The organism is Pseudundibacterium arcticum (assembly GCF_042646465.1).
GTDB lineage: Bacteria > Pseudomonadota > Gammaproteobacteria > Burkholderiales > Burkholderiaceae_D > Undibacterium_A > Undibacterium_A arcticum.
Genome location: NZ_JBHRTP010000003.1, coordinates 114,537 through 162,210, shown reverse-complemented (window position 1 = coordinate 162,210; position 47,674 = coordinate 114,537). Strand labels below are relative to the sequence as shown.

Annotated in this window: 33 protein-coding genes and 2 pseudogenes (1 of these 35 running past the window's edge); 9 read left to right on the top strand and 26 right to left on the bottom strand. The window is 57.9% G+C overall.

Annotated features, from left to right (window positions below):
* The 11 genes and pseudogenes from ACFOFO_RS01565 to ACFOFO_RS01515 form a co-directional block, all read right to left on the bottom strand.
* Nucleotides 1-812: pseudogene (locus tag ACFOFO_RS01565) on the bottom strand (hypothetical protein); the annotation flags it as partial.
* Nucleotides 813-1,016: 204 nt separating this feature from the next.
* Nucleotides 1,017-2,000: an ATP-binding protein gene (locus ACFOFO_RS01560; protein WP_390330639.1), complete on the bottom strand. Its 984-nt coding sequence runs from the start codon at nucleotides 1,998-2,000 to the stop codon at nucleotides 1,017-1,019.
* Nucleotides 1,997-4,054 carry a hypothetical protein gene (locus ACFOFO_RS01555; protein ID WP_390330637.1) on the bottom strand — a complete coding sequence of 686 codons (2,058 nt, stop codon included), beginning with the start codon at nucleotides 4,052-4,054 and terminating at the stop codon, nucleotides 1,997-1,999. The genes ACFOFO_RS01560 and ACFOFO_RS01555 overlap by 4 nt, the downstream gene beginning before the upstream one ends.
* Entirely contained in the window at nucleotides 3,996-4,700 is a 705-nt protein-coding gene (locus ACFOFO_RS01550) for a hypothetical protein (protein WP_390330635.1), read from the bottom strand. The genes ACFOFO_RS01555 and ACFOFO_RS01550 overlap by 59 nt, the downstream gene beginning before the upstream one ends.
* A gap of 703 nt (nucleotides 4,701-5,403) precedes the next feature.
* Nucleotides 5,404-6,744, bottom strand: a pseudogene (gene hmgA / locus ACFOFO_RS01545) (homogentisate 1,2-dioxygenase); the annotation flags it as partial.
* Between the two features lie 66 nt (nucleotides 6,745-6,810).
* Entirely contained in the window at nucleotides 6,811-7,008 is a 198-nt protein-coding gene (locus ACFOFO_RS01540) for a DUF2783 domain-containing protein (protein WP_390324997.1), read from the bottom strand.
* Between the two features lie 10 nt (nucleotides 7,009-7,018).
* Nucleotides 7,019-8,689 carry an FAD-dependent oxidoreductase gene (locus tag ACFOFO_RS01535; protein WP_390324999.1) on the bottom strand — a complete coding sequence of 557 codons (1,671 nt, stop codon included), beginning with the start codon at nucleotides 8,687-8,689 and terminating at the stop codon, nucleotides 7,019-7,021.
* A gap of 167 nt (nucleotides 8,690-8,856) precedes the next feature.
* A complete protein-coding gene (locus tag ACFOFO_RS01530; protein ID WP_390330634.1) occupies nucleotides 8,857-9,816 on the bottom strand; it encodes an MBL fold metallo-hydrolase in 960 nt (319 codons plus the stop codon).
* Between the two features lie 2 nt (nucleotides 9,817-9,818).
* Nucleotides 9,819-10,097 carry a hypothetical protein gene (locus ACFOFO_RS01525; RefSeq protein WP_390325000.1) on the bottom strand — a complete coding sequence of 93 codons (279 nt, stop codon included), beginning with the start codon at nucleotides 10,095-10,097 and terminating at the stop codon, nucleotides 9,819-9,821.
* Between the two features lie 736 nt (nucleotides 10,098-10,833).
* Nucleotides 10,834-13,404, bottom strand: coding sequence for a cyanophycin synthetase (gene cphA, locus ACFOFO_RS01520; protein WP_390325002.1), 2,571 nt, complete (start codon nucleotides 13,402-13,404; stop codon nucleotides 10,834-10,836).
* Nucleotides 13,405-13,524: 120 nt separating this feature from the next.
* Complete coding sequence (locus ACFOFO_RS01515) at nucleotides 13,525-15,705, bottom strand: cyanophycin synthetase (RefSeq protein WP_390325004.1); 2,181 nt, start codon at nucleotides 15,703-15,705, stop codon at nucleotides 13,525-13,527.
* A gap of 420 nt (nucleotides 15,706-16,125) precedes the next feature.
* Here ACFOFO_RS01515 and ACFOFO_RS01510 point away from each other — a divergent pair, with 420 nt between their 5' ends.
* Both ACFOFO_RS01510 and ACFOFO_RS01505 read left to right on the top strand, forming a co-directional pair.
* Nucleotides 16,126-18,432: a cyanophycin metabolism-associated ABC transporter gene (locus ACFOFO_RS01510; protein ID WP_390325006.1), complete on the top strand. Its 2,307-nt coding sequence runs from the start codon at nucleotides 16,126-16,128 to the stop codon at nucleotides 18,430-18,432.
* A gap of 13 nt (nucleotides 18,433-18,445) precedes the next feature.
* Nucleotides 18,446-18,916: a cyanophycin metabolism-associated DUF1854 family protein gene (locus ACFOFO_RS01505; protein WP_390325007.1), complete on the top strand. Its 471-nt coding sequence runs from the start codon at nucleotides 18,446-18,448 to the stop codon at nucleotides 18,914-18,916.
* 348 nt (nucleotides 18,917-19,264) lie between these two features.
* Here ACFOFO_RS01505 and ACFOFO_RS01500 read toward each other — a convergent pair whose 3' ends face one another.
* The 6 genes from ACFOFO_RS01500 to ACFOFO_RS01475 all read right to left on the bottom strand — a co-directional run bounded on the left by ACFOFO_RS01500 (nucleotide 19,265) and on the right by ACFOFO_RS01475 (nucleotide 25,390).
* The gene (locus tag ACFOFO_RS01500; RefSeq protein ID WP_390325009.1) at nucleotides 19,265-20,170 is read right to left on the bottom strand and encodes an SDR family oxidoreductase; all 906 of its coding nucleotides are present in this window, start codon (nucleotides 20,168-20,170) and stop codon (nucleotides 19,265-19,267) included.
* A 118-nt stretch (nucleotides 20,171-20,288) separates the two neighbouring features.
* Nucleotides 20,289-20,759: a PaaI family thioesterase gene (locus ACFOFO_RS01495; RefSeq protein ID WP_390325011.1), complete on the bottom strand. Its 471-nt coding sequence runs from the start codon at nucleotides 20,757-20,759 to the stop codon at nucleotides 20,289-20,291.
* On the bottom strand, nucleotides 20,756-21,538 hold the full coding sequence (locus ACFOFO_RS01490) for an SDR family oxidoreductase (protein ID WP_390325013.1): 783 nt from the start codon (nucleotides 21,536-21,538) through the stop codon (nucleotides 20,756-20,758). The genes ACFOFO_RS01495 and ACFOFO_RS01490 overlap by 4 nt, the downstream gene beginning before the upstream one ends.
* Before the next feature lie 195 nt (nucleotides 21,539-21,733).
* Nucleotides 21,734-22,036 (bottom strand): Dabb family protein, encoded by a 303-nt coding sequence (locus ACFOFO_RS01485; protein WP_390325015.1) that lies wholly within the window; start codon nucleotides 22,034-22,036, stop codon nucleotides 21,734-21,736.
* 22 nt (nucleotides 22,037-22,058) lie between these two features.
* Nucleotides 22,059-23,933 (bottom strand): acyl-CoA dehydrogenase, encoded by a 1,875-nt coding sequence (locus tag ACFOFO_RS01480; RefSeq protein ID WP_390325016.1) that lies wholly within the window; start codon nucleotides 23,931-23,933, stop codon nucleotides 22,059-22,061.
* Nucleotides 23,934-24,211: 278 nt separating this feature from the next.
* Nucleotides 24,212-25,390, bottom strand: a complete 1,179-nt coding sequence (locus ACFOFO_RS01475) for an acetyl-CoA C-acyltransferase (protein ID WP_390325018.1) — start codon at nucleotides 25,388-25,390, stop codon at nucleotides 24,212-24,214.
* Between the two features lie 378 nt (nucleotides 25,391-25,768).
* Between ACFOFO_RS01475 and ACFOFO_RS01470 the strand changes: the two genes are divergently transcribed.
* Nucleotides 25,769-27,472, top strand: coding sequence for an MFS transporter (locus tag ACFOFO_RS01470; protein ID WP_390325020.1), 1,704 nt, complete (start codon nucleotides 25,769-25,771; stop codon nucleotides 27,470-27,472).
* 171 nt (nucleotides 27,473-27,643) lie between these two features.
* Here the strand turns inward: ACFOFO_RS01470 and ACFOFO_RS01465 are convergent, their stop codons facing one another.
* From ACFOFO_RS01465 to ACFOFO_RS01435, 7 genes are all read right to left on the bottom strand, one after another.
* Nucleotides 27,644-29,725 carry a 3-hydroxyacyl-CoA dehydrogenase NAD-binding domain-containing protein gene (locus ACFOFO_RS01465; protein ID WP_390330632.1) on the bottom strand — a complete coding sequence of 694 codons (2,082 nt, stop codon included), beginning with the start codon at nucleotides 29,723-29,725 and terminating at the stop codon, nucleotides 27,644-27,646.
* Nucleotides 29,726-29,937: 212 nt separating this feature from the next.
* Nucleotides 29,938-30,651 (bottom strand): ABC transporter ATP-binding protein, encoded by a 714-nt coding sequence (locus ACFOFO_RS01460; protein ID WP_390325021.1) that lies wholly within the window; start codon nucleotides 30,649-30,651, stop codon nucleotides 29,938-29,940.
* The gene (locus ACFOFO_RS01455; protein WP_390330643.1) at nucleotides 30,651-31,442 is read right to left on the bottom strand and encodes an ABC transporter ATP-binding protein; all 792 of its coding nucleotides are present in this window, start codon (nucleotides 31,440-31,442) and stop codon (nucleotides 30,651-30,653) included. The genes ACFOFO_RS01460 and ACFOFO_RS01455 overlap by 1 nt, the downstream gene beginning before the upstream one ends.
* Complete coding sequence (locus ACFOFO_RS01450) at nucleotides 31,442-32,728, bottom strand: branched-chain amino acid ABC transporter permease (protein ID WP_390330630.1); 1,287 nt, start codon at nucleotides 32,726-32,728, stop codon at nucleotides 31,442-31,444. Before ACFOFO_RS01450 ends, ACFOFO_RS01455 begins: the two co-directional genes overlap by 1 nt.
* Nucleotides 32,729-32,732: 4 nt before the next feature.
* On the bottom strand, nucleotides 32,733-33,680 hold the full coding sequence (locus ACFOFO_RS01445) for a branched-chain amino acid ABC transporter permease (protein ID WP_390325023.1): 948 nt from the start codon (nucleotides 33,678-33,680) through the stop codon (nucleotides 32,733-32,735).
* A gap of 137 nt (nucleotides 33,681-33,817) precedes the next feature.
* Entirely contained in the window at nucleotides 33,818-35,056 is a 1,239-nt protein-coding gene (locus ACFOFO_RS01440; RefSeq protein WP_390328111.1) for a branched-chain amino acid ABC transporter substrate-binding protein, read from the bottom strand.
* A gap of 86 nt (nucleotides 35,057-35,142) precedes the next feature.
* Nucleotides 35,143-36,792 (bottom strand): 3-(methylthio)propionyl-CoA ligase, encoded by a 1,650-nt coding sequence (locus ACFOFO_RS01435; protein WP_390325025.1) that lies wholly within the window; start codon nucleotides 36,790-36,792, stop codon nucleotides 35,143-35,145.
* 361 nt (nucleotides 36,793-37,153) lie between these two features.
* Here ACFOFO_RS01435 and ACFOFO_RS01430 point away from each other — a divergent pair, with 361 nt between their 5' ends.
* From ACFOFO_RS01430 to ACFOFO_RS01410, 5 genes are all read left to right on the top strand, one after another.
* Nucleotides 37,154-38,647: a protein adenylyltransferase SelO gene (locus ACFOFO_RS01430; RefSeq protein WP_390330642.1), complete on the top strand. Its 1,494-nt coding sequence runs from the start codon at nucleotides 37,154-37,156 to the stop codon at nucleotides 38,645-38,647.
* Nucleotides 38,648-38,675: 28 nt separating this feature from the next.
* Nucleotides 38,676-39,074, top strand: a complete 399-nt coding sequence (gene msrB, locus ACFOFO_RS01425; protein WP_390325027.1) for a peptide-methionine (R)-S-oxide reductase MsrB — start codon at nucleotides 38,676-38,678, stop codon at nucleotides 39,072-39,074.
* A 37-nt stretch (nucleotides 39,075-39,111) separates the two neighbouring features.
* Nucleotides 39,112-39,741, top strand: a complete 630-nt coding sequence (locus tag ACFOFO_RS01420; protein ID WP_390330628.1) for a septation protein A — start codon at nucleotides 39,112-39,114, stop codon at nucleotides 39,739-39,741.
* On the top strand, nucleotides 39,738-40,007 hold the full coding sequence (locus ACFOFO_RS01415) for a BolA family protein (RefSeq protein ID WP_390325029.1): 270 nt from the start codon (nucleotides 39,738-39,740) through the stop codon (nucleotides 40,005-40,007). The genes ACFOFO_RS01420 and ACFOFO_RS01415 overlap by 4 nt, the downstream gene beginning before the upstream one ends.
* 64 nt (nucleotides 40,008-40,071) lie before the next feature.
* Nucleotides 40,072-40,848, top strand: a complete 777-nt coding sequence (locus ACFOFO_RS01410; RefSeq protein ID WP_390330626.1) for a peptidylprolyl isomerase — start codon at nucleotides 40,072-40,074, stop codon at nucleotides 40,846-40,848.
* 179 nt (nucleotides 40,849-41,027) lie between these two features.
* On the opposite strand, the gene purL is transcribed toward ACFOFO_RS01410, so the two are convergent.
* Complete coding sequence (gene purL, locus ACFOFO_RS01405; protein ID WP_390330624.1) at nucleotides 41,028-45,047, bottom strand: phosphoribosylformylglycinamidine synthase; 4,020 nt, start codon at nucleotides 45,045-45,047, stop codon at nucleotides 41,028-41,030.
* A 254-nt stretch (nucleotides 45,048-45,301) separates the two neighbouring features.
* Complete coding sequence (locus ACFOFO_RS01400) at nucleotides 45,302-46,924, bottom strand: glycosyltransferase family 39 protein (protein WP_390325030.1); 1,623 nt, start codon at nucleotides 46,922-46,924, stop codon at nucleotides 45,302-45,304.
* A gap of 176 nt (nucleotides 46,925-47,100) precedes the next feature.
* Here ACFOFO_RS01400 and ACFOFO_RS01395 point away from each other — a divergent pair, with 176 nt between their 5' ends.
* Nucleotides 47,101-47,674: the 5' portion of a glycosyltransferase family 2 protein gene (locus ACFOFO_RS01395; RefSeq protein ID WP_390325032.1), read on the top strand. Its footprint extends 437 nt past the window's final position; the window shows 574 of its 1,011 coding nt (coding positions 1-574); its start codon is at nucleotides 47,101-47,103; its stop codon lies off the right edge, out of view.

Sequence of the window (47,674 nt, the reverse complement as noted above, 5' to 3'; positions counted from 1 at the left end):
GAATGGGTGTCCAGTTTGCCGTGAAATCGGTGTCCAGTTTGGTGTGGAATACGCAGGTATCTCCACTGATAGAGTGCGACACCAGCCGAGTATGCGATGCCGGGAACGGATATCTCCATTGCCCCGAAGCCGAGTAGCTCATGTATATCCTCATAATCTCTATTCGCGCATCCGATTCTTTGCTCAATGTGCCTTTTGACCTCCAAGTAAATGGCTAGCGCATCAATCCAAATACCGGAATAGTCACCCCCCTCCTCGTCTAAGTCGTCGAGAAGCAATTTTTGATGAATCACATTGCGTGTTGGTCTCTGGTAATGCAGGTCTGGATATGCAGTTCTCAATAGCTTTGCAAGTCTGCGATCCGACAGACATTCAAGGTCTGATCGATGGAAAATGGTGGACAAATGAGAATGGCGGCCATGCCCGCGCCCCTCCCGCTCAAGAGAGATGCGAACTGTTGTGATTTGTTGAACTTTCGAGGCAAATGACACGACCTGCTTTGCGGTCGGAGTGGCGCCGAAAATATCGCCGCATTGCCGGCACTCGAAGGGATTGGCCGCTATGGAGGAAAAGGTGGCTGCGATATCTCCTTTGCAGCGCAGACAGCACTTTACAAGCAGGTCTCCATGTATCGGGCAATGCATGATCGCCCGGTGTTGGAACACCATTGAATGGTAACCATGTTGCAGGCATGTTGGACAGTATCGCAGTTTGGCAGAAATGAGATACTGACGATCTTTATAGCTCGACAGATCAAACGGAACCATTTCCTCCAATCTGTGTTGGCCGACCTGCACTGTCCGTTCGATCATCTGGATAATCGGCCATTTAGTCGCGGACCAGACTGAGTCGCTTGGCGGCCAGAGGCAACTACAGTGACCGCCTCTTTCGTCGCCCAATAGCACCGCCACCTCGCTTCCATCCGGCCGATTGGCCGCACAGATGAGACTCCATACGCACCAAAGAGATATTTCGGATTGGACCCACTCAGGCGCCCAGATGATAGAAAACATAGGTCATCGTCGTTGGTAACGAGCATAAGACAACAATGTTCGAGTGAGCCCTCCGTCTTTGAACGCCTCGACCGCGTTGGCGGTCAAGCCGCTGTCGAACAGCGATGGCTGCTGGTGAAGTCTGCATACGAGAGCGCGCGTTGCCGACACCAGATCCTGCATCGGAATGCGAAAGGCTGAAACCTTGTGTTCCGACAGGATTCGTTCCAGCGCCTCAGCCATTGGTTCGGCCATTTTCGATAATCTCCAGCCTTGTTCGTAACGTTCGGGAAACAGCGCTTTTGACATGGGAGGGAGAACGGTTCCATCAGATCGAGGTGATTCCTCATCGAACCCTTCCAGAATTGTGGCGAAGTCCTTTGGATCAACACCATTGAACTGCATTGTTTTCTTGAAGAATCGGCCATAGACATGCAATTTATTTTCGTCCAGTATCGTCTCTGGAACAAGCGCTAGCTCCGGCTGGCCGACAAGCATGATAAAAGGCCTGCAGTTTTCTCGTTCTAGTAAATTAAACAGCTCAATAAGCACGCCATAATTCGAAAAATGGATGTTCTGAGCTTCATCAACAAGAATGAGTGCACGCCTCGCCGCTTCAGCCTCACAGTTCTGGACGATGAAATGCACCAGCCGTGTCATGAGAACGGATCGATCTTTGTGGGACGTAAGCATATACCCCGTTTCGCTCAGGAATCCACGCAACAAAGTCGGTTCCGGCACCGGCCGTAATGACTCGCCAATGTTCCACAAAAAGACCGTTGTCGGAACATTCACATACTCGCTCATTGTTCGCTTCAGAAAAGTCAAAGCCATCGATTTTCCGCAACGCTGTTGACCATATGCCGCGCCGCCGGGCAAACCGAGCATCATCCATTCCGCTATGGCCAGCCCTAACTGCTCGACTTGCGGTGTCCACACCACGCGTCCTCCCGCGTGAGAATCAAGTAGTTCAAGAAGGCCGATATCCCGTATTACGAGAGTATTCATATGGCGATACTCCGCCGCGGTTTGGGTTTCGATTGAACGAATCCCCGAGGTTCATCCGACTTCAATTTTCGTGTCGTCGTGAATTGAGCGGCTGGCGTTCTATCGGCCAAGATTAACGGCACGCTGACTGCCTGTCCACTTGCTGCAAAATCGTCCAACGAGGATTGAAGAATTGTTCCAAGGTCACCCGGGAATCCCCGCAGGTAGTCATAGATGTAGGCAAGACTGCGTGCGGATCTTTTGTCACCGTGGCCAGCCTTGATGCGAAGGTATTGAAACAAGGCCTCTAGTGGACCATCCTGTGGCATGTCTCCCAGTTCCCCCTGACGCTTCAATTTCTGGTACATCTGTCTAATTCGCGCGTCGTGCGGAATAACACCCCAGCGCCCTTGTGCACGCACAACGTCAAATTCTTCACCGGTATCCTTGAACAGAAGCAGCGTCCGAAGGTCGTTATGATCCGGCCGTACCCACATGGATTTTCCTTTCCATGACACGCGTTTTTGAAGCTCGGTGCTGCTATAACGGACGCCTTTGAAAATGAAAAAAGGTCGTCTCCCCCTCGTTAATTCGACTCTGATTTTCACCTGAACCGGTTGGGAAAAAAAATGCGCCTTGCGCTTGGATTCGGGCAGGTATGCGATGTGCACGGCACCGCTTTGGACCAATCGGCGCAGACGCGTTAGGGGAGGAATGTGCCCAGCGCCAGCCATGGGACTGGCATTTTCGTTGGCGCAGTACACGTGTATGGCTTCAGCCAGCAGCGGCGCCTCGATATAGGGGGCATCAGCATCTGTCGCCTTTTTCCGTGCGCGAGCTTCAGTTGGACCGGTATAGGTCGTATGTGGTAGTTGATGAAGAAGTCGACGTGCGATCACCGAAATGCGCGATTCAACCGAAGCACGCTCGGTAGGGTCACGTGGCCTGCCAAACTTAACTTCTCCGCCCCAGCATTCCTTGATCCAAACTTGTAGGCTGTTAGCTAAATGAATCAGCGCCCGGTCCAGTTTAATGGTGCTGGGGACCACCCATTGAAGTTCCGGAATTTCAGAAGCGGGAAAGCCGCCTCCCTCATCGTATTTTAGGTCCGGGTTGAGCAATCGCTCCCGCTTATGCTGGCCGGCGATAGCTAGCCAGAGAACCTGCAAAGCGTCATGCACTTGCGGTTTAGCCGCAAAAACCGTCATCTCTGACAGGTTAACACCCGTGCTTGTATCAACCACTCGTAGCCCGCTAAATCGGCTTAGTTCCAGTTCATCCCAGTCGCCATAGAGTGCGGGGAAGCGAAAGGAAGTGGCGAGATCCACGTCATATTCGTCAAGTTGCCATTCCGAATACGGCAGGATGGGTACGTCCGGTAGAACTCCCGCTTCGTAAGTGCCGTGAGCCATCACATTTGCCACGGAATCGCCTCGGCTCACCCTCGTGTAATCGATCGCGTACTTCTCCATAAACGAGGTCTTGATCCAGTTCCTAAGCGCACGCTGGCCTTTCTCGACGGTATTGAACGGATAGTCCGTCACACTAACGCCCGCGGTACGACAGGCTTCCAGGAAAACCTTGTGTGCTTGGCGCATCATCATGTTGTTCGGCTGAAGCGCCTTTTTACCCTTCCGCAGCAGTGCATTGGTAAGCTCGGTCACAATTGACGGATGTTTCCGTAATAATTGTGAAAACATGCCGCTATAACCCGCGCTTGCCTTGCATGGCGTTTTCGGTCCAAATTCTTTCCGGCGCTGGAGAGCAGTGACGCGCGCACTCTTGATTAGTCCGCGCAGTCCCCAAATGCGTCCGTCCGGATGTAGCTTCAAACACCTTGCCACCACTCGATGAAAATTCTGCTTCGATGTGTTTATTCTTTGGATGCAATCGCTTATCGGACTGCCATTGATCCATAGTTCAATGGCGTCACGATACAAATTGAATCGTGTTCTGGTCTTCGAGTCGCTAATCAAACTGGTGTCAACCGTCGGCCAAGATTGAATATCTCGCAGTTCAGGAGGAAGATCCGCTCGTGCCATCGACGGTCGACGCATAACTGGTGATTGCTCCATAGCGGGCCTCCTTTAAATTGAGATGAATGCGTCCTGCGGCATAGAGTTGGTACAGGGCGGCTTCCATACGCTGTTTTCCTATGGCGCCTGGCATGTCGGGGACCGAGAAGCTCTCCGTGCAGATTTGATTGCTACTCATGGTTTTGATGTATTCAATTTCTTCGCGAAGATCGTCATGGCGATGCAAAGTCAGTATTTGGCGCATTCGGCGCTTGTTTTCAACGAGAAGGGGAGAGGCATAGACGTCTGCCTCTGTGCGTAACTCGTATTTAACTTGTGCTGCGTGTGCAAAAATTTTTTGGGCGGTCAGTTGTCGCACTAAGCCGTAATAGTTGATCGGTGAATTGAGTACCGCTTTAGGTTTCACCTCTTGGAGAACGTAGATATCGCCGAGATAGCGAATCGTGGCATCGAAGATAACCGTTTTGGTTTGACCGGCCACCAATACGGTGACAGTGGGATACTCAGTGAGGATCTCCACGATGTCTGGTTCACCGAATTGAACAAGAAAATTATCGCGATGGAGTTTGTTTGGAAAACGAACCTCACGCCCGGACAGTGGATCAAGAAACTGGTATTCCCGGCCACCAGAAAGACGCATCTTGGTCCACAGAATGCGCTGCTCTGAAAACGAATTCTTCTTCATTTTCTTTTATCTAATCCGGCTCAAAATTGCGGCCACAATCCATTAGAGGTAATCCGCTGAACGAAGAAAAGGCATATGTAAAAGACGATTGACCTGCGTCATATTTCATATTGCACAAATGATGTAAATGTTGTGATTTTTACTGATATTTCCAGCGTTACGTATTCGATCTACGAACGTGATCGGACAGATTTAAAATAGCCAATCGCCACACACAGTCAGGTGCATGACATGGAAAAATCTTTCAAGTTTTGGATAGTCGAATCTGTGAAAAGAGAGGCGATCGTATTCCGGACGACATTCAAAAAATTCGAAGGAATCTTGTTTCGTTCTCTGACAAGGAATTTGCCGCACTGGATGATAAGAACCTTACCAGCAAGCCAAAGAAGAAACAAGCGTGCTTCGAGCCTGACTGAACCCGTGGAGCTCAATCACCACAAGAACGCCCGTTCAACCCTCACCGGCGCCGGCAGATGCCTGGTCCCATGGCAATCAGGTTTCCGTCGTCTGGACGGGAAGGAAACGAGATTCCTTCCGCTGGTTTCCAGGACAAGAAGATTCCTTCGACTGGATTCGCAATAAAGAGAATTACCCCTAGTTATCCGGACGTAATTCTCTTTTCTACAGAGTAGCTTTTGCTCGTAAAAACAAGGACTTGATGCGCAGAGCTAGGCAATGAATTTACTAGCGGCGACCACTTGCCGTTGAAATTCCGTTTCAATCCATGCCAGCAGGCCAAATACTGTTGCTGCCGGTGCGGCGATTCGAGCGCGTGACGCGTTAGATGAATCAGGTATCTGCTTTCGAACATGAAAGCCAGTGTGTTGTCGATCCGGTGCGGCGTCAGGCTGGCTTGGGTGGCCTTCTCGAAGGTATCGGCGTCCGGACCGTGGCCACTCATGCAGTTATGCAGGCTGGCGCCGCCGGGTGCGAAACCTTCTGCCTTGGCGTCGTAGGTGCCATACACCAGGCCCATGAATTCGCTCATGATATTGCGATGAAACCACGGCGGGCGGAAGGTGTTTTCGGCGACCATCCAGCGTGGCGGGAAGATGACGAAATCCACGTTGGCGGTACCCGGTGTGTCTGACGGCGCCGTCAGGACAGTGAAGATCGACGGGTCGGGATGATCGTAGCTCACCGTGTTGATGGTATTGAACAGGGTCAGATCGTATTTGTACGGCGTGTAATTGCCGTGCCAGGCGACGACATCGAGCGGCGAATGGTCGATCTTCGCGCTCCATAGACGACCGCCGAATTTCGCCAGCAGTTCGAATGCACCTTCGCGATTCTCGAAAGCCGCCACCGGCGCCAGGAAATCGCGCGCGTTGGCCAGGCCGTTGGAGCCGATCGGCCCGAGTTCGGGCAGACGAAACACGGCGCCGTAATTCTCACAGATATAGCCGCGTGCCTGGCCATCGGGCAGCTCCACGCGGAACCGCACGCCGCGCGGCAGCACTACAATTTCGCCGGGCGCCGCATCAAGTACCCCAAGTTCGGTCATTAGGCGCAGCCGTCCTAGTTCCGGCACGACCAGCATTTCGCCGTCGGCGTTGTAAAAAAAACGCTCATGCATCGACCGGTTGGCCGCGTAGATGTGGATGCCAATGCCGACCTGCATCGCGGCGTCGCCGTTGCCGGCAACGGTGGTCAAGCCATCGATGAAATCGGTCGGCACCGTCGGCATCGGAAACGGATCCCAGCGCAGCTGGTTTGGCGGTGTGGCAATCTCGTTAAACGGTCCACTTTTCAAGGTACCCGTTGCGCCGCCAGCGGCCGGCTCAAACGCTTCGTGCATCGCGGCCGGACGGATCCGGTACAGCCAGGAACGTCGGTTGCTGTGACGCGGCGCGGTAAATGCGGTGCCCGACAACTGCTCCGCGTACAGGCCGTACGGCGCCTTCTGCGGGGAATTCTGCCCCTGCGGCAGGGCGCCCGACAAGGCTTCGGTAGCAAATTCGCTGCCGAAACCGGATTGATATCGCAACGTCGACGCCGCATCGGCTCCAGCGCCTTGTTGCTTGATCGCGTCGCGCGTTCGCATGTTCGGTCCTCAATGAAGAAATGTTGCTGCGCTGCTTTGCCTGCTGCATGCGTAAGCCTGAATCGCTCAGACGTCCGAACGCGCGATCCGCAGTGCCTCCTGCAGTACGCCGAGGTCGCCAATATGATTGGACAACAACAAGATCAGCTTGGTATTGAGCATCTGACTCTGTGGCTCGCTCAAATCGCGATGCGCATCGATCAGCGCTTCATAGAAATCGTCTGCCTGCGCGATGTTCGGTCCCGTATTCAGTGTCGGATTCATCGTGTCCTCGTCAGTTGTTTGCACTGGCGCGCAGCACAGCGGATTGCACTGCGTCGACGTCGAATTGCCGCCAGCGGGCGCAGACGTGCTGGTCCGGCCGCAACAAATAATAGGTGCCCGGCGTGGCGTCAAAGCGCTGCGCCAGTAAACCTTGGCTATCTTCGGCCACCGACATGCCGGACAACGCCTCCGCGTACGTACCGCCCGGCAGGACTACCACGGTGCGCACCGGGATCGACGCGTCGGAGAGCGTATCGAATGCATCGCGGTATCTACCGACATCCGCCAGCTCCCCGGCGAAGAAGATACCGGTAAAGTCATTGCCAGTCAGGCCCAGAAACCACTGCGGTTGGCCATCGATCAACACCGGCGCGTCGGTGCTGGGCGCCCCCGGCACCATGGCACCGGCAAACAGATCGCGATCCGGCGTGTTGAGCAGCGAATCGGCATAGGTTGCGGGAACGGAAAGCCGCCCGCTATTGACCAGCTTGCGGGCGAATGGGTAATCCTTCGACAGGCTGAGCACGGCGTCGCGGAATAGCCTGCTGACCGCACTTTTCGGCGTGATGAAATCGGTGGAACGGGTGGAGTTCAGGATATTTTCGTCGGCCGCATGTTCGCGCTCGCTGGCATAGGAGTCGAGCAAAGTGTGCGGTGCCTGGCCGTTCAATACCAGTCTCAGTTTCCAGACCAGGTTGTCGGCGTCCTGCACGCCGCTGTTGGCGCCGCGCGCGCCGAACGGCGATACGCCATGCGCTGCGTCGCCGGCAAATAACACGCGGCCATGCCGGAAATGATCCATCCGCATGCAGCGGAAGGTGTAGACGCTGACCCATTCCAGTTCGAATTTGGCATCGTTTCCGAGCAAGGCCTGGACGCGCGGAATGACGCGTTCCGGTAGTTTCTCCGCTTCCGGGTCGGCATCCCAGCCGAGCTGAAAATCAATACGCCATACATTGTCCGGCTGCCGGTGCAACAGCACCGACTGGTGTGGATGAAATGGTGGATCGAACCAGAACCAGCGCTCGCTGGGAAACGCTGCAGTCATCTTGACGTCGGCGATCAGGAATCGGTCCTTGAACGTGCGGCCGTGGCTTTCGAGGCCCATCAGACCGCGCACCGCACTGCGGCCGCCATCGGCGGCCACGACGTAATCGGCCTGCAACGCGTATTGCCCGTCGGGCGTGTCGATCACCAGTTCGACCTGGTCGGCAAGCTGTGTCAGGCCAACGACTTTATTTTTCCAGCGAATATCGAGATTGGGACAGGCCCGGGCCTGATCATGCAGATAGCCTTCGACGTAATATTGCTGGAGATTGATGAAGGCGGGCCTGTGATGTCCGGTTTCCGGCAGCAGGTCGAAGCTATACACGGCTTCATCCTTGAAAAAAACGCGACCGACATTCCAGCCGACGCCCTTCTCCACCATGGGGTCCGCACAGTGCAGCCGATCGAAAATTTCCAGTGTGCGTTTGGCGAAGCAAATGGCACGCGATCCGGTTGACAGCGTATTGTCGTCGTCCAGCAATACCGTGCGCACGCCCTGCTGCGCCAGATCGATCGCGGTCGCCAATCCTACCGGACCGGCGCCAATCACGATCACCGGATGGCGGGTTTGGGCCACATTCTGATCGGCCGATTTCTGGTAGTCGAACACGCGGTGTTGATAGTCTTGGTCCATGTTTCCCGCTCAATTTTCGAGGCTCTGAATGGTCAGCTGTGGTTTGAGTGCTGCTAATAGTGCATACGACTTAGTGCAGTCGATTCGCTCAAACTGACATCAACTCCTTTGGCTTGATGTTGCCGCTTCAAGCCATATCGCCTGCGCGTGTCGGAGTCCCGGGCCGATCATTCCTGCAGCGAATGCCACATTTCCTGGTCGCGTTCAGCGGTCCAGATCCGCGGATGCTTGATGCCGCTGGCCTCGTCGAACGCGCGTGTCACGTCGAATGGCAGGCAATGCTCGTAAATGAAAACCTGGCCGAATTTCGGGTCCATCTTGCTGCGGGCGTGCGCCATCGTGTGTTTCAGCGATTTGCCGGCGGCCACTGCTTCTTTCGCACTTTGCAACAAGGTGGTGACGAAGTCCTTGGTGTAATCGATACCAGCGTTGACTTCGGCCGGATTCATCAGCGCCGGTCCGCGCCCTGGCACCAGTTTTTCGGCACCGAGCGCACGCAAGGCCTCCAGCGTGGCAGGCCATTCTTCCAGCTGCGCATCGCCGGTATAGGCGGCGGCATCGTATTCGACCAGATCGCCGGAGAAGCAGATCTTTTGCGACGGGATCCATGCGATCGTGTCGCCCTTGGTGTGCCCCATGCCGATATGCATCAGCCTGACTTCCAGCTTGCCCATGAAAATCGTCATTTCTTTTTCAAATACCATGGTCGGCCAGGTCAGTCCCGGTACCGACTCGACACCCGCAAACAGACGCGGGAAGCGTTCAATCTCTGACTGCATGTCCTGCGCGCCGCGTTCGACGATCATTTCGTAGGTGCCGCGCGAGGCAATGACCTGCTGCGCGCCCTCTTTTGCATAGGCCGACGCACCCAGCACGCGGACCGCGTGGTAATGCGACAGGACAACATATTTGATCGGCAAATCGGTGACCGAACGGATGTGTTCGATCAGTGCTTGCGCCATCACTGGCGTCGCCGTGGTATCGACCACCATCACGCTATCGTCGCCGATGATCACGCCGGAATTCGGATCGCCTTCGGCGGTGTAGGCGTAGGCATTGTCGGACAGCTTGATGAAGCTCGTTTTCTTTTCTTCGAGATCGGCTTGTGAGGCGAATTGCTTGGTCATTTTCAACTCCTGTCTGTGTTCACTATTTCAAAAATTCGTTCAATGTCCATCATGCGGCGCCGTGCATCGGCTGCTTTCGTGTCGCGGCAAGCCGCCTGCTGCCCTGGATTCGATAATTCCTGGCGCGGCGGAGGATCGGCATCCGATGCCGGTTTTACTATTATCAAGAAAAGTTTAATCGCTTCTGTCGTGCCCTGCTCGATCCCATGCCGCGGGCAGTTGTGAACATCAGCACTGAGCACACCAGGCCACCAGGCCTTTATGCCCTGGCGCGCGTCCATCGGTGAAGGGCAGCTGGAAACCGATCCGAGCATAACCGCAATCAGGCGCTTTCTCTATTCTTGATATCACGTAGTGGTAGTGGAATTACATGGAAGCAAGAGCGCGACGTCGGTCGCACCAGGATGCATGACAGCCACATCACCGCCAAATTGCCCGTAGTCGGCCATCCAAATTGCCCGAACTGGAGGAGTTGGCGTTGCGCCTCGCGCCCCAAGCTGGCGTGAACGCATGCCATGTGATCCTGGAACCGTTGGCAAAGCTGGAACGGCCGTATTCACTGTGAGGACTTTGCGCAGATGCCGGGGGAAGAGAAATATATGCGTAGCTATCTCGATAGCGCCGCCATCAGCGTACGATATCATCGGCTACGCGGCCAACAACACGCGTGCCGGCCATGCGCTGCAGATCATTCCGCGCGTGGTCAGGGCTTATTGCAGTGCGTTAGGGATCGTCGAACTGGCGGTACGGGCTTGGAATGAAGCAGGATTCGGCACTGACCGAAAGCAAAAAAGCGACTACTGGCGCATATCGCGTCGCACGGCATGGTGGCCGGTTGGCGCAAACGCCAGTCTGACAGATCAGGCGCGCCGCTGGAAGCGTGCGGCGCGTAACGCTATACTCCCGTCGTCACGCATCTGTTCCGCGCTGATACTATCGCAAATTAAAGCATACTCCTGAAGATTGCGTCACGACGTCGATCTGAATCGGCATCCTGCATGCGCGTACCGTCGATGCTTAGCCTTCGGCGATCCGTTTTCCAATATGCGCCAGCGCTTCTTCGACCTGGTCCACCAGAATCAGGCACAAATCACCGGCATTGAGTCGGGACAACGCGGTATCGATGGCCAGGAATTCGCCGTAGATGTCATCGACACGCGAGGTGCGCGCGGCATTGGCAAGGCCTGCCCGCAACAATGCCAGCACCTCACCATGTTCGCGGCCGCGCTGACATTGATCCTGATACAGCAGGACATCGTCAAAGGTGCCGCCCAGGATTTGCGTCTGCTGGCGAATGTCTTCATCGCGCCGGTCGCCGGCGCCGCTGATAACGACCGAGCGCCGCTTGGCCGGCATGGTGTCGACCGCCTGCACCAGCGCCAGAATCGCATCGGGATTGTGGCCGTAGTCGGCAATCAGCGTCGCACCACGATAATTGAATACATTGAAGCGGCCCGGTGCATTGTCGCTATCGTTGGCAAAGGTCTTGAGACCAACCCGGATCGCATCCCAGTCGATGCCGACACCCCAGGCCGCGGCGACCGCTGCCATCACGTTATCCACCTGAAAGCCGATGCTGCCATGGCGCGTAATCGGCACTTCGGCCAGCGCTATCTTGTGCTGTTCTTTTCCTGCTGCCGCGATCAGGTATCCATCCTCGACATACACAGCGCGGCGTCCCTGCGCCAGATGCGTGGCCATCACCGGGTGCCCGCGATCGCCGGCAAAGAAGGTCACCGCACCGCGGCAGTTGGCCGCCATGCCGGCCACGATCGGGTCCGCTGCGTTCAATACCGCGACTCCACCGTCGGCGACATTTTGCACAATGACGCGCTTTAATACTGCGAGATCCTCAACGGTGGTGATGTAGTTGAGTCCAAGATGGTCGCCGGTACCGATATTGGTGACGACTGCGACCTTGCAGCGATCAAACGCCAGCCCTTCACGCAACACGCCACCGCGCGCAGTTTCAAATACCGCCGCATCGACGTCCGGGTGCAGCAACACATTGCGCGCGCTGCGCGGCCCGCTGCAGTCACCGCTATCGATGCGCCGGCCTTCTATATAAACGCCGTCGGTGTTGGTCATCCCGACCCGCAACCCGCTGGCGGTCAGCAAATGCGCGATCAGGCGTACCGTGGTGGTCTTGCCGTTGGTGCCGGTAACGGCGACCACCGGAATGCGGCCATCGTCGCCATCGGCAAACATGTTCGAGATGATGGCCTCGCCGACCGGGCGCCCTTTGCCAAAGGAAGGCGACAGATGCATGCGCAAGCCGGGCGCGGCATTGACTTCAACCACACCGCCGCGTTGCTCCTCAATCGGTTGTAGAACGCTGTCGCAGACCACGTCGACCCCGCAAATATCGAGGCCGATCATTTGCGCGGCTTCCACGGCGCGTGCCGCCACTTCCGGATGCACGTCATCGGTGACGTCGGTAGCGGTGCCGCCGGTCGACAGATTGGCGTTGTTGCGCAAGATAATGCGTTGCCCGTTGGGCGGAATCGAATCCGCCTCATAGCCTTGCAGCGCCAGCCGGGCCAGCGCGATATCGTCAAATCGGATCTTGGTCAGCGAGGTCGCATGACCGCTACCGCGGCGCGGGTCGCTGTTGACCAGGTCTACCAATTGCCGCACCGAATGAATGCCGTCGCCCACCACCTGCGGCGGGTCACGGCGCGCGGCGGCAATCAGCTTCTTGCCGACCACCAGCAAGCGGAAATCGTTGCCGGGCAAGAAACGCTCGACCATGATGTCATCACGAAATTCGGCCGCGGCGGTATAGGCAATTTTGATATCCTCCTGCGTCATCACGTTGACTGTGACGCCCTTGCCCTGATTGCCGTCCTTTGGCTTGACCACCACCGGCAGGCCGATTTCGCACGCGGCGGCCCAGGCGTCGTCGGCACTATCAACCGCACGCCCGATCGGCACCGGCACACCGGCAGCTTCCAGCAGATTCTTGGTCAGCTGCTTGTCCTGGGCGATCGATTCCGCGATGGCGCTGGTGGTGTCCATTTCAGCGGCCTGGATGCAGCGCTGGCGGCTGCCCCAGCCGAACATGACCAGACTGCCATTGGTCAGCCGGCGGTAAGGAATATTGCGCGCCGTTGCGGCATTGACGATGGCGCCGGTGCTGGGACCGAGGCGCACATCTTCATCCAGATCACGCAACTGGCTCAGCGCACCAGTCAGATCGAAAGGTGTGTCGTCGATGGCGGCGCGGCACAGTTTCTCCGCCAGCTCCAGCGCCAACCGGCCGACCGCCTCTTCGGTGTATTCGACTACCACCTGGAAAATGCCGGGTTCCACCGTCTGCGTAGTGCGGCTGAACGTCACCGGGCAGCCGGCTTGCGCCTGCAGGCCGAGCGCGGTCAATTCCAGCACATGCGCCATCGGGATCGCGTCGGCGTGGCCGGTCGGCTGCAGTGCGCTGATGCCGGGAAAGCGTGCCCGCAGCCGGACTTCAAAGCCGGGCAGCTGGTCGATCGAATGCTCCGCGGGAGTACAGGCAACGATCGCCTCGATGGCCGTGTGATGGCTCCAGAGATTGGGGCCGCGCAGCGCGCGGATGCGTGAAACTTCCATAAACCAGTTGTCCTGTCGTGTTATCTGCCTGGTGTCATGACACCAGGCTCGTGTCGATTTGCGTGGGATCGGAGCAGACGCAGGCCTGACGCCTGCCCCCTCAGTGCTTCGCAAATCCTGTCAGTAATGTGTCTTCTTTGGGTTCGAATCGAAAGTGCGAAGACCCGCGCCGATCAGTTCCGCTGCAAGTCCGAGCGCCCAGCCCGCGGCGACGGCCGCCAGCACCGCTTCCGGCTGGGCCGCCTTGGCCGGCTTGAGGGAAGACAGCGGCAGCAAGGCAGTCTCTTGCTGTCCCGCAGCCAGCACGATGCTGCTGTTGCGCAGGAAAACCACGCGCCCGCCCTGCTCCCGATGCGCGGCAATCGCTTCCAGTTGTGCGTCCAGTCCGTAGAAAATGACCTCGCCATCGCACAGCTGCGCCATCTCCACCACCTGCGGATCGGCCGCGTTCAGCACGGCGACACCGTTGGGCAGGATCACGTCGATCTGCGTGCGCAGCACGTGGTACAACTGATCGGCGGAATGAATGTAGAACTCGCCGAGTTCTTCGTGGCCGCTGACGTCAGTCACCACGCCGACTGCGCATTTATCATAGGCCAGGCCCTCCGACAGGATCATGCGGCTGCTGTTCTCAAACACGGCCGCTTCCACGGTCCGATTGAGCAGCAAACGCTGACCCGCTTCCCAGTGCGAGTAATTGCCCGGGGGGATTTGCCGACTGTTCAGGTATAGCCCATCGTGGCAGGTCAACCCGACTTGCCTGCCGCTGATCTGCAGCATCCAAGCGATCAACCTTGCGATCAGGGTCGTGCCGCGCTTGCCAGCGACACCGACGATGGGCATGCGACCGGTCTCCTCGGATGCAAACAGGTGGTCGACGATGGCCGCGCCAACCGGGCGCGGTTCGCCGCTGGCCGGCTTCAGATGCGCCAGCAATCCGGGACTGGCGTTGACTTCGATGATGGCGCCGCCCTGCTGCTCGAGCGGGCGGGAAATATCCTCAGCCACCAGATCGATGCCGGCGATGTCGAGACCGACCACGCGCGCCGCCAGGGTCGCGGTCGCGACAATGCTCGGATGTACCTGGTCGGTGACGTCAAAAGCGACGTTGCCGTTCGGCTGGATCAACACCTTCTGGCCGTCAGCCGGCACCGAATAAGCGGTAAAGCCCTGACGTTCCAGCTCGAGGATGATTTCGGCGCCATGTTCCGGGGCCAGTGCGTTCAGCGGCGAGTCCTCGCCGGTGCCGCGCCGTGGATCGGTGTTGATCTGGCTGTCGACCAGTTCGATAATGTTCGATGTGCCATCGCCGGTAACCCACAGCGACTCGCCGCGCGCCGCCGCCACCAGGCGTTTGCCGACGACCAGCAGCCGATGTTCATTGCCGACAATGAAACGTTCGACGATGACACTCTTGCTGTCGCCCTTGCGGCTGGCCAGATGGTAGGCCGCCTCGACCTCGGCCTGGGTCACCAGATTGACCGAAACACCCCGCCCGTGGTTGCCGTCATAGGGTTTGACGACCACCGGTGCGCCGATGTCCTGGGCCGCCTCCCATGCTTCGTCCGCGCTGGCAACCAGTTGCCCTTCGGGCACCGGCACGCCACACGCTTCGAGCAAACTCTTGGTCAGGTCCTTGTCGCTGGCGATGCCTTCGGCAATCGCGCTGGTCTGATCGGTTTCCGCGGTCCAGATGCGGCGCTGTCGGGCACCGTGGCCGAGCTGGACCAAATTGCCGTCGGTCAGGCGAATCGATGGAATCCGCCGCGCGGTGGCCGCGTCGACGATATGTGCGGTGCTCGGGCCGAGGCACAGCGAATCGACCATGTCGCTCAAGCTCGCGACGGTCGCCTTGAGATCGTAGGGCCGGTCTTCAATCGCCGCCATTAGCAGATCGCGGCCTGCGGCCAATGCGGCGCGGCCAACCTGTTCCTGGCGGGTGCGAAACGCCATCTTGTAGATGCCGCCTTTTTCCGAGGTCTGGCGCGTCTTGCCGAAACCGGTGCGCATGCCAGCCAGGTTCTGCAGCTCCAGCACGACGTGCTCGAGAATGTGCGCGGCGTAGGTGCCGTCCCGCAGGCGCTCCAGAAAACCGCCGCGTCCGCCGACACCGCAACGGTGTTCGATCAAATTTGGCAACAGGGCCGTCAGTCGCTCGTAAAACCCGGGAATGGTATTGGAGGGAAAATCTTCCAGCGCACCAATGTCCACCCACGCCTCGATCACCGGGCGATAGGTCCAGATATTTGGTCCGCGCAGATGTGTTACACGGAGAAATTCAATGTCTTTCTTCTTCGTCATGTTTCAATTCTTGTAACTTGTTAATTGCCATGGCCGGCCCGCGCCATATTTGGAACTCGTCCTGAATCGGTCTGCAACCAATCGCCTTACGTCCATCTAATATCCCAGCGATCCCAGCTGCGGTCCCTGCCACTGAATTCAAAACGGGGGATGCGTTTGTCGTTACAGCATGGCATTTCCGGATTTCTTGACGCCATCTCTTGCTGTATACTCGCCGCAAAGCATGTCGCGCCCTCCTGCCTTGATTTCCGTCAAATTTTTAACACCTGACAGAATACCGTAAATAACAGCTTCCGTAAGTCGCTACCCGGCGTCGTTTTAGCGTTTATTTTATGGCCGGGATGCTGATCCGATATTTTTCCCCACTGTTTCCGAGCCCTTGCCCTTTCGGCGCAGGCTCGATCCGGAGTACGCTTCACGATGACAACCGAACAACTTTCCGCTGACCTGGACCGCATTGAACTGCCTGGAGTCTGGCGCACCGAGGTACAGCCGCAGCTTGCCACAGGAGAGAACGTTATCAGCGCGCTGGAGGTTGACCTCGATGCGCGACTTCATTTTGTCAAAGGCCTGGTACTGGTTACCGAGCGCCGCATTCTGGCGCGCGCGCCGGGAGAAACCGCGTGGCGCGACTGGCCGTACCGCCAGGGTTTGTCACTTACACATCACGATCACGCCGGCGTCGGCCATCTGGAACTGCAGGACGGCAGCCGTCGGCTCGCGTCATGGCGTTTCACGCTGGGTCAAAATCTGCTGGCAATCCGTTTGGTCGAGCATTTCGGGGCCCAGTTGGAGAGCCATGTCAGCGGCCAACCGATCGTGCGTGATGAACAAAACGTCTGCCCTAGTTGCAAGGCGCCGTTGGCGCCGGATCAGGAAGAGTGCCCGATCTGTACCAAGGTGATCCACACGCCGCCATCGACCTGGACCTTGTTCCGGCTGTGGCGCTTTACCAGGCCGTATCGGAAGGAACTGCTGGCCGGCTTCATCCTGATGTTGCTCGGCACCGCGGCCCACATGATTCCGCCGTATCTGACCATGCCCTTGATGGACAAGGTGCTGATCCCTTATCAGAATGGCCATCCCGTCGATCCGATGCTGGTCATGCTGTATATGTCAGGACTGCTCGGCTCGGCGGTGCTGGCCTGGGTGCTGGGCTGGGGCAAGACCTATGTGCTGGCGCTGGTGTCGGAGCGGATCGGCGCCGACCTGCGCACCGCAACCTATGAACATCTGTTGAAACTGTCGCTGGAATATTTCGGCGGCAAGCGTACCGGCGACCTGATGTCGCGGATCGGCAGCGAGAGCGACCGTATCTGCGTTTTCCTGTCGCTGCACCTGCTCGATTTCGCGTCCGACGTGCTGATGATCATCATGACCGGCGTGATCCTGTGCTCGATCGACCCGTGGCTGGCCGCGGTGACCTTGCTGCCCTTGCCCTTCATCGCCTGGATGATCCACGTGGTGCGCGACCGCCTGCGCACCGGCTTCGAAAAGATCGATCGGGTCTGGGGCGAAGTCACCAACGTGCTGGCCGATACCATCCCTGGCATCCGCGTGGTCAAGGCGTTCGCGCAGGAAGCGCGCGAAGCGGCCCGCTTCCGCACTGCCAACAAGCACAACCTCGCGGTCAACGACAAGCTCAACAAGATCTGGTCGCTGTTCTCGCCCACGGTGTCGTTCCTGACCGAACTGGGCTTGCTGGTGATCTGGGTTTTCGGCATCTGGCAGGTATCGAAAGGGCATATTACGGTCGGTGTGCTGACGGCCTTCATCGCCTATAGCAGCCGCTTCTATGGCCGGCTCGATTCGATGAGCCGGATCGTCTCGGTGACGCAGAAATCGGCATCGGCGGCGAAACGCATTTTCGACATTCTGGACCACGTGTCGAGCGTGCCGGAACCCACGAATCCGGTGCCATTGAAACAGGTCCATGGCAACATCGATCTGCGCGAAGTGGGTTTCCGCTACGGCAACCGCGCCGTCAATCGCGGCATCAACCTGAACATCAAGGCCGGCGAAATGATCGGCCTGGTTGGCCACAGCGGCTCCGGCAAGAGCACGCTGGTCAACTTGATCTGTCGTTTCTATGACGTGTCCGAAGGCGCGATCATGCTCGACGGCGTCGATATCCGCTCGTTCCCGATCGCAGATTATCGGCGCAATATCGGCCTGGTATTACAGGAACCGTTCCTGTTCTTCGGCACCATTGCCGAAAATATCGCGTACGGCAAACCGCATGCCAGTCGCGATGAAATCATCGGCGCCGCGCGCGCCGCGCATGCGCATGAATTCATCCTGCGCCTGGCGCAAGGTTATGACTCGATGGTCGGCGAGCGCGGCCAGGGCCTGTCCGGCGGCGAGCGCCAGCGCATCTCGATCGCGCGTGCGCTGCTGATCGATCCGCGCATCCTGATTCTGGATGAAGCGACCTCGTCGGTCGACTCCGAGACCGAAAAGGAAATCCAGAAAGCGCTGGACAACCTGGTACACGGCCGCACCACCATCGCGATCGCCCACCGCTTGTCGACGCTGCAACGCGCCGACCGACTGGTGGTGCTGGATCGTGGCCAGGTGGTCGAAGTCGGTCCGCATGACGAACTGATGGCGCGCGAAGGCGCGTATTACCGCCTGTATCAGGCGCAGGCGCGCAATGTCGATACCGATCTGGACGATCGCGACGATAACGGCAGCAATGGCAACAATGGCAGCAACGACAGTGAATGACGGGGATATGACGATGACCACAAGCAGTTTTGATTTGATCCGCAACCCGTTCGGCCGCCTGACGCTGACCAGCGCCGACGGTCAGGTCTTTGAGAACGTGTCGCCGGTGCGCGCGTTTCCGATCCAGGCGCCGGATCACGGGATTGCGATGGTCTGCGCCGATGGACAGGAAGTGGCGTGGATCGACGGCTTGCAGGATTTACCCGCGACGGTGCGGGCGCTGGTCGAAGAGGAACTCGGCGGACGCGAGTTCATGCCCGAAATTGCGCGTATCGTCGATGTCACCAGCTACGCCACGCCCTGCACCTGGAGCGTCATCACCGATCGCGGCGAAACGCATTTTGTGCTGCGCGGCGAAGAAGATATCCGCCGCATCGGACCGGACACCTTGCTGGTGTCGGATACCCATGGCATCCATTTCCTGATCCGAAACATGTTCGAGCTGGACAAGCACAGCAAGAAGATCCTGGACCGGTTCCTGTAAGCCTGACGGGGTCTTGGTGGCGACATCAATGGTGTCGCCACCAACCTATACTCCAGTAACAATATGCCGCTGCCGCTTATCAATCAATGACCATTGCGCCATACTCCAACAAAGTGCGGAAAGACGGTAACTATTCAGCCCGCGGCTAGCGATGATTTTAGCAATCCCAGCAAGCCGTTCGTCCTGAGTAGCCCATCGGGCGTATCGAAGGCTACCCAGCCTTCGATACGCTTCGCTACTCAGGGCGAACGGTCTTTTGTGTACTAATCATTCAACCCGTCATAGCGGGCTGAACAGTTACGAAAGGCGACGATCCGGACGACGACCGCCACCGCACCGCGCAGGGCCTCAATCGAGTTTCATCTTTGCCCGCAACATGTCCCGCACCTGCGGCGTTTCTTCGTAGGCATCGGCCGGATTTTGTTGCGCGACTATGTGTTCCATCCGCTTCTGCACATGCGTCAACGCGCCGGGATGCGAATAGATATAAAACTGCGCGTCGCGAATCGCGTCGAAGGTCCACTGCGCGACCTGTTCGGCGCTGACCTTGCCGGAACTGACCGCCTTGTCCGACATGGCCTGTGCCGCCAGCTGGCTGACGGTCGGTGTGGCGGCGCTCGGCACATCGTCCGGGCGGTTGCGGTGCGAGTGCGCGATGCCGGTCGGCACAAAATAAGGGCATAGCACCGACGCGCCGATCGGTGCGTCGACCAGCTTCAGGTCCTGATACAGCGTTTCCGACAACGACACCACCGCATGTTTGGAGACGTTATAGACGCCCATCGTCGGCGCGTTCAACAGCCCTGCCATCGACGCCGTGTTGACAATGTGACCTTGGTAGCCGGGCTCCTGCCTGGCGCACGCCAGCATCAGCGGCGTGAAGATCCGCACGCCGTGGATCACGCCCCATAAATTAACGCCGAGCACCCATTCCCAGTCGGCCTGGGTGTTTTCCCAGATCAGGCCGCCCGAGCCGACGCCGGCGTTGTTGAACAACAGGTGGACCGCACCGAAGCGCGCCATCGTCGCATCGGCCAAGGCCTGTACGGCATCGGCCTTGCGCACGTCGCACACCTGCGCCAGCACTTGCGCGCCTTGCGCTTCCAGTTCGGCCTTGACCCGCTCCAGCGCATCCTGCTGCACGTCGGCCAGCACCAGCCGCATGCCGAGCTTGGCGCCGAGCAGGGCGAATTCACGGCCGAAACCGCTGGCGGCGCCGGTGATGACGGCGACCTTGTTGCTAAAGTTTTTCATGGAATGGTTTTCCTCGGAATTTAAAAATAAAACGGCCTCATGCTGGCACCGCCCCACCGCCGCACCGGCTCGGCACGCAATCTGCGCCATGCAGCAGATCGGCTACCGCAGCATCAGTTCAATCGGCGCCGGGCTGCGGCGATAACTTCTTGTCGACATCCAGGCGCCCCACATATTTGAAGGTGCCCATCGCCCGCGCGACCAGTTGCTCGCCGTTCCAGACCTCACCTTCACAAAAACACAGGGTGGTCGAGCGGTGAAACGCCCGGCCCTTGGCGACAATGCGTGCGCCCGGCCGGCCGCCCGGTTGCAGGAAACTGGTCGTCATGTCGACCGTGACGCCGGCCTTTGCCGCCGGATTCAGCGAGCGCCCGGCCATCGACATCGCCACATCCAGCAGCGTCATGGTGATGCCGCCATGGGTCACGTGCCAGCTATTCATGTGGCGCGGCAGCAGATTCAGCGCGACTTGCGCTTCGCCATTGCCCATGCCGAGAAACTCGACGCCCAGATCGTGCAAGAACGGGATGTCGACCGGAAATGGCTGACTCGTCGATGGCGATGCAGCAGGATCGATCGCGCTGGTCATACCGCAGACACCCCGCCATCGACCGCCAGAATCTGACCGGTAATGTGCTTGCCGGCGTCGGAGGCAAACAGCAGCGCCGCCCCTTTCAAATCCTCGTCGTCACCGATACGCTGCAGCGGCGCGTGGCTGGCCAGCTGATCGGCGCCCAGCTGACTGAGCACGCCTTGCGTCATCTTGGAGGGGAAAAATCCTGGTGCGACCGCATTCACGGTGATGCCGTAGCGCCCCCATTCGGCCGCCAGCGTGCGCGTGAAATTGATGACCGCCCCCTTGGACGTGTTGTAGGCGATCGTGTTCATGCTGCCGGGTGGATTGCCGCCCAGGCCCGCGATCGATGCCACGTTGACGATGCGGCCGTAGTGACGCGGGATCATCGACAGCTTGCCGACTGCCTGCGACACCAGAAAGATGCTGCGGATGTTCAGGTTCATCACCTTGTCCCAGGCCTCGATCGGATGCTCTTCGGCCGGTGCACCCCAGGTTGCGCCGGCGTTATTGACCAGGATGTCGATATGGCCGAGGCGGGTGATCGCCTGCTCCACCAGGGGCAGGATTTGTGCGTCTTGCGACAGGTCGGCAGCGATCGCGGACGCTTCGATGCCGCGCGTCTGCAGATGCGCAATCGCTGCATCCAGATCGCCTTGCTTGCGTGACGACAGCACGATTTGCGCGCCCTGCTCGCCCAGCGCTTCGGCGATTTGCAAACCCAGGCCGCGCGAGCCGCCGGTGATCAGCGCGGTCTTGCCAGTGAGGTCAAATAATTGTTGTGTGGTGCGCATGCGCTCTCCTTTACCCGGATTAACCAATACTGTGTTGGTGGGATTGTTCGCTACAGCGGGACATAGCCGATTGCTTTATTTTCGGCTAAACAAGCGCAGAATTTCAAATAATCAAGGGAGTATCACTTGAAATTGGTCTGTCCCGCCTGAATTCATTGCGGCAATTAAAAATACTGGGCTCAGTATAGTTATTGCTCAAACCTCGTAATCCATGCATTGCCGCGCTTCCCTGACCGCGCCGATGAACGGTTTCACCGCCACATGCTGCGGGTGGTCCTGATACGCATCGAGCGCCGCCTGGTCGGCAAATTCGGAATACAGCACCACGTCGTAAGTCGCTTCCAGTCCCGGCTGCGCGAGCGCGACCTCCAGCTTCAGGATGCCGGGCACGATGCCGGCGCAGGCATCGAGCAGTGATTTCATTTTTTGTGCGTTGCTGGCCTTGTCCGCGCCTTCCGCCTGTTCTTTCAGTTTCCACATGACAATGTGCTTGATCATTTCCCTGTCCTTTAGCGTTGAGTTAAAACCATTCGTCCTGCATGTCCAGCGTGGTGGTATCGATGCTGGCCAGTAAATCGAGCTGCGGCTGTACCTTCGGTAACTCCCATCGAAAGAAATAGCGGCAGGCCTGCAGTTTACCGCGATAGAACTGGCGTTCCTGTTCCACTGGATGATCGAGCCGCGCGACCGCCACCAGCGCCTGTTCGAGCCAGATCCACGCCACCACCGCATGGCCGAACGCCTCCAGATAGACCGACGCATTAGCCAGCGTCTTGTTCAGGTCGCCGACCAGGTACAAGGCCTGCGTCACGTCACCAAGCTGCCGCCAGGTCCGGGCCAGCGCCTGGCCATGCTCGGTCAGCGCCGTCACTTGGTGCGCCCGATCGAGGGTTTTCTGCACTTCGTCGCTGAGCGTGCGGAACAAGGTGCCGTCCTGCAAACGCACCTTGCGCCCCAGCAGGTCGAGCCCGTGGATGCCGTGCGTTCCTTCATGAATCGGATTGAGGCGGTTGTCGCGATAGAACTGTTCGACGTTGTATTCGCGCGTATAGCCGTAGCCGCCATGCACCTGGATCGCGAGATTATTGGCCTCCAGGCACCATTGTGCGGGCCATGATTTCGCGATCGGCGTCAGTATGTCGAGCAGGCGGGTCGCATGATTGCGCAGATCCGGCGATTCGGCGGTGCGCTCCTCGTCGACCAGCCGTGCGCAATACAGCGTCAGTGCCAAGCCGCCTTCGACATAGGATTTTTGCGCCAGCAGCATGCGCTTGACATCGGTGTGCGCGATGATCGGCACTTGCGGCTGGGCCGGGTCTTTGGCCAGAGGATGGCGCCCCTGCGGCCGGTTGCGCGCATAGTCGAGCGCATGCAGGTAACCGGTGTAACCGAGTGCCACCGCACCCAAGCCGACACCGATACGCGCCTCGTTCATCATGTGAAACATATTGGCCAGCCCCTTGTGCGCTTGACCAACCAGATAACCGATGGCGCCAGCCTTGGCCACGCCATCGGCGCCGGTCGGCTTGAATTTTCCTTCGCCGAAATTGAGCAGGCAATTGGTGGTGCCGCGGTAGCCCATCTTGTGGTTCAGGCCGGCCAGCACCACGTCATTGCGCTGGCCGAGGCTGCCATCGGCGTTCAGCAGAATCTTCGGCACGATGAAGAGCGAGATGCCGTTCACGCCAGGGATCAGTTTGCCGTCCGGACCGGGGATTTTGGCCAGTACCAGATGCACGATGTTGTCGGACAGATCGTGCTCGCCGCCGGAAATCCACATCTTGTTGCCGAACAGCCGATAGCTGCCGTCAGTGCTGCCATCGGCGACACCGGTCTCGGGTTCGGCCCGCGTCGTGATGTCCGACAGCGACGAACCGGCCTGCGGCTCCGACAGGCACATGGTGCCGAAAAAGCGGCCCTCCAGCATCGGCCTGACATAGTGCTCGATTTGTTGCCGGGTGCCGCATTTTTGCAACGTATTGGCGTTGCCGATGGTCAGGAACGGATAGGCCGAGGTGCCGACATTGGCAGCCAAAAAATACGCGAAACCCGCCTTTTCGACCACGCACGGCAGTTGCATCCCGCCGAATTCGACATCCTGGCCGGCCGCCACCAATCCGGCATCGCAAAAAGCGGTCAGTGCGGCTTTGACTTCCGGGATGATCGCGACGCTAGCGCCGGCCGGGCCGGACACGACATGCGGCTCGTTCTGGTCGCTCTTCTTGTTATGCGGCGCAAACAGATCGGTGGCGATCCGTTCGCAGGTGTCGATCGCCGCGTCGAAGGTTTCGCGTGAATGATCGACATAACGCTCTCGGCTGGTCAGCGTTTCGGCCTGCAGCCATTCGTACAGCAGAAAATCGAGATCGCGGCGGGATAATATCTTCGATGGCATGGGGGCACCGTTCCTTGATTCGTCCGCAGCATCTCAGGCGGCACCAGGCCGCACAAGATCGGCGCGGATGAATTTGAGTTGAGTTGTCCGGTAACCGGATCCAGGAGTCTGTCGGCCTTACGGAATCGAAGCGAAAAATTAGCTGAGCGAGGACAGATTTTGCCGGATTTGCAGTGTCAATAGCGAGCTATTGACCAAAAAGCCGGTGAAATATGGACCGTTCAGATAATTTTGCAGCCGATTCTCCGGGGGCGCCGAGCCGTACGTCCGACAGACTCCTAACAAACTTCAAACAGGCCGGCCGCGCCCTGGCCACCGCCAATGCACATGGTGACGACGACATATTTGACGCCGCGGCGCTTGCCTTCGATCAATGCATGGCCGGTCAGACGCGCGCCGGATACGCCATAAGGATGGCCGACTGCAATCGCACCGCCGTTGACATTGAGGCGATCCATCGGGATGCCGATCTTGTCGGCGCAGTACAGCACCTGCACCGCGAACGCCTCGTTCAACTCCCACAGGCCGATGTCCTCGACCCTCAGGCCGGCCTTTTTCAGCAGTTTCGGAATCGCAAACACCGGGCCGATGCCCATTTCATCCGGCTCGCAGCCGGCCACCGCGAAGCCGCGGAAGATGCCGAGCGGTTGCAGGCCCTTGGCTGCCGCCACCTTGCTACTCATCAGGATCGACACCGACGCGCCATCCGAGAACTGGCTGGCGTTGCCCGCGGTAATCACGCCACCCGGCAGGGCCGAGCGGATTTTGGACACTGCTTCCAGTGTGGTGTCGGCGCGGATTCCTTCATCGGCGGCAATCGTCACTTCCTTGCTGAGCAACATGCCGGTCGCCTTGTCGGCCACGCCCATGATGGTCGTCATCGGCACGATCTCGGCGTCGAACTTGCCGGCGGCCTGCGCGGCAGCAGCGCGTTGCTGGCTCTGGACGCCATACTCATCCTGGCGCTCGCGGCTGATGCTGTAGCGTTGGGCCACGGTTTCGGCAGTTTGCAGCATCGGCCAGTACAGCGCGGGCTTGTTTTGCTTGAGCCAGACTTCCGCCAGCATGTGTTGATTCATTTCCTGCTGCACGCAGGAAATCGACTCGACGCCACCGGCGGCATAGATATCACCTTCCCCGGCGATGATGCGCTGCGCAGCCAGTGCGATGGTTTGCAGGCCGGATGAACAGAAGCGGTTGACGGTCATGCCTGCGGTCGACACCGGACAACCTCCGCGCAACGCGATCTGGCGCGCGATATTGGCGCCGGTTGCGCCTTCCGGGTTGGCACAGCCGATGATCACGTCTTCCACTTCTGCCGGATCAAGTTGCGCGCGCCCGATCGCCGCATTCAACACATGACCGCCCATGGTCGCGCCATGCGTCATATTGAATGCGCCCTTCCATGATTTGGCAAGGCCGGTACGGGCGGTAGATACGATGACGGCGTCAGTCATTTGGGTCTCCAGGGATGAAATGGGTTGAATGGATAGAACCGGCTATATGGCGTTTCTGTAGTGTTTCTGTAGCGTTTCCTTGACTCTTCTTTGAGCCTGTCGAACGCAGAATAGCATATTTATAGTACGACCGTTCGCAAATTAAGTGGGCGCGTCAATCGACCGCAGAGGCTTGTTTTGTGCGCTTGCAGCAAAGGAATAGCGGACGATCGCAGCGGCACGAGGTGTAAGTTTCTGTAAGTTTCGAGCAAGTATCGCGTAAGTATTAAGTAGCACACTCTGTCAGCGCAATGAATGGAGCAAACCAGCGCAATCGCATTGCACGCATTGCATATACCTGTTTGCACCGTACCTAAAATTATTCTTAAGGAGACAAGCATGGCGACAGCACCAGCAACGTCACGCAATTTCGCAGGCTCGCGTGGCCTCACCCCGGAGGAGCGAAAGGTTATCTTCGCGTCGTCCCTCGGTACCGTATTTGAATGGTACGACTTTTATCTGTACGGCTCGCTGGCGGCGATCATCGCCAAGCAATTCTTCGCCGGTACCGATCCTCAAACCGGCTTCATCTTTGCGTTGCTGGCGTTTGCCGCGGGTTTTATCGTGCGTCCGTTCGGCGCGCTGGTATTTGGCCGCCTGGGTGACATGATCGGTCGTAAATACACCTTCCTGGTCACGATCGTGATCATGGGTAGTTCGACCTTCATCGTCGGCCTGTTGCCAAGTTACGCATCGATCGGTATCGCTGCACCGGTCATCCTGATCGCGCTGCGCATTTTGCAGGGCCTGGCGCTTGGCGGCGAATATGGCGGTGCCGCGACTTATGTCGCAGAGCATGCACCGGACGACAAGCGTGGCGCATTCACCGCCTGGATTCAGACCACTGCCACCATGGGGCTGTTCCTGTCGCTGCTCGTGATCCTGGGAACACGTACCGCCATTGGCGAGGCCGCGTTCGCTGACTGGGGTTGGCGCGTGCCGTTCCTGGTTTCCGTATTCCTGCTGGCAGTGTCGGTCTGGATCCGTTTGTCGATGAGCGAGTCGCCGGCTTTCGCCAAGATGAAAGCTGAAGGCAAAACCTCCAAGGCGCCGCTGACCGAGGCTTTCGCCCAATGGAAAAATGCGAAGATCGTGATTCTGGCCCTGGTCGGTTTGACTGCGGGCCAAGCCGTGGTCTGGTACACCGGTCAGTTCTATGCACTGTTCTTCCTGACCCAGACCTTGAAGGTCGATGGTCCTACCGCCAACATCCTGATCGCCGCCTCGCTGTTGCTCGGCACACCTTTCTTCATCATTTTTGGTTCGCTGTCGGACAAGATCGGCCGCAAGATGATCATCATGGCTGGCTGCCTGATCGCTGCATTGACCTATTTTCCGATCTTCAGCGGCTTGACCCACTTTGCGAACCCCGCATTGGAAAGAGCCCTTAAGAATGCGCCAGTGGTAGTGGTTGCCGATCCCGCCTCATGTCACTTCCAGTTCAACTTGACCGGTCAAAAGAAATTCACCTCGTCTTGCGACATCGCCAAGCAATTCCTGGCCGCAAGCTCTGTGAACTATACGAACGAAACGGCACCCGCCGGGTCCGTGGCAAAGATTAAGATTGGCGACAAGGAACTGCCAGCGTTTGACGCAAAATTGACTGCCGACAAGCTCAATTTTGATGCCGACAGCAAAAAGCAGGAGGGTGAGTTCAAGAAGCAGGCGGGCGATGCAATCAAAGCTGCCGGCTATCCTGCCAAGGCTGAGCCGATCCCATTAGGGTCAAGCAACTGGTGGATGATCCTCGGTTTGCTGTTCATCCTGGTGCTCTACGTGACGATGGTATACGGCCCGATCGCAGCGATGCTGGTTGAAATGTTCCCGACCCGTATCCGTTACACCTCGATGTCGCTGCCGTATCACATCGGTAACGGCTGGTTTGGTGGCCTGCTGCCAACCACGGCGTTTGCGCTGGTGGCATTCAAGGGCGATATCTACTACGGCCTGTGGTATCCGATCATCATCGCGCTGATGACCTTCGTGGTCGGCATGCTGTTCGTGAAAGAAACCAAGGATAACGATATCTACGCAGCTGATTAATGCTCGCGTTGCCGGCTTGGGGATACCGAACTAAAGGCCGCCATGCCATGCATCGGCGGCTTTTTTTATGGATTTATGGATTCAACTCTTTCTGTAATTGGGAATGAAAAAAGCGCGGCAATCATGCCGCGCTTTTTGGTTAACCCGGTTCTGCAAACTGGCTCGAACCGGTCAGCCGTTGAAAGTCTTGCCTTCTGCCGCCAGCTTGACCAGCAACGGTGCCGGCTTCCATGCCGAGCCGTTGCGTCCCTTCGCATATTTTTCCATCGCCATCGACACATTCAGCAGACCCACCGTATCGGCATAGAACATCGGCCCGCCGCGGAACAGCGGGAAGCCGTAACCGGTCAGATACACCATGTCGATATCGGATGCGCGCATCGCGATTCCTTCGTCCAGGATGTACGCGCCTTCGTTGACCAGCGCATATACCAGGCGTTCGACAATCTCCTGATCGCTGATCTTGCGCCGCTCCACGCGCAGTTCGGCCGAGTGCTTGACGATCATGTCATTGACGACCTGGGCCGGGTAGGCCTTGCGGTCACCCGCCTTGTAGTCGTACCAGCCGGCGCCGGTCTTCTGGCCGAAACGTCCCATTTCGCACAGCAGGTCGGCGGTTTTCGAATAGGTCACCTCCGGCTTGTCGATGTAACGACGCTTGCGGATATGCCAGCCGATATCATTGCCGGCAAGATCAGCCATACGGAACGGCCCCATCGCGAAGCCGAACTTCTCGACCGCCTGGTCGACCTGCTCCGGCAGGCAGCCCTCTTCCAGCAGGAATCCGGCCTGCCTGCTGTATTGCTCGATCATGCGGTTGCCGATAAAGCCGTCACAGACGCCAGAAACGACGCCGGTCTTTTTCAGTTTTTTCGCCAGCGCCAAGGTGGTTGCCAACACATCCTTGCCGGTCTTGGCGCCGCGCACGATTTCCAGCAGCTTCATGACGTTGGCAGGACTGAAGAAATGGGTGCCGATCACATCTTGCGGGCGTTTGGTGAAGCTGGCGATCTTGTCGACATCCAGCGTCGAGGTATTGGAGGCCAGGATTGCTCCTTGCTTCATCACTTCATCGAGTTTCTTGAATACGGCTTCCTTGACGCCCATGTCCTCGAACACCGCTTCGACCACGATGTCGGCCGGCGCGATGTCTTCATAGGCGAGCGTGCCGCTGATCAGGCCGATGCGCTGCTCGCATTTTTCGGGCGTCAGTTTGCCTTTCTTCATCGTATTTTCGTAATTCTTGCGGATCGTCGCCAGACCCTTGTCGAGCGCTTCCTGCTTCATTTCCAGGATTTTTACCGGAATGCCGGCGTTCGCAAAATTCATCGCAATACCGCCGCCCATGGTGCCGGCGCCAATCACGGCCGCCGTAACAATCGCGCGCGTCGGGGTGTCGGCCGGCACATCGGGCACCTTGCCGGCAATGCGCTCGGCAAAGAAGGCGTGGCGCAAGGCTTTCGATTCCGTCGTTTGCACCAGTTCGATGAACAAGGACCTTTCAAACTTCATGCCGTCATCGAATTTTTTGGTGACGGCAGCCGCCACCGCCTCGACGCATTTCAATGGCGCCGGAAACGGACCTGCCATCGCCTTCACGGTATTGCGCGAGAATTGCAGAAATGCTTCGTAGTTCGGGTAGTCGATCTTGAGGTCGCGTACTTTTGGTAGCGGGCGCACGTCAGCAACCTGGTTGGCAAACGCCAGCGCACCTTGCATCAGATCGCCGTCGATCAGTGCATCGAACAGGGCCGTTTGCACCAATTTCTCGGACAATACCGGGGTGCCGGAGACGATCATGTTCAGGGCCATTTCCAGACCCAGCACCCGCGGCAAGCGCTGCGTGCCGCCAGCACCCGGCAGGATGCCCAGTTTGACTTCCGGCAATGCGATCTGCGCGCCCGGCGCGGCGACACGGTAATTACAACCGAGCGCCAGTTCCAGACCGCCACCCATGCAGACCGTATGGATCGCGGCGATTACCGGCTTGGTCGAGTTTTCGACCATATTGATCACGGTATGCAGCGACGGCTCCATCAATGCCATCGGTGAATTGAATTCCTTGATATCGGCACCACCGGAAAATGCCTTTCCGGCGCCGGTGATGACAATCGCCTTGATTGCGTCGTCGTTCAATGCCGTTTGCATGGCTGCGACCACGGCGCTGCGGGTCGCAAAACCCAAGCCATTAACTGGGGGGTTATTCAGGGTGATAACGGCGACGGCGCCTTTGACTTGATATTCCGCGGTCATGACTAATCCTTTTGTCAGAGTTTGTTTTTAAGCTGGTAACCGATGGAACGCGTTTGACGCATCCAGCAAACGCGCTGCCCGAGCGTTGCTGACCTGCGTTCCAGATCGATTTTTTTGATTCGAAACTGATGATCGGACGCCACAGCATGGCACGGACCAAGGATTACTATACCGCAAAAAGAACGATCGTATTATTTTTAATGCGCGCGGCCTTACACTTCCAGCCATTCCCTGCGAATCTGCGGGTTGTTGCGCAGATCTTCGGGCGTCCCCTCAAATGCGATCGCACCATGGCCCATCACATAGACCCGCTGCGAGATGTCCATCGCAATCGCCAGTTTTTGTTCGACCAGCAGCACCGATACACCTGCACTTTGCAGCTCAGTCAGGTATTGCGCCACTAATCCGACGATCTTCGGCGCCAGTCCTTCAGTTGGTTCGTCAATCATGATCAGGTCGGGATCGCCCATCAGCGTGCGGCACAAGGTCAACATTTGCTGCTCGCCTCCCGACAGCAGGCCGGCCGCGATGGACTGACGCTCTCTGAGTCGCGGAAACATCCGATACATATCGGCGAGCGCCCAGCGCGGACTGTTTCTCGCCGTCCCGCCTCGTTTCTCACCCAGCAGCAGGTTTTGTTCGACCGTCAGCGTCGGGAAAATATCCCGGTTTTCCGGCACATAGCCCAAACCCTTATGCGCGATCTGAAACGCCTTCAGGCCGATCAATTCATCACCCTTGAAGGAAATCGACCCGGTCGCCGCGACTTGTCCCATCGTCGCCTTGATCGTGGTCGAACGTCCAACGCCGTTGCGCCCGAGCAGGCTGACGATTTCGCCCTGTTCGACCCGTAGATTCACGCCGTGCAGGACATGACTCTTGCCGTAGAACGCGTGCAGATTCTTGATGTCGAGTAAGGTCGTCATCAACGTTCGCGCGCCGGAGACAAGCTGGCGTCGGCGCCGCCCAGATAGGCTTCCTGGACCGCCGGATTGCTGCGGATATTGGCCGGGATATCGCAGGCGATCAACTCACCATAGACCAGCACGGCGATCCGGTCGGCCAAACCAAACACGACACTCATGTCATGCTCGACCATCAACAACGTCTTGCCAGTACTCACCTTGCGGATCAGTTCGACCGCCGCATCGGATTCGGAGCGACTCATCCCCGCGGTCGGCTCATCCAGCAGGATCACGTCGGCGCCGCCGGCGATCGTGATGCCAATCTCCAGCGCCCGTTGTTCGGCGTAGGTCAATACGCCGGCGATGCTGCTGTGGCGACGTTGCAACCCGATCTGCTCCAGCACCTGCTCCGCACGCTGATGCGCATCTTTCAAGCCGTCCAGGCGTTGCCAGAACGAATAGCGGTAGCCAAGCGACCATAGCGCCGCGCAGCGCAGATTTTCATAGACGCTCAGTCGATGAAAAATATTCGTGATCTGAAAACTGCGTGACAAGCCGCGCCGATTGATTTGGTATGGCTTGAGCCGGGTGATACTCTCGCCCTTGAGCAAAATATCCCCGGAAGTCGGCTGAAAGCGCCCGGAAATCAGATTAAAGAGCGTCGATTTTCCGGCACCATTGGGGCCGATGATCGCGATCCGTTCGCCACCGGTGACTTGCAGACTGGTATTGCGAATGATTTCGGATTGACCGAAATTCTTTCTGACGGACTTTAGTTCCAGCGCGCATTGCGGGTGCGGAGTGTTTGTCATCACGGCGGCGTGCTCCGAAGGCGATCGTCGATTTCGGCATTAACGACGTCCCAGGCCGGGGCAAATGCCGACTTCGCGCGACGAAACCCGTAGCCGCCAAACGCAATCAGCAGCGCCGCGAGCAGCCAACCAGTCGCTGCGGCGGCGGCCGTCTGAAATCCGAACAGTGTCGTCTGCGCTCCGTCCGCGGCGCCGAGCGTCATCCGATACAGCATCTCGATCGCCAGCACCGCGCCCAGCGCCACCATCACGGTAAACGCAGCGACCGATAGCCAGGCTCGCCAGAGGCGACCGACCTGGCCATATTTGATTACCCGTAAATTGAGCATCAGCACACCGGCAATTCCGCCCGGGGCAAACATCACCATTGCGATGAAAAAGCTGCCCAGATACAGCTGCCACGCTTTAGTGTAGTCCGACAGCATGATCGAAAAAAACACGCCGACCACGGCCCCGATCATCGGTCCGAAGAAAAAACCGATACCGCCAATGAAGGTAAACAGCAGCACCACGCCGGACCGGATCGCGCTGACGTTCTCGGCGCTGACGATCTCGAAATTGATCGCCGACAAGGCGCCCGATATGCCGGCAAAGAACGCAGACACAATCAGGGTCAGATAGCGCACCCATTGCGCGTCATAGCCGATGAATTCGGCGCGTTCCGGATTGTCGCGCACCGCATTCGCCATCCGCCCCAGCGGCGTGTGCGACCACGCATACATGCCAATCGTGCTGACGAAGAGCCAGAAGGCAATCAGGTAGTACACCTGGATTTGGGGCCCGTAGCTGATGCCCATGACAGCGGGACCGATTACCCGGTTGGTCGTGATACCACCCTCGCCGCCAAAAAAACCGGGGAACATCAGCGAGCAAGCGAACACCAGTTCCACCATGCCGAGCGTGATCATCGAAAAAGTGGTTCCCGATTTCTTGGTAGTCACATAACCAAACAGGCAGCCGAAGAACAGGCCGGCCAGGCCGCCGACCAAGGGGATCAGCGTGACCGGGAAAATCAGTGCGCCACTGCCGATCCGGTTCATCGCATGGATCGCGAAAAAAGCACCGAGGCCGGAATACACCGCATGACCGAATGACAGCATGCCACCCTGCCCCAGCAGCATATTGAATGACAGGCCAAAAATCATCAGGGTCCCGATCTGGCATAGCAAGGACAACGATCTGCCCTGATTAAAGATCAGTGGCGCGACGATCAGTAGCGCCGCAAAGGCGCTCCAGATCACCCAGCGGTTCAGGTTGATTGGGCGGTAACTCAATGTCTTGCGCATTACATCAACTTTCCCTGGTGCCCATCAGGCCGCGCGGACGAAAGATCAGGATCAGCACCAGAAACAGATACGGCAAAATCGGCGCGATCTGGGCAATACTCAGCACCAGCAGCGGGTAGCCCAGTGTACTGGCGGTGATTTCAGCGCCGAATCTTGAAAGCAGGCTGGCCAACGAATAATCGAGCGCAACGGCATAGGTTTGCAGCAAGCCGATCAGCAGGGACGCGACGAATGCGCCGACCAGTGATCCCATGCCGCCGACCACGACCACCACGAAAATAATACTGCCCAGCGCTGCCGCCATACTGGGTTCGGTCACAAACGCGTTGCCGCCGATCACGCCTGCCAAGCCCGCCAGTGCGCAGCCACCGCCGAACACCAGCGTGAAGATACGCGGCACGTTGTGGCCCAGCGACTCGACCGCCTCCGGATGCGTCAGCGCAGCCTGAATCACGAGCCCGATCCGGGTTCGCTTCAACAAGAGATAAATTGACAGCAGCATCAACAGCGCAATCAACATCATGAAGCCGCGATACATCGGAAAGGCCGTGCTGTAGAACGTAAACAACGGTCCATCCAGTGCCTTTGGAATCGGATACGGTACCGCAGCCCGGCCCCAGACCAGCTGTACCAGCTCCACCACCACATACGACAAGCCGAAAGTGAACAGCAGTTCCGGGATATGGCCGTACTTGCGTACCACGCGCAGTCCATAGCGTTCCACCAGCGCTCCGATGACACCGACCACCGGCGGCGCCAGCAGCAGTGCCGGCCAGAATCCCAGCGTGATGCTAATGGCATAGGCGAAATAGGCACCGAGCATGTAAAAGCTGGCATGCGCAAAGTTAAGCACGCCCATCATGCTGAATATCAGCGTCAAGCCGGACGACAGCATGAACAGCAACAGCCCGTAACTGAGGCCATTCAATAAGGTAATCAGTGCAAATTCCAATCGATAATCCTCCGCGCAAGGATTTTAACGGCCGCACTTGTTTTGGCAAGAAAAAGCGTGGCGACCGGAGCGGCCACGCATCCAGATGCGGCTTGCTCGGCACCCAGGTCGGCACCCAGGTCGGCACCAGGACCGGGCTATCGGGCCGGACGTTTCATTTGACAGGATGATGGCTGGGTCGCGGTATAGGCATCCACCTTTTGCTCGGTTTTCCAGCCATAACCGGTATTTTCCTGGTCGTATTTGACGTCCTTGCCGTTGGTCTTGGTCCAGGTAGAGATATACAGCGGCTGCTGCAGTTGATGATCACTCTTCTGCATGGTCACTTCGCCGTTCAGGCTGCGGAGCTTCATGCCTTCCATGGCAAACGCAACCTTGACCGGGTCAGTCGACTTGGCGTCCTTGATCGCTTTCGATAGCAGTGCAATGGCGGTATAGGTTGACATCGTGTAGTAGTCGTCACCGTATTTTTTCTTGAACGCTTCAGCGATTTCCTTGCCGGAGAAGCTTTCATTATTCGGCTGCCAGTACGCGATCATCTTGACCCGTTCCGCACCGGCTGCGCCCATTGCGCTCGGCACGCCGGAGGTACCGGCGTAATACGTATAGAAGTTTGCCTTCAGATCCGCATCTTTCGCGGCCCTGATCAGCAGCGCCAGATCGGCGCCCCAGTTGCCGGTGATCACCGTATCGGCGCCGGATGCCTTGATCTTGGCGACATACGGCGAGAAATCCTTGACCTGGCCGATCGGATGCAAATCGTCGCCGACGATCTTGATGTCTGGCCGCTTGCGCGCCAGGTATTCTTTCGCGGCGCGCGTCACCTGATGCCCGAAGCTGTAATTCTGGCCAATGATGTAGACGCTCTTGATATTCTTGTCCTTGGCCATGAAACTGGTGAGGGCTTCCATTTTCATGTCGGAATTGGCATCGAGCCGGAAATGCCAGAAACTGCATTTGCCGTTGGTCATATCGGGATCGACCGCGGAGTGGTTCAGGTAGACGATCTCCTGCCCGGGATTGCGTTCGTTGTGCTTGTTGATCGCGTCGAGCAGCGCAAGTCCGACGCCGGAGCCATTGCCCTGCGTGATATACCGATAACCCTGATCGATCGCCGCCTTTAGCTGGGTGAGCGATTCTTGCGGGCTGGCCTTGTTGTCGAAACCGACTACCTCAATCTTGTTGTCGCCGGCCCATTTCGCCTGATTCGCCAGCTCGGCGATCATCTGAAAGCTCTTCAACTGGTTTTGACCAATCGGTGCAAACGCCCCTGACAGCGGATCGATATACGCAATTTTGACGGTTTCCGCCGATACACCGGGCGCGGTAAAGATAGCAGCAGTCATGATTGCCAAAGCCAGAGGATGCAATTGCATGGTCATATTCAGCTCCCTTGTTTTTACGTATCGGTCAAAAATCCTTGTTTCAATCTCCGTCAGTTCAAAAAATCAGATTGCCAGCCTCAGGCTGTCGGTAATTGGTAATCCTTGAATTGCGCCCTGATCTTGTTTTTCAGGATCTTTCCGGTGCCACCCAACGGCAGCGCATCCACGAAGACGACATCGTCCGGGGTCCACCATTTGGCAATTTTTCCTTCAAAGAAAGCCAATAGTTCTTCCTTGCTGACCTCGGCACCCGGGCGTTTCACCACCACCAGCAGCGGACGCTCGTCCCATTTGGGATGTGCAATACCGACGCATGCCGCCTGCAGTACCGCCGGATGCGACATCGCGATATTTTCGAGGTCGATGGTGCCGATCCATTCGCCGCCGGACTTGATCACGTCCTTGCTGCGATCGGTAATCTGCATATAGCCGTCCGGATCGATGGTTGCGACGTCGCCGGTCGGGAACCATCCGTCCAGCAATACGTTGTCATCTTCCTTGTAATAGCCGGCGACAACCCACGGGCCCTTGACCAGCAGATCGCCAAATACCTTGCCATCCCACGGCAGTTCCTGGCCGTCGTCGCCGACGATCTTCATGTCGACACCATAAATCGCGTGTCCCTGCTTTTGCAGGATCTTGCGCTGCTGCGCCAACGGCAGACTCAGATGCTTGCTTTGCAGGATGCAGGCGGTGCCCAGCGGCGACATTTCAGTCATGCCCCACGCATGCACCACCTGGACGCCATAGTCGTCCATCAGCGTGTTCATCATCGCCGGCGAGCAGGCCGAGCCGCCGATGACGGTGCGTTTGAAGCTGGAGAAGCGCAATTTGTTTTGTTGCACATAATTCACCAGCCCGAGCCAGACGGTCGGCACGCCGGCTGAAAACGTCACCTGTTCCGCCTCGAACAATTCATACAAAGACTTGCCATCGAGCGCCGCGCCCGGAAACACGATCTTGGCACCGGACAAGAGCAGCGAATACGGCAGACCCCAGGCATTGACATGGAACATCGGCACCACCGTCAACACCGTATCGGCCGCGCTGACATTGAGCGCATTGGGCATCGCCGAGCCATAGGAATGCAGAACCGTCGAGCGATGCGAATACAGCGCGCCTTTCGGATTGCCGGTGGTGCCCGAGGTATAGCACAGCGACGCGGCCGAATTTTCGTCGAACAGCGGCCAGTCATACTCGTCCGGCGCCGCCGCGATCAATTCCTCGTAACACAGCAGATTCGGCAGCGTGGATTGGGCCGGCATGCGATCGCGCTCACACAGCATCACATAGCCCTTGATGCTCTTGCACAGTGGGGCAATTGCCTCGACCAAGGGCAAGAAAGTCAGATCGAATAGCAGGTACTGATCTTCGGCATGATTTGCGATATAGGCGATTTGCTCGGGAAACAGGCGCGGATTCATGGTGTGCAGTACCGCGCCGGAGCCGGACACCGCATAGTAAGCCTCGAGATGACGATAGCCGCACCAGGCCAGTGTCGCGACGCGCTCGCCCATCTGCACACCCAGGCCGGCTAGCGCATTGGCCAGCTGCCGGGCGCGCCGATGGCAATCACGATAGGTATAACGATGCATATCGCCTTCAACCCGGCGCGATACGATCTCGTTATCGCCGTAGTGCCGATCGGCAAATTGAATAATGCTGGAGATGAGCAACGGCTGGCTCATCATTTTTCCCATCAGCGGACTCATCGGATACTGCGACATGGCGCCTCCTGATTGTGTACTACCATGGATAATATTGATGCACAGTCTGCACGACCTGACTTGCCGTAACTAACCAATTTCAACAGATTTGATGGAGTATATCGATATTGACGATAAATCATATACGCAGAATGATCACCATTACAGGAGTATATGAAAACCTCCATGCTCTGTCGAATGCCTACCCGCTCACGGTGAAATAGTTGCGCCACCTGGCGTAAGTTTCGCGCAACTAATACGACAGATCAATATATCCTACTGCACAAACTGTCAATCAATTAAACATTTATCATGTGAATAGTTTCGACCCGTTGTTAAGGACCTTACATTGCCTCGCACTAGCCAACTTCATACCCCCACCGTGCAAGCCGCCGGCCAATCTTCAGCGCGGCAACGCACTGACGACCTGTGCTTCAGCAATTCATTCGCCGAATTGCCGCCGGCTTTCTACACACGCCTGCAACCCACGCCGCTACCAGCGCCTTACCTGATTGCCGGCAGTCCGGCCGCGGCGCGGCTGATCGGGCTCGATCCCGCCGAATTCGCCGACGCACATTTCATCGCGAGTTTCAGCGGCAATCGCCCCTTGCCCGGCGCAATCCCGCTGGCCGGCGTGTATTCCGGCCATCAGTTCGGCGTCTGGGCTGGACAACTGGGTGACGGCCGTGCGATTTTGCTGGGCGACGTGCCGGGTGCCGACGGCCCGCTCGAGCTACAACTGAAAGGCGCCGGTCAAACGCCCTACTCGCGCCACGCCGATGGCCGCGCCGTGCTGCGCTCGTCGATCCGGGAATTTCTATGCTCGGAAGCGATGGCGGGGCTCGGCATTCCGACCTCGCGCGCGCTGTGCGTAACGGGTTCCGACCTGCGCGTGATGCGCGAGGCGCCCGAGACCACGGCCGTGGTCACGCGCATGGCGCCGAGCTTTGTACGCTTCGGCTCATTCGAGCATTGGTATTACAACGACAAGCAAGCAGAGCTAAAGCACCTTGCCGACTACGTAATCCGGCGTTTTTATCCCGACCTGCTGACCGTGGAAAACCCCTATCAGGCGCTGCTCGCCGAAGTGACGACCCGCACCGCGCATTTGATGGCGCAATGGCAGGCGGTCGGATTCATGCATGGCGTGATGAATACCGACAATATGTCGATCCTCGGCCTGACCATCGACTATGGACCGTTCGGCTTCATGGAGGCGTTCGACGCCCGTCACATTTGCAACCACAGCGACCCGCAGGGCCGCTATGCATACAGCATGCAACCGCAGATCGGCGAATGGAATTGTTACGCGCTGGGTCAGGCATTGTTGCCGCTGATAGGCACGGCCGACGCCACGCACGCGGCGCTGGCACTGTATCAGCCGGCCTACGCCGACAAGATGGATCAGTTGCTGCGCGCCAAACTCGGCCTGAAATCCAGTGCGCCGGAAGATGAACCGCTCTACCAGTCGATGTTTGCGCTGATGCAGGCCAACCACGTCGATTTCACACTGTTTTTCCGTCGACTTGGCGATTTGCAGGTCAACAATCCGGCCGCCGATGAGCCGCTGCGCGATTTGTTCATCGATCGCGCCGCGTTTGACGCATGGGCCGTGCAATATCGGCAACGCTTGAAGCATGAAGGCAGCGACGACGCCACCCGCCGGCTTGCCATGCATGCGGTCAATCCGAAATACGTATTGCGCAACTACCTGGCCCAAGTTGCGATCGACAAGGCGGAACATAAGGATTTTTCCGAAGTCGAAAAACTCTTGAAAATTCTCGAAAATCCGTTTGACGACCAACCCGACAATGAAGCCTACGCGGCATTGCCACCGGACTGGGCCAGCCAGTTGGAAGTCAGCTGTTCGTCATGATCGCCGCCGAAACCATAATGGAGAATAAATGAGCAACGACAAAATCACCAAAACGGATGCCGAGTGGCAGGCGCAACTCGACCCGATGGAGTACCGGGTGACCCGTCACGCCGACACCGAACGTGCCTTCACCGGCAAATATTGGGATCATCACGAGCACGGCATCTATACCTGTGTCTGTTGCGGCACGCCATTGTTCGAGTCCGACACCAAATTCGATTCCGGTTGCGGCTGGCCGAGTTATTTCAAGGCCATTGATCCGGACAACGTCAGCGAACGTGTCGACCGCAGTCATGGCATGATGCGTACCGAAATTACGTGTAACGTCTGCGACGCCCATCTGGGGCATGTGTTTCCGGACGGGCCGCCGCCGACCGGACTGCGATATTGCATCAATTCGGCTTCGCTGCGGTTCGAACCGATTTAAAATAGCCGACTTAGGCATTCAATAAAGACGTCCGATAATGAAATTCCTGTTTGACCTGTTTCCGGTACTACTGTTTTTTGTCATGTTCAAATGGGGCGAAGGACACGTCGACGCGGCGCAATCGCTCGCCGCACAAACCATGTCGGGGCTGGTGTCAGGTGGTATCGTGACCGCGGCACAAGCGCCAATCTTGCTGGCGACCGCGGTCGCGATTGTCGCCTCCTTCGCACAAATCGGCTATCTGTTGCTGCGCAAGAGAAAAGTCGACGGCATGCTGTGGGTGTCGCTAGGCATCATCGGGCTGTTGGGCACTGCGACCATTTATTTTCATAACGACACGTTCATCAAATGGAAGCCGACAGTGCTGTACTGGGTCTTCGCTGTGTCGTTGTGTGTCAGCCAGGTTCTGTTCAAGAAAAACCTGATCCGCTCCGCAATGGAAGAGCAGATCCATTTGCCGGATCCGGTCTGGCAGCGACTGGGTTTGGCCTGGACGATTTTCTTTTTCTCGATGGGATTCATAAACCTGTTCGTGGCATTCGTGTTATTCAAGTCAAATACGGCGGCCTGGGTTAATTTCAAGCTATTCGGTGGCGTTGGGCTGTTTTTTGCCTTCGTTGTGGGGCAAAGCGTCTACCTGTCAAAATACGTCGAGGATTCAGCATGACCGACCGGATGGAGCGGATCCGCGCCCGCCTGCTTGCAACTTTTTCACCATTGGAATGTCAATTGGAGGATGAATCAGCTTTGCACGTCGGCCATGCCGGCGCGGCAACGGGCGGAGGGCACTATCGGGTGCGGCTGGTTTCCGCTTCTTTTGAAGGGCAAAGCCGTATCGTTCGACATAGGCTGGTGTATGATGCTGTCCACGATATGATGCACACGGAAATTCATGCGCTTGCCATCATCGCACTGGCACCGTCTGAAGTCTGAAATCAGACGGTACCGGCTGAAGTTTGTTGCAATTATTTCAACTCCCACTTTTTAGGAATTAATAATGACTTTAAAACCTGCACGCTTGCTGGTGGTACTTCTTGCAGCCGCAGCTTTGCCAGCGATGGCGCAGAACCTTGCTGTTGTGAATGGCAAGTCCGTACCGTCCTCCCGCGCTGACTTGATGGTCAAACAAATGACCTCGCAAGGTCAACAGGACACGCCGCAATTGCGCGCGATGGTCAAGGAAGAGTTGATTAACCGTGAAATCCTGATTCAGGAAGCTGACAAACTGGGTCTGGGCAATACCGCCGACGTGAAGAGCCAGATGGAAATCGCGCGCCAGTCGATCGTGATCCGTGCACTGGTCGCCGATTTCGTGAAAAAGAACCCGGTGAGCGACGCCGACATCAAGGCTGAATACGACCGATTCAGGGCACAGGCCGGCGACAAGGAATACCATGCCCGCCACATCCTGGTCGAGAAAGAAGACGACGCCAAGGCAATCATCGCCAAACTGAAAGGCGGCGCCAAGTTTGAAGATCTGGCCAAGCAGTCGAAAGACACCGGCTCCGCAGCCAATGGCGGCGATCTGGACTGGGCGACACCAGCGACTTTCGTGAAGCCATTCTCCGACGCGCTGGTCGCACTGAAAAAAGGTCAATTGACCGATACACCAGTGAAAACGCAATTCGGCTTCCACGTCATCAAACTGGAAGACGTACGCGCTGCAAAGATCCCGACGCTGGAAGAAGTAAAACCGCAAATCTCAGAATCGCTGCAGCAGAAAAAACTGCAGGCTTTCCAGGAAGAGCTGCGCAAGAAAGCGAAGATCCAGTAATCCAGCAATTGCATGACGAAATGGGCGATCCGATACAGATCGCCATTTCAGTAAAAAGGCCGCTTGTTTAGCGGCCTTTTTTTCGTTCACCGGTCCTTGCGCATCCTGGTCAGATTGCCGGTGCGCTCCGGCGGATCAATTCAGGCGCAACGCGCCGGATTGCCGGTCCGGTTCGACCATCAACCCACCCACGTGCGCGCATTGCGAAACATCCGCATCCATGGCGAATCCTCACCCCACGACTCTGGATGCCAGGACTGTTGCACGGTGCGGAACACGCGTTCCGCATGTGGCATCAATACGGTGAAACGGCCATCGGCAGTCGTCACCGATGCAATCCCCTGCGGCGATCCATTCGGATTGTACGGATAGGATTCAGTCACCTGGCCCTTGTTATCGACAAAGCGCATCGCGACGATCGCCTGACCGATATCGCCGGTTTGCGAGAAGTCGGCAAAACCTTCACCATGCGCGATCGCGATCGGCATTTGCGAACCGGCCATGCCCTGGAAGAAGATTGATGGCGATTCCGGCATGTCGACCATCGCAAAGCGCGCCTCCAGCCGTTCCGATTTGTTGCGGGTAAATTTCGGCCACGCCTGCGCGCCGGGGATGATGGCCTTCAGATTGCTCATCATCTGGCAGCCGTTACAGATGCCCAATGCAAAAGTGTCGCCGCGATTGAAGAAGCGCGCGAACTGCTCGGCCAGCTCGGCGTTATACAGAATCGTCTTGGCCCAACCTTCACCTGCTCCCAGAACGTCACCGTAAGAGAAACCTCCGACTGCGATCACGCCGGTAAAGTCATCCAATTTGGCACGGCCGGCAATCAGGTCGCTCATGTGCACATCGACGGCCGTGAAGCCCGATTTGTGCATCACATAGGCGGTTTCGACATGGGAATTGACGCCCTGCTCGCGCAGGATCGCAACCCGCGGCTTGATGCCGGTCGCAATGAACGGTGCGGCGATATCCTGCTGCGGATCGAAGCTCAGCACCGGCGTAATGCCAGGATCGGCCAGATCCAGTACCCGGTCGTATTCGGCGTCGGCACAGGCTGGATTGTCACGCAGACGCGCGATGCGCCAGCTGGTTTCACTCCACAGGCGCTGCAGTTCTGCGCGCGGCTGGTGGTAGATCTGCTTCGCGTCGCGCGTGATTTCAATCACATCACGATCATTCGGCTTGCCGATGATGTGGCTGATGGCACCCAGATTATGGGCGCGCAGCACATCCATCACGTCGGACTTCTGCTCCGCACGGACCTGGATCACGGCACCCAGTTCTTCATTAAACAGGGCGCGCAGCGTCATGTCGTTGCGACGCTCCGCAATCTGCGCAGTCCAGTTTTTGGAGTCGCCCCAGTCCGCCGCGTGCTCGCTTTCCATAGTCAGGATATCGACATTGATCGACAAACCGCTATGGCCGGCAAACGCCATTTCCGTCAGTGTGGTGAACAGGCCACCATCGGAGCGGTCATGATAGGCGAGCAGCTTGCCTTCGTTGTTCAGTTGCTGAATCGCTGCAAAAAACGCTTTCAAATCATCGGCGCTATCGACATCCGGCACCTCATTGCCCAGCTGCTGCATCACTTGCGCCATCGCGGACGCACCCATGCGGTTCTTACCGCGGCCAAGATCGATCAGTATCAACGCGGTATCGCCGGCATCTGTGCGAATTTGCGGTGTCAGCGACAGGCGCACGTCATGCACCGGTGCAAACGCCGAGACGATCAGCGATACCGGCGACGTGACGGCCTTGGCGCTGCCGTCGTCGCTCCAGGTGGTGCGCATCGACAGCGAATCCTTGCCGACCGGAATGCTGATACCCAGCGCCGGGCAAAGTTCCATGCCGACCGCCTTGACGGTGTCGAACAGCGCGGCGTCCTGCCCCGGTTGACCGCAAGCAGCCATCCAGTTGGCAGACAGCTTGATATCCGAGATATCGGCAATCGGCGCTGCCGCGATATTGGTGATCGCCTCGCCTACCGCCATCCGGCCCGAGGCAGCCGCGTTAATGACGGCCAGCGGCGTGCGTTCGCCCATCGCCATCGCTTCGCCGAGGTAGCCTTCAAAACTCATAGTGGTGACCGCACAATCGGCCACCGGCACCTGCCATGGGCCGACCATCTGGTCGCGCACCGACATGCCGCCCACGGTGCGGTCGCCGATCGTGATCAGGAAGGATTTGTCGGCCACGGTCGGCAGGCGCAACACGCGCTGCGAAACGTCGAGCAGATCCATGCCGGTCAAATCTATCGCCGGGAAATCATTCTCGACATGCTGTACGTCGCGATGCATCTTGGGTGGTTTGCCGAGCAGGACATCCATCGGCATGTCGACCGGTTCGTTGCCGTGTTGCCGGTCGATCACTTTCAGTTGCCGTTCCTCGGTGGCAGTGCCGACGGTGGCGAACAGGCAACGCTCGCGTTCGCACAGATATTGGAACAACGGCAGGCTGTCCGGCGCGATTGCCAGCACGTAACGCTCCTGCGACTCATTGCTCCAGATTTCCTTTGGCGCCATTCCGCTCTCTTCCAGCGGGATCTGACGCAAGTCGAACATCGCGCCGCGCTTGGCGTCGTTGGTAATTTCCGGGAACGCATTCGATAGGCCACCGGCGCCGACGTCGTGAATCGACAGGATCGGATTGGCGTCGCCCATCGCCCAGCAGGCATTGATCACTTCCTGTGCGCGCCGCTCCATTTCCGGGTTGCCGCGCTGTACGGAATCGAAATCGAGGTCGGCAGTATTGGTGCCGGTCGCCATCGACGACGCGGCGCTGCCGCCCATGCCGATGCGCATGCCGGGACCGCCCAACTGGATCAACAGGCTACCGACCGGCAACGCGTTCTTGTGGGTATGCTTGTCGGAGATATTGCCGATGCCGCCGGCGATCATGATCGGCTTGTGATAGCCAAATACCGTGCCGCCGACATTCTGCTCGTAAGTGCGGAAGTAACCGCCAAGGTTCGGCCGGCCGAATTCATTGTTGAACGCTGCGCCGCCAATCGGCCCCTCGATCATGATCTGCAGGGGCGAAGCGATGCGGTCGGGTTTGCCGTAAATCTCGGCCTGCTCGAAAGCCTGACGCCCTGCCGGCAATCGGGCCACGTCACGCGCGTTTTCCCATGGCTGCACGGCGTGCGTGAGCATCAGGTTGGAGACAGTAAAACCGGTCAGGCCGGCCTTCGGCTTGGCGCCACGTCCAGTCGCACCCTCGTCGCGAATTTCGCCGCCGGCGCCGGTCGAGGCGCCGGGAAACGGCGCGATCGCGGTCGGGTGATTGTGCGTTTCCACCTTCATCAGCGTATGCGTCAGTTCGTCGGACGCCTCATAGACGTTGCCCTGCATCGCGCCGCGCGGGTAGAAGCGCGACACCGTTGCACCCTGCATGATCGACGAGTTATCGCTGTACGCAACGATGGTGCCTTTGGGCTGCAGTTGATGGGTATTCTTGATCATCGCAAACAGCGATTTATCCTGCTTCTGGCCGTCGATCGTCCAGTCGGCATTGAAAATCTTGTGGCGGCAGTGTTCGCTGTTGGCCTGCGCGAACATCATCAGTTCGACATCGGTCGGGTTGCGTTCGGCTCGTGTGAAGGCATTGACCAGGTAATCGATCTCATCGTCCGACAGCGCCAGTCCGAGGTCGGTGTTGGCGCGCTCCAGCGCGGCTCGGCCGCCGGTCAGGATCTCAATCGATTCGAGCGCTTTGGCCTCGAGTTCACGGAACAACCCGGCCGCCTCGTTCGCATCACGCAACACCATCTCGGTCATCCGGTCGTGCAGCAAGGCGGCCACCGTCTGTGCCGAAGCCTCGGATAGTTTCTTGGCCCCGCCGAGCAAGCCGGATTTAAGCTGGACACGGTAGACAATGCCGCGCTCGATGCGCTTGATATGGGTCAGCCCGCAGTTGTGCGCGATATCGGTCGCTTTCGAGGCCCAGGGTGAAATGGTGCCGAAACGCGGAATGACGACGAATTCATCGCCCTCCGCATTGCCGTCAAACGGATCACCATAAGTCAGTAATGCATCGAGGCGACTGGCATCGTCCCTGGATATTTCGCCAGCCGCATCGATCAGATGCAGAAAACTTCCGGTCACGCCAATAATGGCGGGCTCGGCAGCTTTCAGTTGCGCTAACAGGCGTTGGGTACGGAAGGCAGACAGGGCATTCGAGCCCGACAGGATCAGCATGGCTAGTGGGGAAGTTGATGCAGAGGCATACCTGTCTGCATTAAAAACGACTCATGCTCCGACTGCGCGCACCGTTTACACGCATTGTTTCCACGAATCGTCTCTAACGTATGTCGGTAGTTCGGCAAAATTAATAGACCCGATATTATACCGCGTCGCAACATCGACAACGCGGGTGAAGCTCGGGAAATTCGGCTAAAAAATCATGCATTGACGCTGGGCTGAAGGCCAGACATGTGCCGATTTGGCAATCGTCAGCGCTTGTCAATATTGCATGATGACTGCGGTGGAATGATGCCCCACTCGATCGTCACCAGCGGCCCGTCCGCTTTGGTGGTCCAGGGCAATTGCGTGGTACCGCTCCAAGTCGCCTTGGACAGCAGCTCGATCACCCGGGGCGGCAATTCGTCGCTACTGTCGGTACTCATGTCCAGCGCGATCAGCATGCCACAGGCTTCCACGTCGGCTTGATTGGCCCATGGCGCCAGCTTAAAGTCTCCGTCTATAACCACCTTGACATCGTTGCCGGCGTGGGTCGCGATGTTGCCACCGAGCCAGGTTTCCGCGGCGACGAAGCGCAGCGGAGCGGCTACGTGTGCATGCCACTGCTGCTGCATGGCCGATGCAATGGCCGCGCCCGGATAGGTCGCGCGGGTGGCCCGACCGGTCATTTCCGACAAAGGTCCGCGCGCCACACCATAACCAACCGCGGTCAGAATTTGCAGCACCACCACCACGATCAGCACTTTGCGCAGCAACGCTTTATCGTCTTCAGCCCGCAGCCACCAAAAAGCAAAAAAACCGAACGGCAGGAAGAAAGTGGTGGCCCAACCGGAAACCAGCGGAGCCTTCAGCGCAATAATCCCGGTCAAGGTCAGCACAAATGGGCATAGCGCCATGAAGACGATGAAAAAACGGTCATCGGGCCGCAAACTGCTGGCTATCGATGACACCGGTGCGACCGGCGTTGCACTGACGTTCTTCTTGCGTAGTGCCGTCCACAGCAGAATCACCACCAGCGCCACCGCCATCGGTGCCAGACGTCCCAGGCTGGTAGTAAAAAAATCAACAATCACGCCGAAATGTTCGGCACGTGTCATCGGCTCGCTCAGCGAATGTGCCGCGTACCCGATCGGACCACCATGCTCACCGGTATGTTGTCCGGTCAGCCATAGCAGATGCGGCGCCATGATCGCGAGAAAAACGCCGGTGGCGACACCGATGCCGCGCCATATTCTTGTTTGCCGGAGGTGGCCCGTGACCAGCATATAAAAAAAGAAGGTGGCAAACTGCACCAGGGCGCTATATTTGGTCAGCATCGACAAACCGCTGAACAAGCCAAGCGCAGCCCACGCACGCGTGCTGTCGTACCGCAAGGCGCGATAGAACATCCAGATCGCGGCAGCCACCGGCCACAATTGCACCGTGTTATGGTTGTAAATGACACCGCGGGTAGTGAAATAGGCGACCATCGACAGCAGCAAGGTCGCGACCAGTGCGCGCGCTTGCGTCGTCATCTCGCAACCCAGGCGCCACACGTACCATAGGGACAATACAACGAACACCTGAGCGGCGAAAAAAGTTAGCCAGACAGACTTGCCAAACAACGCGACCAATCCATATAGCAGCCAGGACGGCAATGGCGGATGCTTGTAATAGCCCCATTCCAACGCACTGCCCCACACCAACTCTTCGTTATTATCGAGATCCGGTGCGTGATGCGTCAGTCCGGTCGCCAAGGTCCAGATCAGCAATTGGCCCAGCAACAGCAGCAGCACCAATGGCACCAGCGAGGACGCGTCCGGTGAAAACTTGCGTCGCCAGGATTGCCAAATTTTGTTCTGTTCGGAGGTCGGCCGAATTGCCTGTGTGGACATAGACGAGAATGGGTAAGGGATTGCAAAGATCAGCCCAGCTTCGTTGTCGGCCGGCTTACGGGGAGCAGTATTATAATCTCTTCGGCCTTCAACGATACATTCCGTTACAATTCGCCACGTCCAATTTTGCGGTCGTATACTGCCCAGTTCTGCCCAGTTCAAGAAAGGTTTTACCTATGGTCGTGCCGACCGCCATCCCCAAGAGCCGCCCTGTCCGACCGTGCATCTCCTGCGTGATACCTGCGTACAACGAATCGGCTCACCTGTCGGCTTTTTTGCGGGACCTGCAATTGACGTTGCGAACGTTTGCCGCGTCATATGAAATCATTGTGGTCAACGACGGCAGCACCGATCAGACCGAGCAGGCGATGGCGCCGCATTTGTCTGAAGAAGGGATACGCTATATCGCCCTGTCCCGCAATTTCGGCAAGGAGGCCGCATTATCGGCCGGCATCGATTACGCGCGCGGTGATGCCGTGATCCTGATGGACGCCGACTATCAACACCCGCTGGAATTGCTGCCGGAGATGGCGCGACTGTGGCTGGATGGTTACGACATGATCTACGGCGTGATCGCCGACCGCAGTGACGAATCGAAGTTGAAGCGCTGGGGCACCGGCGCCTTCTATCATCTGATGGAAACCGGCGCGCCGATCAATATCCCGCGTAACGCCGGGGACTTCCGGCTGATGGACCGCAGCGTGGTCGATGCGCTGCGCAAACTCCCGGAGCGCAATCGCTTCATGAAAG

Bases quoted from the DNA above. Each gene is read 5' to 3' on its own strand.
- ACFOFO_RS01560 (WP_390330639.1), bottom strand. From the start codon at position 2,000: ATGAATACTCTCGTAATACGGGATATCGGCCTTCTTGAACTACTTGAT.
- ACFOFO_RS01555 (WP_390330637.1), bottom strand. From the start codon at position 4,054: ATGGAGCAATCACCAGTTATGCGTCGACCGTCGATGGCACGAGCGGAT.
- ACFOFO_RS01550 (WP_390330635.1), bottom strand. From the start codon at position 4,700: ATGAAGAAGAATTCGTTTTCAGAGCAGCGCATTCTGTGGACCAAGATG.
- ACFOFO_RS01540 (WP_390324997.1), bottom strand. From the start codon at position 7,008: ATGAATCCGACACTGAATACGGGACCGAACATCGCGCAGGCAGACGAT.
- ACFOFO_RS01535 (WP_390324999.1), bottom strand. From the start codon at position 8,689: ATGGACCAAGACTATCAACACCGCGTGTTCGACTACCAGAAATCGGCC.
- ACFOFO_RS01530 (WP_390330634.1), bottom strand. From the start codon at position 9,816: ATGACCAAGCAATTCGCCTCACAAGCCGATCTCGAAGAAAAGAAAACG.
- ACFOFO_RS01525 (WP_390325000.1), bottom strand. From the start codon at position 10,097: ATGGACGCGCGCCAGGGCATAAAGGCCTGGTGGCCTGGTGTGCTCAGT.
- cphA (WP_390325002.1), bottom strand. From the start codon at position 13,404: ATGGAAGTTTCACGCATCCGCGCGCTGCGCGGCCCCAATCTCTGGAGC.
- ACFOFO_RS01515 (WP_390325004.1), bottom strand. From the start codon at position 15,705: ATGACGAAGAAGAAAGACATTGAATTTCTCCGTGTAACACATCTGCGC.
- ACFOFO_RS01510 (WP_390325006.1), top strand. From the start codon at position 16,126: ATGACAACCGAACAACTTTCCGCTGACCTGGACCGCATTGAACTGCCT.
- ACFOFO_RS01505 (WP_390325007.1), top strand. From the start codon at position 18,446: ATGACCACAAGCAGTTTTGATTTGATCCGCAACCCGTTCGGCCGCCTG.
- ACFOFO_RS01500 (WP_390325009.1), bottom strand. From the start codon at position 20,170: ATGAAAAACTTTAGCAACAAGGTCGCCGTCATCACCGGCGCCGCCAGC.
- ACFOFO_RS01495 (WP_390325011.1), bottom strand. From the start codon at position 20,759: ATGACCAGCGCGATCGATCCTGCTGCATCGCCATCGACGAGTCAGCCA.
- ACFOFO_RS01490 (WP_390325013.1), bottom strand. From the start codon at position 21,538: ATGCGCACCACACAACAATTATTTGACCTCACTGGCAAGACCGCGCTG.
- ACFOFO_RS01485 (WP_390325015.1), bottom strand. From the start codon at position 22,036: ATGATCAAGCACATTGTCATGTGGAAACTGAAAGAACAGGCGGAAGGC.
- ACFOFO_RS01480 (WP_390325016.1), bottom strand. From the start codon at position 23,933: ATGCCATCGAAGATATTATCCCGCCGCGATCTCGATTTTCTGCTGTAC.
- ACFOFO_RS01475 (WP_390325018.1), bottom strand. From the start codon at position 25,390: ATGACTGACGCCGTCATCGTATCTACCGCCCGTACCGGCCTTGCCAAA.
- ACFOFO_RS01470 (WP_390325020.1), top strand. From the start codon at position 25,769: ATGGCGACAGCACCAGCAACGTCACGCAATTTCGCAGGCTCGCGTGGC.
- ACFOFO_RS01465 (WP_390330632.1), bottom strand. From the start codon at position 29,725: ATGACCGCGGAATATCAAGTCAAAGGCGCCGTCGCCGTTATCACCCTG.
- ACFOFO_RS01460 (WP_390325021.1), bottom strand. From the start codon at position 30,651: ATGACGACCTTACTCGACATCAAGAATCTGCACGCGTTCTACGGCAAG.
- ACFOFO_RS01455 (WP_390330643.1), bottom strand. From the start codon at position 31,442: ATGACAAACACTCCGCACCCGCAATGCGCGCTGGAACTAAAGTCCGTC.
- ACFOFO_RS01450 (WP_390330630.1), bottom strand. From the start codon at position 32,728: ATGCGCAAGACATTGAGTTACCGCCCAATCAACCTGAACCGCTGGGTG.
- ACFOFO_RS01440 (WP_390328111.1), bottom strand. From the start codon at position 35,056: ATGCAATTGCATCCTCTGGCTTTGGCAATCATGACTGCTGCTATCTTT.
- ACFOFO_RS01435 (WP_390325025.1), bottom strand. From the start codon at position 36,792: ATGTCGCAGTATCCGATGAGTCCGCTGATGGGAAAAATGATGAGCCAG.
- msrB (WP_390325027.1), top strand. From the start codon at position 38,676: ATGAGCAACGACAAAATCACCAAAACGGATGCCGAGTGGCAGGCGCAA.
- ACFOFO_RS01420 (WP_390330628.1), top strand. From the start codon at position 39,112: ATGAAATTCCTGTTTGACCTGTTTCCGGTACTACTGTTTTTTGTCATG.
- ACFOFO_RS01415 (WP_390325029.1), top strand. From the start codon at position 39,738: ATGACCGACCGGATGGAGCGGATCCGCGCCCGCCTGCTTGCAACTTTT.
- ACFOFO_RS01410 (WP_390330626.1), top strand. From the start codon at position 40,072: ATGACTTTAAAACCTGCACGCTTGCTGGTGGTACTTCTTGCAGCCGCA.
- purL (WP_390330624.1), bottom strand. From the start codon at position 45,047: ATGCTGATCCTGTCGGGCTCGAATGCCCTGTCTGCCTTCCGTACCCAA.
- ACFOFO_RS01400 (WP_390325030.1), bottom strand. From the start codon at position 46,924: ATGTCCACACAGGCAATTCGGCCGACCTCCGAACAGAACAAAATTTGG.